Annotated in this window: 57 protein-coding genes and 1 pseudogene (2 of these 58 only partly in view); 23 read left to right on the top strand and 35 right to left on the bottom strand. The window is 51.3% G+C overall.

Annotation, left to right across the window (positions count from 1 at the left end):
- On the bottom strand, positions 1-406 hold the 5' portion of the coding sequence (locus WFJ73_RS25370) for an SDR family oxidoreductase (RefSeq protein WP_336775736.1). Its footprint begins 359 nt before the window's first position; 406 of the gene's 765 nt are visible here — the first part of the coding sequence; it begins with the start codon at positions 404-406; its stop codon lies off the left edge, out of view.
- A gap of 172 nt (positions 407-578) precedes the next feature.
- Here WFJ73_RS25370 and WFJ73_RS25365 point away from each other — a divergent pair, with 172 nt between their 5' ends.
- From WFJ73_RS25365 to WFJ73_RS25350, 4 genes are all read left to right on the top strand, one after another.
- A complete protein-coding gene (locus WFJ73_RS25365) occupies positions 579-1,340 on the top strand; it encodes a prolipoprotein diacylglyceryl transferase (RefSeq protein ID WP_336775735.1) in 762 nt (253 codons plus the stop codon).
- A gap of 2 nt (positions 1,341-1,342) precedes the next feature.
- A complete protein-coding gene (locus tag WFJ73_RS25360) occupies positions 1,343-2,785 on the top strand; it encodes a radical SAM protein (protein WP_012772601.1) in 1,443 nt (480 codons plus the stop codon).
- A complete protein-coding gene (locus WFJ73_RS25355) occupies positions 2,769-3,092 on the top strand; it encodes a hypothetical protein (protein ID WP_336775734.1) in 324 nt (107 codons plus the stop codon). Before WFJ73_RS25360 ends, WFJ73_RS25355 begins: the two co-directional genes overlap by 17 nt.
- Before the next feature lie 80 nt (positions 3,093-3,172).
- Positions 3,173-3,853, top strand: a complete 681-nt coding sequence (locus tag WFJ73_RS25350) for a carbonate dehydratase (RefSeq protein WP_336775733.1) — start codon at positions 3,173-3,175, stop codon at positions 3,851-3,853.
- Between the two features lie 66 nt (positions 3,854-3,919).
- Here the strand turns inward: WFJ73_RS25350 and WFJ73_RS25345 are convergent, their stop codons facing one another.
- Positions 3,920-4,795 (bottom strand): SMP-30/gluconolactonase/LRE family protein, encoded by an 876-nt coding sequence (locus tag WFJ73_RS25345; protein WP_336775732.1) that lies wholly within the window; start codon positions 4,793-4,795, stop codon positions 3,920-3,922.
- 131 nt (positions 4,796-4,926) lie between these two features.
- Here WFJ73_RS25345 and WFJ73_RS25340 point away from each other — a divergent pair, with 131 nt between their 5' ends.
- Entirely contained in the window at positions 4,927-5,928 is a 1,002-nt protein-coding gene (locus WFJ73_RS25340) for an S-layer homology domain-containing protein (RefSeq protein ID WP_336775731.1), read from the top strand.
- A 44-nt stretch (positions 5,929-5,972) separates the two neighbouring features.
- On the opposite strand, the gene WFJ73_RS25335 is transcribed toward WFJ73_RS25340, so the two are convergent.
- The 3 genes from WFJ73_RS25335 to WFJ73_RS25325 all read right to left on the bottom strand — a co-directional run bounded on the left by WFJ73_RS25335 (position 5,973) and on the right by WFJ73_RS25325 (position 7,665).
- Positions 5,973-6,338: a VOC family protein gene (locus WFJ73_RS25335; protein WP_336775730.1), complete on the bottom strand. Its 366-nt coding sequence runs from the start codon at positions 6,336-6,338 to the stop codon at positions 5,973-5,975.
- Between the two features lie 21 nt (positions 6,339-6,359).
- Positions 6,360-6,794, bottom strand: a complete 435-nt coding sequence (locus tag WFJ73_RS25330) for a MarR family winged helix-turn-helix transcriptional regulator (protein ID WP_336775729.1) — start codon at positions 6,792-6,794, stop codon at positions 6,360-6,362.
- Positions 6,795-6,903: 109 nt separating this feature from the next.
- Positions 6,904-7,665, bottom strand: coding sequence for a tryptophan-rich sensory protein (locus tag WFJ73_RS25325; protein ID WP_336775728.1), 762 nt, complete (start codon positions 7,663-7,665; stop codon positions 6,904-6,906).
- A gap of 182 nt (positions 7,666-7,847) precedes the next feature.
- On the opposite strand from WFJ73_RS25325, the gene WFJ73_RS25320 reads away from it, so the two are divergent.
- Both WFJ73_RS25320 and WFJ73_RS25315 read left to right on the top strand, forming a co-directional pair.
- Positions 7,848-8,423, top strand: coding sequence for a TetR/AcrR family transcriptional regulator (locus WFJ73_RS25320; RefSeq protein ID WP_336775727.1), 576 nt, complete (start codon positions 7,848-7,850; stop codon positions 8,421-8,423).
- Between the two features lie 84 nt (positions 8,424-8,507).
- Positions 8,508-9,281 (top strand): SDR family NAD(P)-dependent oxidoreductase, encoded by a 774-nt coding sequence (locus WFJ73_RS25315; RefSeq protein ID WP_336775726.1) that lies wholly within the window; start codon positions 8,508-8,510, stop codon positions 9,279-9,281.
- Between the two features lie 64 nt (positions 9,282-9,345).
- On the opposite strand, the gene WFJ73_RS25310 is transcribed toward WFJ73_RS25315, so the two are convergent.
- Positions 9,346-10,206 carry a LysR family transcriptional regulator gene (locus WFJ73_RS25310; protein WP_336775725.1) on the bottom strand — a complete coding sequence of 287 codons (861 nt, stop codon included), beginning with the start codon at positions 10,204-10,206 and terminating at the stop codon, positions 9,346-9,348.
- Between the two features lie 120 nt (positions 10,207-10,326).
- Here WFJ73_RS25310 and WFJ73_RS25305 point away from each other — a divergent pair, with 120 nt between their 5' ends.
- From WFJ73_RS25305 to WFJ73_RS25280, 6 genes are all read left to right on the top strand, one after another.
- Positions 10,327-10,806 carry an HPP family protein gene (locus WFJ73_RS25305; RefSeq protein WP_336775724.1) on the top strand — a complete coding sequence of 160 codons (480 nt, stop codon included), beginning with the start codon at positions 10,327-10,329 and terminating at the stop codon, positions 10,804-10,806.
- A 107-nt stretch (positions 10,807-10,913) separates the two neighbouring features.
- Positions 10,914-11,276 carry a hypothetical protein gene (locus tag WFJ73_RS25300; RefSeq protein ID WP_336775723.1) on the top strand — a complete coding sequence of 121 codons (363 nt, stop codon included), beginning with the start codon at positions 10,914-10,916 and terminating at the stop codon, positions 11,274-11,276.
- Positions 11,277-11,384: 108 nt separating this feature from the next.
- Positions 11,385-11,879: a cation:proton antiporter regulatory subunit gene (locus WFJ73_RS25295; RefSeq protein ID WP_012772589.1), complete on the top strand. Its 495-nt coding sequence runs from the start codon at positions 11,385-11,387 to the stop codon at positions 11,877-11,879.
- Positions 11,880-11,882: 3 nt separating this feature from the next.
- Positions 11,883-13,100, top strand: coding sequence for a cation:proton antiporter (locus tag WFJ73_RS25290; RefSeq protein ID WP_336775722.1), 1,218 nt, complete (start codon positions 11,883-11,885; stop codon positions 13,098-13,100).
- A gap of 156 nt (positions 13,101-13,256) precedes the next feature.
- On the top strand, positions 13,257-13,514 hold the full coding sequence (locus tag WFJ73_RS25285; RefSeq protein ID WP_336775721.1) for a transporter: 258 nt from the start codon (positions 13,257-13,259) through the stop codon (positions 13,512-13,514).
- A 77-nt stretch (positions 13,515-13,591) separates the two neighbouring features.
- Entirely contained in the window at positions 13,592-15,310 is a 1,719-nt protein-coding gene (locus WFJ73_RS25280; RefSeq protein ID WP_336775720.1) for a sulfatase-like hydrolase/transferase, read from the top strand.
- 50 nt (positions 15,311-15,360) lie between these two features.
- Here the strand turns inward: WFJ73_RS25280 and WFJ73_RS25275 are convergent, their stop codons facing one another.
- Together WFJ73_RS25275 and WFJ73_RS25270 are read right to left on the bottom strand one after the other, a co-directional pair.
- Positions 15,361-16,464, bottom strand: a complete 1,104-nt coding sequence (locus tag WFJ73_RS25275) for an MBL fold metallo-hydrolase (protein ID WP_336775719.1) — start codon at positions 16,462-16,464, stop codon at positions 15,361-15,363.
- A 38-nt stretch (positions 16,465-16,502) separates the two neighbouring features.
- Positions 16,503-16,943, bottom strand: a complete 441-nt coding sequence (locus WFJ73_RS25270) for a MarR family winged helix-turn-helix transcriptional regulator (RefSeq protein WP_336775718.1) — start codon at positions 16,941-16,943, stop codon at positions 16,503-16,505.
- Between the two features lie 123 nt (positions 16,944-17,066).
- Here WFJ73_RS25270 and WFJ73_RS25265 point away from each other — a divergent pair, with 123 nt between their 5' ends.
- Complete coding sequence (locus tag WFJ73_RS25265; RefSeq protein ID WP_336775717.1) at positions 17,067-17,654, top strand: NAD(P)H-dependent oxidoreductase; 588 nt, start codon at positions 17,067-17,069, stop codon at positions 17,652-17,654.
- A gap of 8 nt (positions 17,655-17,662) precedes the next feature.
- Here the strand turns inward: WFJ73_RS25265 and pheA are convergent, their stop codons facing one another.
- The 8 genes from pheA to WFJ73_RS25225 form a co-directional block, all read right to left on the bottom strand.
- Positions 17,663-18,487 carry a prephenate dehydratase gene (gene pheA / locus WFJ73_RS25260; RefSeq protein WP_336775716.1) on the bottom strand — a complete coding sequence of 275 codons (825 nt, stop codon included), beginning with the start codon at positions 18,485-18,487 and terminating at the stop codon, positions 17,663-17,665.
- 97 nt (positions 18,488-18,584) lie between these two features.
- On the bottom strand, positions 18,585-19,436 hold the full coding sequence (locus WFJ73_RS25255; RefSeq protein WP_336775715.1) for a diguanylate cyclase domain-containing protein: 852 nt from the start codon (positions 19,434-19,436) through the stop codon (positions 18,585-18,587).
- Between the two features lie 5 nt (positions 19,437-19,441).
- Entirely contained in the window at positions 19,442-21,508 is a 2,067-nt protein-coding gene (locus tag WFJ73_RS25250; RefSeq protein WP_336775714.1) for a cellulose biosynthesis cyclic di-GMP-binding regulatory protein BcsB, read from the bottom strand.
- An 18-nt stretch (positions 21,509-21,526) separates the two neighbouring features.
- Positions 21,527-22,780, bottom strand: a complete 1,254-nt coding sequence (locus WFJ73_RS25245; RefSeq protein WP_336775713.1) for a glycosyltransferase family 2 protein — start codon at positions 22,778-22,780, stop codon at positions 21,527-21,529.
- Positions 22,777-24,351, bottom strand: a complete 1,575-nt coding sequence (locus WFJ73_RS25240) for a hypothetical protein (RefSeq protein WP_336775712.1) — start codon at positions 24,349-24,351, stop codon at positions 22,777-22,779. Before WFJ73_RS25240 ends, WFJ73_RS25245 begins: the two co-directional genes overlap by 4 nt.
- Positions 24,348-25,883: a glycan biosynthesis hexose transferase WsfD gene (gene wsfD, locus WFJ73_RS25235; protein WP_336775711.1), complete on the bottom strand. Its 1,536-nt coding sequence runs from the start codon at positions 25,881-25,883 to the stop codon at positions 24,348-24,350. The genes WFJ73_RS25240 and wsfD overlap by 4 nt, the downstream gene beginning before the upstream one ends.
- Before the next feature lie 34 nt (positions 25,884-25,917).
- The gene (locus tag WFJ73_RS25230) at positions 25,918-27,057 is read right to left on the bottom strand and encodes a hypothetical protein (RefSeq protein WP_336775710.1); all 1,140 of its coding nucleotides are present in this window, start codon (positions 27,055-27,057) and stop codon (positions 25,918-25,920) included.
- A 291-nt stretch (positions 27,058-27,348) separates the two neighbouring features.
- Positions 27,349-27,966: a TetR/AcrR family transcriptional regulator gene (locus WFJ73_RS25225; RefSeq protein ID WP_336775709.1), complete on the bottom strand. Its 618-nt coding sequence runs from the start codon at positions 27,964-27,966 to the stop codon at positions 27,349-27,351.
- Between the two features lie 94 nt (positions 27,967-28,060).
- Between WFJ73_RS25225 and WFJ73_RS25220 the strand changes: the two genes are divergently transcribed.
- Positions 28,061-28,609, top strand: coding sequence for a hypothetical protein (locus tag WFJ73_RS25220; protein WP_336775708.1), 549 nt, complete (start codon positions 28,061-28,063; stop codon positions 28,607-28,609).
- A gap of 25 nt (positions 28,610-28,634) precedes the next feature.
- Here WFJ73_RS25220 and WFJ73_RS25215 read toward each other — a convergent pair whose 3' ends face one another.
- Together WFJ73_RS25215 and WFJ73_RS25210 are read right to left on the bottom strand one after the other, a co-directional pair.
- Positions 28,635-30,191, bottom strand: a complete 1,557-nt coding sequence (locus tag WFJ73_RS25215) for an ABC-F family ATP-binding cassette domain-containing protein (RefSeq protein WP_336775707.1) — start codon at positions 30,189-30,191, stop codon at positions 28,635-28,637.
- Positions 30,192-30,318: 127 nt separating this feature from the next.
- A complete protein-coding gene (locus WFJ73_RS25210; RefSeq protein ID WP_336775706.1) occupies positions 30,319-30,870 on the bottom strand; it encodes a TetR/AcrR family transcriptional regulator in 552 nt (183 codons plus the stop codon).
- A gap of 153 nt (positions 30,871-31,023) precedes the next feature.
- Here WFJ73_RS25210 and WFJ73_RS25205 point away from each other — a divergent pair, with 153 nt between their 5' ends.
- Entirely contained in the window at positions 31,024-31,698 is a 675-nt protein-coding gene (locus WFJ73_RS25205; RefSeq protein ID WP_336775705.1) for an SDR family NAD(P)-dependent oxidoreductase, read from the top strand.
- Between the two features lie 57 nt (positions 31,699-31,755).
- Here the strand turns inward: WFJ73_RS25205 and WFJ73_RS25200 are convergent, their stop codons facing one another.
- From WFJ73_RS25200 to WFJ73_RS25175, 6 genes are all read right to left on the bottom strand, one after another.
- Positions 31,756-32,385 (bottom strand): 2OG-Fe(II) oxygenase, encoded by a 630-nt coding sequence (locus WFJ73_RS25200; RefSeq protein WP_336775704.1) that lies wholly within the window; start codon positions 32,383-32,385, stop codon positions 31,756-31,758.
- 94 nt (positions 32,386-32,479) lie between these two features.
- Positions 32,480-33,316 carry an RMD1 family protein gene (locus WFJ73_RS25195; RefSeq protein WP_336775703.1) on the bottom strand — a complete coding sequence of 279 codons (837 nt, stop codon included), beginning with the start codon at positions 33,314-33,316 and terminating at the stop codon, positions 32,480-32,482.
- 141 nt (positions 33,317-33,457) lie between these two features.
- Positions 33,458-34,027 carry a YcxB family protein gene (locus WFJ73_RS25190; protein ID WP_336775702.1) on the bottom strand — a complete coding sequence of 190 codons (570 nt, stop codon included), beginning with the start codon at positions 34,025-34,027 and terminating at the stop codon, positions 33,458-33,460.
- Positions 34,028-34,060: 33 nt separating this feature from the next.
- Positions 34,061-34,582: a GIY-YIG nuclease family protein gene (locus WFJ73_RS25185; RefSeq protein ID WP_336775701.1), complete on the bottom strand. Its 522-nt coding sequence runs from the start codon at positions 34,580-34,582 to the stop codon at positions 34,061-34,063.
- Between the two features lie 150 nt (positions 34,583-34,732).
- Positions 34,733-35,722, bottom strand: a complete 990-nt coding sequence (locus tag WFJ73_RS25180; protein ID WP_336775700.1) for a LacI family DNA-binding transcriptional regulator — start codon at positions 35,720-35,722, stop codon at positions 34,733-34,735.
- Between the two features lie 76 nt (positions 35,723-35,798).
- Positions 35,799-39,161, bottom strand: a complete 3,363-nt coding sequence (locus tag WFJ73_RS25175) for a GH36-type glycosyl hydrolase domain-containing protein (RefSeq protein ID WP_336775699.1) — start codon at positions 39,159-39,161, stop codon at positions 35,799-35,801.
- A gap of 497 nt (positions 39,162-39,658) precedes the next feature.
- Here WFJ73_RS25175 and WFJ73_RS25170 point away from each other — a divergent pair, with 497 nt between their 5' ends.
- The 4 genes from WFJ73_RS25170 to WFJ73_RS25155 all read left to right on the top strand — a co-directional run bounded on the left by WFJ73_RS25170 (position 39,659) and on the right by WFJ73_RS25155 (position 43,946).
- Entirely contained in the window at positions 39,659-40,939 is a 1,281-nt protein-coding gene (locus WFJ73_RS25170) for a sugar ABC transporter substrate-binding protein (protein WP_336775698.1), read from the top strand.
- Between the two features lie 120 nt (positions 40,940-41,059).
- Complete coding sequence (locus WFJ73_RS25165) at positions 41,060-41,947, top strand: carbohydrate ABC transporter permease (protein ID WP_012772565.1); 888 nt, start codon at positions 41,060-41,062, stop codon at positions 41,945-41,947.
- Positions 41,948-41,962: 15 nt separating this feature from the next.
- Positions 41,963-42,814, top strand: a complete 852-nt coding sequence (locus tag WFJ73_RS25160; RefSeq protein WP_336775697.1) for a carbohydrate ABC transporter permease — start codon at positions 41,963-41,965, stop codon at positions 42,812-42,814.
- Between the two features lie 439 nt (positions 42,815-43,253).
- Entirely contained in the window at positions 43,254-43,946 is a 693-nt protein-coding gene (locus WFJ73_RS25155; RefSeq protein WP_336775696.1) for a diphthine--ammonia ligase, read from the top strand.
- 345 nt (positions 43,947-44,291) lie between these two features.
- Here WFJ73_RS25155 and urtE read toward each other — a convergent pair whose 3' ends face one another.
- From urtE to urtA, 5 genes are all read right to left on the bottom strand, one after another.
- The gene (urtE, locus tag WFJ73_RS25150) at positions 44,292-44,993 is read right to left on the bottom strand and encodes an urea ABC transporter ATP-binding subunit UrtE (protein ID WP_336775695.1); all 702 of its coding nucleotides are present in this window, start codon (positions 44,991-44,993) and stop codon (positions 44,292-44,294) included.
- Positions 44,971-45,747, bottom strand: coding sequence for an urea ABC transporter ATP-binding protein UrtD (gene urtD, locus WFJ73_RS25145; RefSeq protein WP_336775694.1), 777 nt, complete (start codon positions 45,745-45,747; stop codon positions 44,971-44,973). Before urtD ends, urtE begins: the two co-directional genes overlap by 23 nt.
- Positions 45,719-46,813, bottom strand: coding sequence for an urea ABC transporter permease subunit UrtC (urtC, locus tag WFJ73_RS25140; protein WP_336775693.1), 1,095 nt, complete (start codon positions 46,811-46,813; stop codon positions 45,719-45,721). Before urtC ends, urtD begins: the two co-directional genes overlap by 29 nt.
- Positions 46,814-46,831: 18 nt before the next feature.
- Positions 46,832-47,737 carry an urea ABC transporter permease subunit UrtB gene (urtB, locus tag WFJ73_RS25135; protein ID WP_336775692.1) on the bottom strand — a complete coding sequence of 302 codons (906 nt, stop codon included), beginning with the start codon at positions 47,735-47,737 and terminating at the stop codon, positions 46,832-46,834.
- Positions 47,738-47,839: 102 nt separating this feature from the next.
- On the bottom strand, positions 47,840-49,093 hold the full coding sequence (urtA, locus tag WFJ73_RS25130) for an urea ABC transporter substrate-binding protein (RefSeq protein WP_336775691.1): 1,254 nt from the start codon (positions 49,091-49,093) through the stop codon (positions 47,840-47,842).
- Positions 49,094-49,513: 420 nt separating this feature from the next.
- Here urtA and WFJ73_RS25125 point away from each other — a divergent pair, with 420 nt between their 5' ends.
- Entirely contained in the window at positions 49,514-50,482 is a 969-nt protein-coding gene (locus WFJ73_RS25125) for an NAD(P)-dependent alcohol dehydrogenase (protein ID WP_336775690.1), read from the top strand.
- Between the two features lie 71 nt (positions 50,483-50,553).
- Here WFJ73_RS25125 and WFJ73_RS25120 read toward each other — a convergent pair whose 3' ends face one another.
- Positions 50,554-51,078 carry a DinB family protein gene (locus WFJ73_RS25120; RefSeq protein WP_336775689.1) on the bottom strand — a complete coding sequence of 175 codons (525 nt, stop codon included), beginning with the start codon at positions 51,076-51,078 and terminating at the stop codon, positions 50,554-50,556.
- A gap of 70 nt (positions 51,079-51,148) precedes the next feature.
- Positions 51,149-52,056 (bottom strand): annotated as a pseudogene (locus WFJ73_RS25115) (helix-turn-helix transcriptional regulator).
- A gap of 148 nt (positions 52,057-52,204) precedes the next feature.
- Here WFJ73_RS25115 and WFJ73_RS25110 point away from each other — a divergent pair.
- A complete protein-coding gene (locus WFJ73_RS25110; RefSeq protein ID WP_336775688.1) occupies positions 52,205-52,567 on the top strand; it encodes a winged helix-turn-helix transcriptional regulator in 363 nt (120 codons plus the stop codon).
- A 15-nt stretch (positions 52,568-52,582) separates the two neighbouring features.
- Here WFJ73_RS25110 and WFJ73_RS25105 read toward each other — a convergent pair whose 3' ends face one another.
- The 3 genes from WFJ73_RS25105 to WFJ73_RS25095 form a co-directional block, all read right to left on the bottom strand.
- Complete coding sequence (locus WFJ73_RS25105) at positions 52,583-53,164, bottom strand: alpha/beta hydrolase (RefSeq protein ID WP_336775687.1); 582 nt, start codon at positions 53,162-53,164, stop codon at positions 52,583-52,585.
- Positions 53,165-53,238: 74 nt separating this feature from the next.
- Positions 53,239-54,390, bottom strand: coding sequence for an enolase C-terminal domain-like protein (locus tag WFJ73_RS25100; RefSeq protein ID WP_336775686.1), 1,152 nt, complete (start codon positions 54,388-54,390; stop codon positions 53,239-53,241).
- Positions 54,391-54,485: 95 nt separating this feature from the next.
- On the bottom strand, positions 54,486-55,082 hold the full coding sequence (locus tag WFJ73_RS25095) for a GNAT family N-acetyltransferase (RefSeq protein ID WP_336775685.1): 597 nt from the start codon (positions 55,080-55,082) through the stop codon (positions 54,486-54,488).
- A gap of 176 nt (positions 55,083-55,258) precedes the next feature.
- On the opposite strand from WFJ73_RS25095, the gene WFJ73_RS25090 reads away from it, so the two are divergent.
- Positions 55,259-56,500, top strand: a complete 1,242-nt coding sequence (locus tag WFJ73_RS25090; RefSeq protein WP_336775684.1) for a mechanosensitive ion channel family protein — start codon at positions 55,259-55,261, stop codon at positions 56,498-56,500.
- A gap of 65 nt (positions 56,501-56,565) precedes the next feature.
- Here WFJ73_RS25090 and WFJ73_RS25085 read toward each other — a convergent pair whose 3' ends face one another.
- Positions 56,566-56,701, bottom strand: the 3' portion of a protein-coding gene (locus WFJ73_RS25085) for a sulfatase family protein (protein WP_336775683.1). Its footprint extends 1,340 nt past the window's final position; the window shows 136 of its 1,476 coding nt (coding positions 1,341-1,476); the start codon falls outside the window, past its right edge; the stop codon is at positions 56,566-56,568.

The raw sequence follows: 56,701 nt of genomic DNA, 5'->3' as shown, positions 1-56,701 counted from the left end.
GTCGGGGTAATGCTTGCTGAATAAGGAAAAACGGACCCTTCACATTGGTATTCATCACAAGGTCGAAGTCGGCTTCCGTTGTTTCCTCGATGGACACAGGGAGTCCCACGCCTGCATTGTTAACGAGAATATCAAAATACTTCTCTCCCGTACGCCGCTCCAAGGCCAGATCCAATTCTTCAAAAAGCTTAGCAGCGCCGGCAGCCGTACCAAGCTCCTGCCCTATGGCAAAGGCTTCTCCTCCCAGCTGTCGGATCTGTCTTACGACGTCGGCCGCCGCATCATGATTAGAACCGTAATGAACGGCTACCATCGCCCCCTCCTCTGCAAGTCTTAGCGCAATTGCGCGGCCAATCCCTCTGCTCGCGCCGGTTACCAGCGCCATTTTTCCGTTTAATCCGTTCATCCTCTGTTCAGCTCCTCCCGTTTTTTACATCTTTATTTGTACCATGGGAGCTATTTTGTAATGTTGCGGTCTCATTCCCGGGCCGAGGAAAGCTTATGGAAATCGAAAGGGATTTCTGTATCGATAAGCGAATCTATACAAAATAAGCCAATACGATAGATTGGAGCGCATCATGACTTTCCCTGTCTGGATTGATCTCGGATTTGTAAAGCTGCATCCCCATGCGGTATTCGAAACACTCGCGTATTTTATCGGCTTCCGCGTCTACCTCTACACAAGAAGCAAAGACAAAATGCCGATCGTGCAGGGCATGTGGGTTATCGTTGGCGCCATCATGGGCGCGGCGGTTGGTTCCAAGCTGCTGTACTGGTTCGAGGACCCTCGCTTAACGTTTGAGAATTGGAACAGCTACACCTATCTCATGGAGGGCAAAACGATTGTTGGCGGGCTGCTCGGCGGCCTTATCGGCGTCGAATGGACGAAGAAGCGCATTGGCTATTCCCGCTCCACGGGCGACGACATGGCAGTGCCTCTTATCGTAGGCATGGTCATCGGGCGAATCGGCTGCTTCCTGACCGGTCTTGACGATCATACGTACGGCGTGGCCACGAACTGGATCACCGGAATCGATTTCGGTGACGGGGTACTCCGGCATCCGACGCAGCTGTACGAGATTGCTTTCCTCCTGCTGCTGGGCGCCTTCCTCTTCCGTTCGAAACGAAAAGGCAGCTTGCCCGACGGAGCCGTCTTTCAACTGTTTATGACCGGTTACCTGCTGTTTCGCTTCGTTATCGATTTCATTAAGCCAACACCGCATTTCTATCTAGGACTCAACAATGTACAGCTTGCCTGTATCGCCGGACTCGCCTATTACGCCGTTCTTTTATCCAAGTGGCTTATACGGCCGCAGCGCTCGCATAGAAAGGAATTGTAACGATGACAACCAAAAACAGACCTTATATTTTCTACGAGTTGACCAACAGCGTGTGCTCCAAATGCCTGCGCAAGGTTGAAGCGAAAGTGATCATTGAGGACAATCAGGTATTCCTTCTGAAATATTGCGGACAGCACGGCCGCGAAAAGGTACTAATCGCAAGCGATGCGGAGTATTACAAAAAGTGCCGGGAGTTTCTGAAGCCCGCGGAAATGCCGGAGGTATGGAACACTCCGATCCGCTACGGCTGCCCCTACGACTGCGGGCTATGCCCCGACCATGAGCAGCACAGCTGCCTGACGCTGCTCGAGATTACCGAGCGCTGCAACCTGCAGTGCCCGATCTGCTACGCGGAATCCTCCCCGCATGCGGGCTCCTATCGTTCGCTTGAGCAGATCGAGTTCATGCTGGACGCGATCGTCCGCAACGAAGGCGAGCCGGATATCGTGCAGATCAGCGGCGGCGAGCCTACGATCCACCCGCAGTTTTTCGAAATATTGGATCTGGTGAAGAGCAAGCCCATCAAGCATGTCATGGTGAACACCAACGGTCTGCGGATCGCCCAGGACAGGAAGTTCGCCGAACGGCTGGCCCAATATATGCCGGGCTTTGAAATCTACCTGCAGTTCGACAGCTTCGAGGAAGAGACGCTACGGGAGCTGCGCGGCGTGGACCTTCGCGATGTGCGGCGCAGAGCGCTAGAGCATCTGAACGAGTTCAACATTTCGACCACGCTGGTTGTTACGCTGAAGAAAGGCCTGAACGATCACGAGATTGGCGATATCATTCAGTTCGGCCTGAAGCAGCGCGCCGTGCGCGGCGTAACGTTCCAGCCGATTCAGGCAGCGGGAAGACTGGAGGAGTTCGATCCTGCCAAGGACCGCCTGACGCTTAGCGAGGTGCGGCAGGGCATCATTGATCAATCGGGGATTTTCCGCGCGGAGGATGTCATTCCGGTGCCTTGCCATCCGGATTGCCTTGCGATGGGTTATGCATTAAAGCTTGGAGAAGGGGTCATACCGTTAACCGGGTTAATCGATCCTCAAATTTTGCTGGACGGCGGCCGCAATACCATCGTGTTCGAGCAGGACGAAACGCTGAAGTCGCGAATCTTCGAGCTGTTCTCGACAGCCCATTCGCCTGCTTCCTCGGCTTTATCGCTGAAGAGTCTGTTGTGCTGCCTGCCGCTTGTATCCGTGCCCGAGCATATCAGCTACGACAATGTATTCCGGGTTATCATCATGCAGTTTCTGGATCCGTACAACTTCGATGTGCGTTCGGTCAAGAAATCCTGCGTGCATATCGCGCATCCGGACGGCAGAATCATTCCGTTTGATACCTATAACATGTTCTATCGCACGGAAGAGCAGGAGAAGAAGCTAGCCGAGCTGAGAGAGGAATTCGACATGCGACCGGGAGGGAAGGTCTATGACTGGAGTCAATAACGGGGATAACGGAGATAACAAGCAGCCGGGAAGCCCAAACAAATCGCCTTACGAAAAATCGCCGCATCACGTAAAGCATGTGTTTCTGGGCATCGGAATATTGGCCGCGCTGCACTGCCTGCTGTTCCTTTTCCCGATCGGCTTCTTTTTCATCAGCATTGCTCAAATTGTCTATCTGCTTCCGGCTATATTAGTGTTTAATAAAAAAACCGGAATCGTTCAGGGCCTGCTGATCGGCGCCGGCATTACGTTTCTTGTGAATGCGGCTTGCTTCGGCCTTCTGGTCAGCGGCAATCTCTCGCTTTAACAATCCCCTGTGACATTTGCCTATTGGCGGAATAGCTTAACAGTAGAGTATTCCCTATTCGGTCACAAGGAGATTACGACATGGATTCCCATCTTCCAATAGGCCCTGTTAATCTATTCGCGCGGTTTATCAGCCCTAATCCGGTTACGTCCATTAATCCAGTACAGCGGTTTCCCTATATCCGTCCTACCGCTTACGTAAGTCCGTTTACGAGCGTGATTGGCGATGTGCGCATATGCGACAATGTCTACGTAGCGCCAAGCGCCGCCCTCCGGGCCGACGAAGGAACGCCGTTTTTCATCGGCTCGAATTCGAATATTCAGGACGGCGTTATTTTGCACGGATTGGCTAATCAAGGCATTGAAGTGTGCGGTAAAAGCTACTCCATTTTTATTGGCAAAAGAGTCTCCATTGCTCACGGGGCTATTATCCACGGTCCTTGCCTGATCGAGGATGATGTATTCGTAAGCTTTAAGGCTATTGTCTTTAATGCGGAGGTGGGACGCGGCTCTTATGTCTCAATGGACGCGATTGTGACAAACGGGGTACGGATCCCGGCCGGCCGGTTTGTTCCGCCAGGCGCGCATATCGATACGCAGGCAAAGGCCGATTCGCTTGGTCCGGTACCGAAAAGCTCCGAGGAGTTCGCTCAGCAGGTCATACGGATTAACACGGAATTCCCGCCTTCGTACAACGCAATGTTTGGCAGCCACCGTTGCTCCTGCGGAATCGCGTATAGCCATGCGAATCTATTGAGTTAAAAAAGCCGGGAGGCCTCCTGATCGGAGTCTCCCGGCTTTTATCTATTTTCATGCCTTTCTCCCACGCTATCCTCTGGCCCGCTGCACGGGCAATCCCTTAACGTCCAGTTTGACCCGGAAAATAGCTCCGGCGAGAGGCTGCTCCTTAAGCTGCTCCTCGTCATTGCCAATTCTGGCTGTCGTAATGTACAGCTCGTCCAGATTCTCGCCGCCAAACGCGCAAGAAGTGACATTCCGGACGGGAATCGGGATCGTGGCGAGCTTTTCGCCGGTTAACGGATTCCATCTCCCGATCTGCCAGCCTCCCCAATGTCCAATCCACAGCATCCCTTCCGAATCGATGCTCATGCCATCCGGACTGCCTTCCCCCTCAGGGAATCGGATCGCAATCCGCCGATTAGCGATCTGCCCGCTGGCAGCGTCGTAATCAAAGGCGTATACCTCATTCTCGAAGGTATCGATGTAGTACATGACCGTTCCGTCTGCCGTCCAGGCCAGCCCGTTGGAGCAGCCAATTCCGCTTAACCGTTTCGATAACTTGCCGTCCTCCAGAACGTAGAGATGACCGTTCCGTTTCCTCGTGGAGATCATGGTCCCAGCCCAGAACCGGCCCGCCGGATCGCATTTGCCGTCATTCAGCCGGTTCGTAGCCGTCTCTTCCTCCGTGCGGGCAATCAAGGATATATCGCCTGACTCCAAATTCAACCCGTAAAAGCCATCCGCCAGCGCGATTAACCATGTGCCATCCTCTGCCGGAACCGCCGCGCTGATCATTTTCTCCATCTGGATCTGGAGCTTTCTTCCGTCGTTTGGACGGTAACGGTGTAATTGACGGCCTTCTATATCCACCCATAACAGCTCCTGAAGCCGGTCATCCCATACTGGGCCTTCCCCCAGCTCATTTTGCGCCTCCAGCAGGCATTTCGCCTCATAATTTTTCAAAATTGACTTCCTCCCCTATCCAAGAAATACAAATGAATGCCGATATAAACAGTATGAACCTGAAAGACGGGGTTTTGCAATGGATTGTCAGTACGACAGGGATTGCATTCTAAGGGGAAGGAATGATAAAGATGAAAAAGAAAATCGCAGGCATTGCTTTAGTTATACTTCTCTGCTCATACGCTTCTTTAAGCTTTGCCAACAGTAAGACCTCCGCTGATTTCACGGACTTGAAGGACCTGGACGCGGCAACAAAAGCCAAGTTTGACGCCATGATCAGCGCGGGAATCTTCGACGGTGTCTCCGACACCACCTTTGGTCTGAAGGAGGAAATGAACAGAGCCCAGTTCGCGAAGGTAGCTTCGCTGCTTATGGGCCTCGAAACGGATAAATCGCTGAAGACGTCCAGCTTCAAGGATGTGAAGGCCGATGATGCCGCCAATGGTTATGCTCTTCCATACATCGAAGCGTTGAAAAATGCAGGAGTAACGGAGGGCTATGGAGCAGGCGTTTACGACCCTGCGGGAAAGGTGACCAAAGAACAGCTGGCAACCTTCCTGGTTAGAGTTCTTGGTAAAAACGATGACGCCAAAACAAAAACCGGATCGGATACAACCGTATCGGATTGGGCACAAGGTTATGTCGCGCTGGCGCTCGAATTGAAAATACTGAATAACGGCGCGGACGGGAAGTTTGGCGGACAAACCAACGCTACGCGCGACCTGCTTCTGACGGGCGCGTATGAAGCCAAGCAGCAATACGTACCGCCGGCTACTCCAACTCCGACGCCGACGCCAACACCAACACCGGTGCATACATCGACTCCGTCAACTCCGCAGCCGAGCGTGACGCCGGAACAACCTACCGCAACGCCTGAAGAACCAAGCTACTCCCCTGAAGAGCCGACTAACTCTCCAGAGGAGCCAACTTATTCTCCAGAAGAACCAACCGCAACACCTGAGGAATCGCCTACAACAACGCCTGAAATACCGTCGCCACCGGTTGAAACACCACCGACGCCGACACCTTCGATTCCGCCATTCCCTACACCGCCGATTCCGACACCGATTCCAACAATACCGGTTACTTGTCCGGATCCGATGGACATTCCGCCAATGTGCATACCTTTGTAAGCAATTCAAACAAACGGTGCAGGATTTCCTGCACCGTTGTTCTTTTATCTATAGTAAGACAGCACCCAGCACACGCCGTTCCGGTCGTTCACGATTGCCAGCAATCCGTTGAACGGAGCTTCGTACATCTCCGTAAGAACGGTTCCGCTTTGCGCAAACTCCCCGTAGATTCGCCGGAATGCTTCTTCCGTATCAATCTTAAGGAACACCCTGACATAGTCGCCTTTGATAAGCGGTTTTGCAGCTTGAATATCCGCGAACTTAATCGATGTTCCCTCCACAAGCAGATCCGCATTCAGAACGGTGTCGCCCTGCTGGCGCAGAATAACGACCTCGCCGCCAAACACCTTTTGATAATACCGGATTTCCTCTTTACAGTTCTCCACTGCGATAAACGGCTGTGCAAGCATGGCTATTCATCCTCCTCAATTCTAATTGACTTGATCGGTCAAATTGTGAAGCACGTTCTTCAACAGCGTTAACAATAAGCCGTACTCCTCATCGCTGATTCCTCTTCTGGTTTTGCTCTTTACCCGATTTAAAGCCTCTTGGACGTGAGGGACTACTTCTTGCCCCTCATTCGTCAAGTAAAGCAGATGGTAACGGTTATCCGAAGGATCCGGCTCTCTTCGCACGTAACCCTCAGCCTCTAGCTTAGCGATCGCTTTTGCCGTTGTCGTCTTATCGATAAAAAGCTTCTCGCTCAACCCTTTCTGCGTAGCCGGCTGCGCGTTCGCTATTGCCATCAGAAATATATACTGCCCACTCCCAATCCGGTACGGAGCTAGTTCAGCCGAGATCAGCACTTGCATATGGCGGTAAATCGCCGAAATATATTGGCCATGAGATTCGGATTGCCCGTTCAATGGGATGTTCTCCTTTCAGATATAATGTTATTGCAACTAATTTATATTCATCATCATACGTTAATTAGAATGTTATTGCAACTAATTTCAAAAAAATAGGAAGAAGCCTTTACAGCCTCTTCCGTCTAGCACGAAAAAGCGTATACAGAGCAAGCACAGCAATCAGTGTGGCCAGTGAATAGACCGTCCACGCAATCAAGGGATGCTTCCCTCCATTGTTGACTCCTATAGTAATAAAAGCCCAGACAAACACCGCCATAAAAGCCCCATCTCGATACTTTCCGCCGACCCATAAACAAAGCAGCGCTGCAACAAGCAGCATGATTACGGTCCAGGTCTCTTCAGACAGGCCCAATCGGTTCCAATCCGAAGCGTAAAGTGCCACGGATACGTTCACGATGCTAGCCACGCAGATCCATCCCAGATACAGGCTGAACGGCAGCAGCACCCACAGCCGTTCGGCTCGCGTCAAGGAACGAATGGTTTTCTGCCGGACGCCCGTATAAATAAGAATCAGAGCCAGCAGCAAAGCAAACATGATCGTGACGCTGCTTGCCAGCTTCTCGAGATGCCAGAGAACTAGCCATGCCGCGTTAAACAAACAGCTTAGGAAAAAATATATTCCGATTGCGCTTATGGCCGAACTAGCCTTGCCCTTTGCCGTAAAGGAAAACCATACAAAACCAATGAGCAAGGCGTATATAACCGTCCATATTCCAAATGCATACCCGGCAGGTTGGATCAGAACGGGGTACCGAGCTGCAATTTCTCCTGTCGTTTCGCCTCCAATTGGGATAGTTTCCGCAAGAAAATTCATAATAAGTACGAGGACTAGCCCAGCAGCGTTTAACCAGCGCAGAATAAGCTTCATTCCATATCACCCGCTTTAACAAAAATGAATATACACCATATTATTGGACATCCCGTCGTATTATTAATCGAATTTGCCTGTTTAGCGCCTCCGCATCCTTTTGAGAACGATCAGTAAAAAATAATTCTTTACCGATCGTTCTCAATATGATAAGCTGTGTTCAGAAAGGAGGCAGTGAACATTTGGCCAGAAGCAAAGAATTTGACGTAGACGCTGTCCTGCTGAAGGCAATGAAGCTGTTTTGGACGCAGGGCTACGAGAAGACCTCCATGCAGGATCTTGTTGAGCATATGGGCATTCATAGAAGAAGCATTTATGATACGTTTGGCGATAAACATGCCTTATATTTAATGGCCTTAAAACGCTACAGCGACACCGTCTGGAGTTCCATCGAACAACGGGCACAGTCCTCCCTGTCCGCAAAAGCTGCCATCCGCTCCGTGATGGAGGCCGCTGTCGATCTGAACGTTGATCGGCCAAAAGGCTGCCTGATGGTCAATACCGCCGTGGAGCTGGCCATGCACGATCCCGAGCTTGAAACATGCGTTAACCAAAGCTGGTCAGGCACGGAAGAGCTTTTTCGCAATCTGATTATTAAAGGCCAGCAAGCCGGGGAGCTGTCAACCTCGCTTGATGCGGAGCTGCTAGCCCCTTACCTCAATAATGCGCTTATTGGGCTGCGAGTCATGGTGAAGACGCAATACCATACAGAGAAATTAAAACAAGTCATTGCTACAACCATGTCTATCTTGGACTAAATAAATTTTTTTAAATATTTTAGAACGATCATTCTCAAAATAAAAGATAAAATAAAAGATAAAATAAAAGGAGCAGTGATTACAATGGCAAGACTAAACGGTAAAGTAGCTTTAATTACGGGTGGCAACAGCGGTATCGGGCTGGCAACAGCGAAACGGTTTGTTCAGGAAGGCGCAAAGGTTGTCATTACGGGACGCAATCAAGAATCTTTAACGGCTGCGGTAAATGAGCTTGGCGCGGAAAATGCCGTTGCCGTACAAGCGGAAGCTGCAGATCCGGCCGGCTCGGAAAAAGCGGTTGCGGCAGCAATCGAACGCTTCGGCAAGCTGGACATCGTCTTCGCGAATGCGGGTATCTCCGGCGGCACTCCGCTTGGCGATACGAAGCTGGAAGACTTCGAACAAATTCTGAAGGTAAACGTGACCGGTGTCTTCTTCACCGTTCAGGCAGCAGTACCCCATTTGCAAGCAGGCGCCTCCATTATTCTCGTCGGCTCGGTGCTAGCCACTACGGGCGGAGTAACCCGGGCAGCTTACGCGGCGAGCAAAGGGGCCGTCACCAGCATGGCGAGAGTATTCGCCTCCGAGCTGTCCCCACGCGGCATCCGCGTGAACACGGTGGTTCCGGGAGCTACGAAAACTCCTATCTGGAAAGCTTCCGAACCGGAACAAATGGCGAAGCTGGAAGCCGGTCTCTCCCGCTCCATTCCGCTTAACCGTCTTGGCGAGCCGGACGAAATTGCCAGTGCCGTGCTGTTCCTTGCTTCGGATGAGTCTTCCTTCGTTCAGGCTGCCCAGCTCCAGGTCGACGGCGGTGCCGACGGCGCTCCATTAGGCGCTCCTATCTACCAACAATAACATTTCTTGTCCAACAAGCCGTTTCAGATGAAGGCATTGCCTTCCCAGGAACGGCTTGTTTAATTTAAGTCAAGCCCGCACGGACCCAGTTCATAAAGGCCGCTGCAGCCGGACGAAGCTGCTTGCCCTTCAGATGGATAAATCCCTGATGAACGGGCTCCGGCACAGGGAAATCCAGCGCGATCAGCTTCCCTGCCCGCAGCTCCTCCTCTACATTCACCTTCGGCAATAACGATATCCCAAAGCCCGATTGAACCATACGCTTGATCAATCCCACGCTTGGGAAGCTTCTGCGGTCATGCAAGGCATACCCCGCTTCGCGGAGAGACGATTCCCCAAGCTCGTGGTATAAGCAGGCATTCCCGTAGCTGATATATACCCGCTTTCCGCTTCCCCTGCCTTCCGCCCCTCCTACCCATACTAATTCCTCAATTCCCAGCGGGACAAATTCGAGACCGTCATGCCCGGGGTCACGGGGAACAAGGCCCAGATCATCCTTCTGCTCAAGAACCCTGCCGCACATATCCTCCATAAAACCGGTCGAGAGCCGCAGTTCAACCTCCGGGTAATGCTCCGCGTAAGAAGCAAGCAGCTCAGGCAGACTTGTCACGCAATACGCTTCTAAGGCGCGAACCTTCAGCACTCCGCGAGGCTGCTCGGTACGAAGCAGATCCTCCTCCAACGCCTGGCTTAAAGCTGCAAATTGCCTTGCAAACCGGGCCAGCGCGGCTCCTGCTTCCGTAGGTTCAACTCCTCTTGGCAGGCGGTCAAACAGCTTCTTGCCGCTTGCTTTCTCCAGCTGTGCGATATGAGTCGTCACGGTAGATTGCACGTAACCCAATTTATCGGCTGCCCGGCTGAAGTTCTTCTCCTCCATTACCGTCAGGAAAGTACGGAGCGATCTTCCGTCCCATTGATCCAGCACGATATCCCGCCTTTCAGGTATTTTATTTCGAAATGATATTCATCATATATATTCATTTTTCAAATGGTTAAGCACATGATACCATCGAAGCATTCGATCGTAAAGGAGAGCTGTTGCCCCATGTTTAACCGTTTAATCCGCTTTTTATTGCCGGCTATAGGCGCTTTTGCAGCCGTCCTAATCTTATTTCTGTTGGAAAATACGACCGGGATGGCGCTGTTAATGGCCCCGTTTGGCGCTTCCTGCGTTATCGTATTCGCCCTTCCGGACAGCCCGCTGGCAAAGCCCCGCAATGTGGTCGGAGGCCACGTTATCAGCACAATCACCGGGCTGACATTGCTGCATGCATTTGGCCAGCATGCCTGGACCTTGGCTGCGGGTGTTGCGCTGTCAATCATGCTCATGCAAGTAACGAAGACCCTTCATCCGCCGGCCGGCGCGGATCCCCTGGTCGTGATTCTGGCCGGAGCAGGCTGGTCCTTCCTGCTTACGCCCGTACTCGCCGGAGCCTTGCTTCTTGTCGGAATAAGCGCCGCATACCGGTTTATTCAACAATCTTCTCCAACTCAGCAGGCCAAAGCGAGCGTTAATTCCAAATAATGGTTGAAACCTCTTTTGCGGTAATCGCGTAAAACATGTAAAGCCTGCTTCACGCATAAGCTTGGTAATGGCAGAGCAGAATCGATTCGCAAAGGGGGGCGTCATTCATGAAAACATACCGTTTCACCGGTCGTCTGATGCTGCTTCTCTTCCTGCTTGGCGCCTTTGTTCTGTTCAGCATGCCAACGATGATGCTTGGCAACGGCCATTTCGACGTATCGAAATCCAGCCGCACGCATATCGAGCACAGCCTGCCGAACAGCATGAAGGCCATTAAGCGCGTAACGATATCACCTGCCACCAAGCTTTTTGCCATGCTAGCTTTGCTGGCTGTTATCTACAGCTGGGTCAGCTACCCCCGCCGGTTTTTCCTGGCGAAGCGCGTTTTCTTACTCCCCTTCTTATTCCTGGAGCGGCTCAAACGCCTGCTCATGCCCCTCAAGCTGACGACTTCCTATCCCATCGTTTAAGGACCATCCAACTCTCTTCCGTTCTTCTATAAAGCGGAGGTCTGATTTGTGCTGTCCATTTAAACAGAGGAATAGAATTTCGATCATACTCGAGGAGGTACTTCCCTTATGAATATCCGTGAAATCGATCTGCCCGGTATCGGGAAAAAATTTCAGATGAATACACGCAGCGGCGACCAGCTGGTTATAATCGTGCACAACGACGGCCGCAGAGAATGCTATCACTTCCACCACGAGAATCCGGAGAGCAGCATCTCCATGATTACGCTTGATGACGATGAAGCCCGGATGGCTGCCGCCATGATCGGCGGGATGACGTATAAACCAAAAATGCTGGAGACCATCGAGGTCGCTCTCGACGAGCTTATTATCGAGTGGTACAAACTCGAGTCCCACTATGCCTGCATCGGAAAGACAATCGGAGAGCTTAACATCCGCAAAAATACGGGAACAACCGTTATTGCTCTGCTCGCCGCCAATCATGCCAAGCAGATTAATCCCGGTCCCGAGGTTGTTCTGGCTGCCGATCATACGATCGTAGTTGCCGGCGAACGCGCTCAGCATAAAGTATTGAAAAAAATCCTCATGAATGGATGTGATTAATGGATGGATCACATCATACTTGAGGTTGGCCTCGCCATTGCGCTAATCGCCTTGGCTGGTTTGCTGTCGGCAAAAATCCGTTTTTCCGTCATTCCGTTCTATATTCTGATCGGGATGGCCGTTGGTCCCCATTCGGTGGAGTTCTGGCATTTCGACTTCCGTTTTATCGAAAGCGCTCCTCTCATCGAATTTATGGGCAGGCTTGGCGTACTGTTCCTGCTCTTCTATCTGGGACTGGAGTTCTCCGTTGGACGTCTGATCAAATCCGGCCGCTCCATCGCGGTCGGCGGCACGATCTATATCGCCATTAACTTCACTCTAGGCCTCCTGTTCGGATGGCTGAGCGGCTTTCCGTTTCAGGAGACGCTTGTTATTGCCGGGATTACCACGATATCCTCAAGCGCCATTGTCGCCAAGGTATTGGTTGACTTAAAGCGCACGGCCAATCCGGAGACGGAGATGATTCTTGGGATTATCATGTTCGAGGATGTATTCCTGGCTGTCTATATTTCCATTCTGTCCGGCCTCATCTTAAGCGGTTCAACCTCGATTGGCGGCATTATTTTATCCACGGTTATCGCCCTGGTCTTTATGCTTGCGCTTCTTACCCTTGGCCGCAAAGCGGCACCTATGCTGAATAAGCTCCTCAATATCCGGTCTAACGAGCTGTTTGCTCTTATCATCTTCGCCGGGCTGTTCCTGGTGGCGGGTCTCTCCGAAACGATCCATGTCGCCGAAGCGATTGGCGCTTTACTGTTCGGCCTTGTGCTTGCCGAGACCGAGCATATGAAGCGCATTGAGAAGCTGATCCTCCCCTTCCGGGATTTCTTCGGCGCCGTCTTCTTCTTCAGCTTTGGCTTAACGATCGATCCAACGGCCTTAGGCGGTGCCGTGTGGCTGTCGCTGGCTGCCGTTGCCGTTACGCTGATCGGCAATCTGACGGCAGGCATGCTTGCCGGACGAAGCGCGGGATTGTCCCCCAAAGCCTCGGTTAATATCGGATTGACCATCGTATCGCGCGGAGAGTTCTCCATCATTATGGCGAATATGGCTAAAGCCGGTGCCCTAATGGCTGTCATTCAGCCGTTTGCCGCCCTATATGTTCTGATTCTGGCCATACTGGGGCCTCTCCTTACGAAAGAAAACAAGTTCATATTTAATCTGCTGAATCGTTTGTTCCGGTGGGACCGCAAGCAGACGAGTACGTCGCATTCGAAGTAAAATAGGCACAGCAAAAAGCCGTGTTCCGTCTGGAGCACGGCTTTTGCTCATGATTTTGCGGCACGGCACTAGGCTTTAAAACAAGCGATGGAACATCAACCTACGTAACATAAGTACGAAGTAGACAGTCATTCAGCGATAAGGAGTGGAACAAGTATGACGACAAGACAATTTTTACAAGCTCCTCCACCCTATGTCCCTCCAAAGCCTCCTGTTTCCTACGTCATCGACTGCATAAACAATTATACTTATGTGTGGCTTCGTGACGGCCAGCAGTTCTGGTATTATCCAACCAGCGTGGAATCCTTCGGCATATCCGGTTTTAGATGGAATGGCTATACGTGGCTCTATTACGGCATAGATCCCAGACTTGTTGAAGCGGTTTCCTGTCCTCCTATACCTACTCTGTTCTAATAGCCCGCTTCATTCTAGGCAGCTCCGAGGCCGCATACGTTGTAGCAATAACGAATGCCGGTGAGGAGCTGCTTTCTATGGTTATGGCGGAAAGGCCCAACATTCTTCTCCTTCTCGTGGACGAAATGCGTTACCCTCCCCTATACGAGAAGGCAGATATTCGAATATGGCGCGAACAAAATCTCGTAACGCAGCAATGGCTTCGAAATAACGGACTTGAGTTCCACAGGCATTACATCGGGAGCGCAGCATGCGCGCCCAGCCGCACAACACTGTTCACGGGCCATTACCCTTCCTTGCATGGCGTCACTCAAACGAACGGAATCGCCAAGCAGGCAGCCGATTCGGATATGTTCTGGCTGGACCGAAATACGGTGCCAACGATGGGCGATTATTTCCGGGAAGCCGGCTACCGGACGTTTTATAAAGGCAAATGGCATTTGTCGTACGAGGATATTATCGTCCCGGGTACCCATCAAGGGCTTCCAAGCTATAATCCGGCTACAGGGTACCCGGACCATAATCAAGACCTATACGAGAATGCGGACAGACTGGAGGCGTTTGGATTCTCCAGCTGGATTGGTCCCGAGCCGCATGGCCGGAATCCCCGGGATTCCGGGTCGTCGGCTGGGAGCGGAGCCAGCGGGAGGGATGAGTTTTACGCGGCGGAGACGGTCCAGCTGATTGAGGCTCTGGAACAAAACAAGCTTGGCGGAGACGATGAATCGCCTTGGCTTATCGTGACCTCTCTCGTAAATCCGCATGATATTACGTTGTACGGCGACCTGACGGCCAGACTCCCCGCATTCCGGTTCGATGTCGGCCCGGTTCCGGATATTGAGCCACCCCCAACCCGTCACGAGAACCTACATACGAAGCCGCGCTGTCAGGCGAGTTATCGCGATTTATACCCAGTTGCCCTGCAGCCCATTACGAACGAGCCTTTCTACCGCAAGCTCTATTATCAGCTCCAGAAAAATGCCGACGAGCAGCTTCGCAAAGTGGTCGAAGCGCTTGCCAAAACTTCCTTTTACGAAGATACCATTATCATCCTTACCTCCGATCACGGAGATTTGCTTGGCTCGCATGGAGGGCTTCATCAGAAGATGTATTGCGCCTATGAAGAGGTTCTCCGGGCCCCCCTTTTGGTCTACAATAAAAAGCGGTTTCCCGAGCCTCGTTCGGTCCACTCCCTGACCAGCCATCTGGATCTGCTCCCCACCCTTCTGGGGCTGGCAGGCATCAACAGCGATGATATACGGGGCCGGCTGGACAGCCGGTTTAGCGAAGCACGGCCGCTAGTCGGCCGAAATTTGGCCGGAGCGATGTCCATGCAGCCGGAACCCGAGGTTCCCGTTTATTTCATGACAGACGATGATATTATGCGGGGCCAGCATCAGATCAGCCCTTTGGGCATTCCTTATCCCTCCGTGGCCCAGCCCAATCATATCGAGACCGTTATCGCGCCGCTCTACCGGAACGGGCGCAAAGAATATTGGAAGCTCTCGCGCTATTATGACAACCCTCAATTCTGGAGCGAGCCCGGAACCAGGGACGTTATCTATGTTCCCGTTAAAGGCGGGCAGGACGATACGGAAATAGCTTGGGCTTCGCGGAGTCGAACAGTGCCGGTACCGGAAGAATACGAGCTGTATTCGCTGACGAACGACCCTCTTGAGACTCGCAATCTCGCCCATCCTGCTTACTCAGCATCCTATACCGAAGAATTTTCCTTGATGATGAATCTATTAACGGAGCAGCGCAGCCGGAAACGCCTGACTCCAGGCAGGAATTAACCTAAAAAGACCGTGTTCCTCCTCGCAAAGGAACACGGTCTTATTTATGATTACGAGCGCCACCATTCGTCTGAAGGGTAGGATCCCGTTCCGATCGGGACGGGCTCTCCTATCCGCGGCGTAGCCAGCTTGGCGCGCAGCTCCCTGGCCTTCTTGAGGGCACGTTCCGCCGGATCCCGCCAATCATGCATCGCAAGCCGGAAGGCTCCCCAATGAATAGGGATCATGACATCGCCTTTTACGTCCAGATGGGCCTGCACGGATTCCTCCGGCAGCATATGAATGGCTGCCCAACGGTTATCGTATTGACCGCATTCCATTAACGTCAGGTCGAATGGGCCGTATTGCTCCCCAATCTGCCGGAAATGCGGGCCATAACCGCTGTCCCCGCTGAAGAAGATCCGAGCATCCCGGCCATGCAAGACCCAGGAGCACCATAAGGTACCGTTCCGGCCCGTTAATCCCCGCCCCGAGAAGTGGCGGGCAGGCGTGCAGGCCATATGGATCCCTTCCCAGACGGTTTCTTCCCACCAATGAAATTCCTCAATCTTGTCCGTAGCAACGCCCCAGCGCTCGAGATGGGCGGCAACGCCTAGCGGAACAAAAAAGCGGCCTACCTTATCCTTCAGACGTTTGATGGAGCCGTAGTCCAAATGGTCGTAATGATCATGCGACAGCAATACGGCATCGATGGCAGGCAGCTCCTCGATTTCAATCGGCAGGCGGCTGCTGAACCGTTTGCCCCCGATCCACGGAACGGGCGACGGAGCCCGCCCCAGCATCGGATCGAGCAGCAGCTTTTTGCCGTCCAGCTCCAGCAGCAATGTCGAATGCCCAAACCAGGTTATCTTGGCTTGTCCGGCAGCCTTGTCCTTCAGCGACTGCGGATGCATAGGCATAACGGCTAAATCGTTCTCCGGCGAAGCCAGCTTATTGCCCCGGATAAATTCCGCGAGAAGTCCAAGGTTCTCGCGCAGCGACATGGACATCTCCGAAGGCAGCACATTCTCAAACTTGCCGTTTGAATAATGAGGGGATTGCTTCATGCGCGCCAGCGTCTGCTCGCCCGGCTTGCCGCCGAATACCGGATAGATGCTAAGGAATAGAACAAGAAGCAGAATAACGACTATAGCAATGAAGAAAAACACGGCCATGATGACGATCACCTCTTAGCTTTTATCAAAATCGGACTTCATGAATTCCCGCGGAAAATCGTCGTGCCAAGCACCTCAAGCGCCTCGGAAATCCGGGCCACATCCTCCTCCGGCACATGCTCGATTTGCTGCAGGAACAGCTGTCTCATATGGCCAAAGGCCATTCCCATTTTCTCCTCGCCAAACGCGGACAGCCGGATGTACTGCTTCCTCCGGTCCTCCGGATCCTCGACCTTCTCGCAGAGCCCTTTCTCCGTCAGCTTGCGGAGCTCCCGGCTCGTGTTGGGCATCGAGATGCCTTTGCAGTCGCTGATTTCGCTTAACGTCATTGGCTGCTTCACCGTCAGCAGCTCCAGTATTTCATACTGCAGAGGCGTAATATCGCCTATCGGCATTCCCTTCGTCATGTCGTAATGCAATTGATGGGAAGCCGCGATATGGGACACCATCTGCCGGAATAGCTTATCCTTGGCATCCATGTTGGACCATCTCCTTCTAACCGGACTAAAGCCATTATTTCATTATCAAATAATAATTATCTATTGACAACTATTTATCAAGCGTGATAACTTCTTATCAAATGATAACAAAGAAGGTGTCCGATGAAAACCCTTATTATTTACACGCATCCGAATCATAACAGCCTCAGCTATTCCTTCCTGCAGAAAACGATCCAAGGCCTGCAGGAAAACACGCAGGTCGAAGAGATACAAGTGCTCGACTTGTATGCCGAAGCGTTCGATCCTCTGCTTGTCTTTAACGAGAATAAGCGCAGACGGGATATGCATGCCGATCCGGAGCTCGACAAGCACCGCCAGCAGCTGCTCTGGGCCGAGAAAATCATCTTCGTCTACCCGATCTGGTGGGGCCGGCCGCCGGCAATGCTGCTTGGCTACATTGACCGGATGTTTGCTTCAAACTTCGCATACCGCGACAAAGGAAAGCTCCTTCCCGAAGGCCTTTTGAAGGGCAAATCGGTCGTATGCATCTCCACCATGAAAGGACCTTCCCTTTATCCGCTGTTCTGGCTCAATAATGCCCATAAGGTGCTTATGCGGAAAGCCCTCTTCAGCTATGTCGGCATCAAGAAAGTGAAGTTCTTCGAATTTGGCGGCATGGAGAAGAAGCAGGGCAAGCAAGAGCAGAAGCTCGAAAGGATTTATCGTTACTTCAAGACCGTTGCTCAGTAATTCGAATTCTACAAAATCGTCGTTGCGTAGCTCCCGAGAACATGAACGTCATGACCAAAGGTTTCGATAATTTTAATCGCTTTATCCATCCGCTGCTCATTGCCGCCGGCTTCCGTCTCGATCAGGAATCTGTACTCGCCAAGCTTGCGGCCGGTTGGCCGCGACTCAATCCAAGAGAGGTTGATCGCAAGCGCGGAGAACACGTTCAGAATCGAAGACAATACGCCCGGATACTCCTCGTTTGGAGTAATCAGCATCATCGTTTTCTTTTGCCCCGCATCCTCGTTAGGCTTCTTGCTAACCACGATAAAACGGGTATGATTCGCGTAATGGTCCTGTACGCCGCTCTCCAGAATGTGCAGGCCGTACTTCTCGGCAACCGAAGCCGATCCGATCGCGGCCGTTCCGGCATCGCCGGATTCCTTGACCGACAAGGCAGCATGGGCCGTGCTGTCCGCATAGTCGAGCTTCAGCGCATGCTCCTTAATGAATTGGCGGCATTGATTAATGGCGGGCATGATGGATCTTACCGTATGGATATCGCTCATCGTGCTGCCGGGGTTACCTATCAAATGGAGCGATACCTTAAAGACGACATCGGCTTCAATCCTCAGGTTGTAGAGAAGCAGGCCGTCAATGGTCATATGAATGTTACCCGCTATGGAGTTCTCGATCGGCACCATGCATTTGTCCACCTCATCCCGGCTGACCGCCTCCAGAACGTCCGGAATCGAGCTCAGCATAACCCACTGCGTATCCGTTCCTTCGAAAAACTTCAAGGCCGCCTCTTCGGAAAAGGTGCCGTTAGGGCCCAAATAAGCAACTTTGTTCATGTTCAAGCTCCTTTAATCGATCTAATATCTATCTTCATATTAATAGAAAAACAGGCAGCATGCGAATTTACGCATCTGCCTGTTCGCATTTATGCCGTTATACGTCGTACTCCAATTCCTTGCGGGCCCGGGTAATCCACTCCAGAGGAGTTGGCGTTTCTTCCCGGTTGTATTCGTAAGCGCCCATCTTTAGGTTAAGCTCGAAGCGGTTGCTGGTTGATCTCTCCGATTCGTTAATCTCCGCCAGCCTGCTGCGGAGCCGGTTCATGACGATATCCGCTCCGTCCCGGTCCGTGAACAGAAGAAGCCCCCAGGTTGGATTCTCCTGACTCAGCATGTAGAGCGAGTCGTTCGCCCGAATGCTGGTCTGGCTGATCGCCGTAATGTTATAGACGGCTGCGTTCAGCTGCTCCTCGCCAATCATCCGTCTCAGCTCGTTCCAGTACTTCACGTTCAGAACGAGCAGCGTCAGCGGAATCTTATACCGGTCGGACAACGCCATGAATACCGTCGTGTCCTTCTGGAAGGAGAGCATGTTTTTCAGGTTGGTGCCCTCATCCATCGTGGCGAGCGAAGCATTCTTCTTCTGCAGCGCCTCGTTCTCCTCCTGCAGCTGCTTGCTTGCCAGCGTGAACATCCAGGTAATCGCGGTAAATACCGGCGTCATGATCAGCCAGAAATAGCTTTGGCTGGTCACCACGCCCCCTTGCACGACGGTCTGGTAGATGGTGAATGTACCGTAGCCGAACACAAACGCGATATTCAAGATGAGCCCGGTAGTGATCGTCGTAAAATAAGTGACAATCGCGATCAGAAACGCGACGTTCAAGAAAATGATGTTATGCAGATAAAGATTAGGATCACGCGCTGTAAACACGATGCAGACAAAACACGCGATGAACAGCAGCAGAAAGCCGCCGTCCGACAATAAGCTTGTGTTACGCCTCATGATTCCTACCCCCTTCTCTTCTTCCGGTGCTTGCGGACAAGAAGCACAAGCGATACGAGCACCAGAGCAAGCACGAGCATAAACGCGATCATAAAGCTTACCACGTCGCCGCGTTCCAGCACCTGCGTAACAACGGCGGGAGCTTCAGACACCGCTTCCTTCTTGAAGCGGAAGGCATGAACCTCGCCATCCTTGTCTACCATAGCTCCGTCGCCAAAAATCTTGTACAGGCTGCCGGCGTTCCCGACCAGCTTCGACGCCAGATAGACGTATTCGGAGCTGCTGCCCGTAATAGCCAGGAAGCCATGCCCCTTGCCGTATGGCGAGTCGATCAGCTGCAGCGTTCCGATCCGCTTGCCGTAGCCTTCCTCGATGCTTATCTTCTCATTGGACAAGAAGCCTTCGCCTTGCTTGTCATATTGGAAATACAGCTTATCGTTGTTCTCCCGGATGTACCGGTTATCCGCATAGGAACCAATCGCGATAATCTGCCGGTCCTTCAGCTCGCTGTCCTTGACATCGTCCGTGTAAAAACGGATTTCGCCCGTATTGGAGGTAGCGAACTGCCCCATCAGGTTAAACAGATTGGAGAGGGCCGCATACGTGTAGTTGTCTTTGGTTTGCGGCAGGACAACGGCTACCCGGTTAAAGCTGCCGTCCCGGAGAAACGGATACGGATAGTTGTTGAACAGCATGTCCGTACGATCCTTCGTGTTCAGCTGAAGCACGGAGTCCTTGGAGACAAATGCCCATGGCATCTGGTCCTGGTTGCCGGTACATACCGCATTCTTGATCTCCAGGTCAAAAGCCGTCGTAATCGTGAAGTTGCCCGAAATCCCAAGGTTCTTCGGAATGGTCAGCTCGAGATTATCGCCGCCCGCAAGCTCGGCGGACAGCTTCTTGCTTCCGATCGGAACGTTGTTCACCAGCACCGTCACCATCGAACGGTCAAAGTCCAGGTTCGTTGCATAACGGAAATCCAGACTCAGCTTGCTCGCTTCCGCAATGGAGCGGTTGCTTGGCAGCGTAATGAAGTAGCTTTTCTCCCGGTGCGACGGGCCTGTCAGCTTATCGCCGGAATCCGTCAGCGGGTAATACCGGCTGATGCTTTGCGCCGGCGTATTTACCTCCGTCGATTCGTCCACCAGCTTCGACGATCCCTGCAATTGCTCCATCAAGGCCGGATTGCCGATAAACCGCCCGGCTTTTTTCAGCATCTCCGCATTATCGGAGGTTACAACAAGCAAGGAGGATGTATCGCTCTGGATCAATTGAATCAGCGCTTTATCCTGCAGCGCGGATTCGCTCAGCTTCGAGCGAATGTCTGACGGAAGATGCTGCGACAAAGCTACCAGAATACGAAGCGATTTCCCTTGCAGGTTGCTTGTCCGGTACGGCAGGAGAGGAATAGGATGCGAGGTGTCCTGGCTTACGCCCGTTAATCCGGACAACGCATAGACGGCAGCCTCCGTCTCGTTCAGATCGCCTTCCTCCGGCACAAAGACGCCTGCTTGTCCATCCTGAATGGTGTCCAGACCCAAGAAATGGCGGTTGAAATCGCTGATGCTAGCGCCTACCGGCTTCGCCCTGTATTTCACGTCAACGCCCGAGCTGCCGAAAATTTGCAGCCAGCTGCCTTGATCCTGCGCAGGCACGCACATCTGATCCGAGTTGTTTCTCGTCTGAATAACGCCTTCAATGGTCAGCTCGTTAACGCCGCTCTTCAAATATTCAAGCGGAAGCCCGATTGACCGGGTGACCTTCTGGTTCGTCTCGGTGCCGGGCTTTAGCGTGTAGAACGGCTTGCCGTTCAGCTTTAGCGTTACAACCGATAAATCGTTAAGGGTAAGCTGGGATACTTTATAGTCCAGCCTGAAAGTGGCACTCTCCACGTTCCAGTAATCCGGCACCTGAAAGAACTGCTGCGCATAAGCATTGGTGCCAAGAAGCGAGGTTTCCGACATAGGCGTTTCGTATGTCTTCTGTACCCCCGGCGCTGCCGATAGCGTCCCCGCGCCTGGAACCAGCAGCGCTACAATCAACGCGATAACCGTAAATCCGGCTTTTCTCATAAATTCACTTCCTTTCGGTCAGAACCGTTCTGTTTTATACCATTTGGCCTCGCGTTTAAAAATCACGTCCTTCAAATATTGGAACATGCCATTGGCGGCAACAAGCATCCACAGCTGGCAGTAAGTAACGTACATAAGCAGAATAATGACGAGATTCGAGGGGTGCATTTCGCCTTTTTCCGTTATAAGCGTGATGAACGTCCCTACAACAAACAAGGTGATGGCCAGTATCCATAAGTAGAAGCTTAATCCCTCAATCGTGGTATGCACGTAACCGAGCGCATGCAGAATGAGCAGCGTATCCGACGTTAAGAGCGAGGTGACAAGCAAGAAATAAATAGCCAGAAAATAAAGAATGTCGAAGCGGATTCGGCGCGCTTCCGGCCGGAAGAGCAGCGGGACGTTTTTGACGATAACGTAAATATTCCCCTTCGCCCAGCGCGTCCGCTGCTTGAACCACACCTTCAGCGTCTGGGGCTCCTGCTCCCAGGTAACCGACTTCGGCTGGAACTTGATCCGGTATCCCATCATGTAGATTCGGAAGCTGATCTCGGTATCCTCCGCGATCGCTTTCGTATCCCAGCCTCCGATCGCCTCGATGATATGGCGGCGCATGATAAAGTTGGTGCCCGGAATCGTACATAGCTTGAACAGCTTCCACCTGCCGGCTTGGGCCATCCATTGGAACGATAACGTCTCGATATTGATAAACCGGGTAAGCAGGTTCTGGTCCCGGTTACGCGTCCGGAACTTGCCGATAACCGCCCCAAGCTTGGCGTCGTTCACGATTTCGGCGACCAGATAACGAAGCGCCGTCCGCTCCGGCGTATTATCGGCATCATAGATGGCGATAAGCTCGCCTTTGCTCCGCGTGAAGCCGATGTTGAGCGCATTGGATTTGCCTTTGCCTCCGGTTATGTTATCGGTATTGATGATAATCAGATTGCGCCCCTTGTATTTCTCCTGCAGCTGACCCAGCAGCACGCTGCTGTTATCCGAAGAGTTATCGTTAATCACGATAATCTCGTAACGGTCATGCGGATAATCGAGCGCAAGCAGCGACTCTACCGTTTTGACGATAACCTTGCCCTCATTATGGGCCGGTACCATAATCGACACGAAGGGCTCTTCTCCCGGAAGAAGCTCGGGCGGCTTCTCGTTCTCCAGCTTTATATAGTAGAAGTAGCCGGCGATAATCAGTGCGATATTAACGAGCAGCAGGGACCAGATGCACAGCACGCATATGACCATTAATATATCCGGTATCGTCATAGGCCGCCTCCCGACTTGTAGTATTTTTTCTTATATAACCGATACCCAATCAAGAGGAACACGGTGAACAGCATTAAGGTTGTAATAATAAGGACAATCAGGATCCGGCTCTGCACCGAAAATAAAGCATGAAAAGTAACCTTTTGTTCCGGCTGCGGGACGACAACCGCTTGCTCTTCCGGTTCGGCCTGATCCTGCAGATCGGCCGGCTTGCCATCCAGAAGAAGCGCTCCGCTGCGGGACTCGGCCTTGTGTGCGCTGCTGCTGAGGCTATGCGCCTCCGACTTGAAGTCCGCAAACGGCAGCCAGCTGCCGGCAGCCTCGCGAACGGCTTCTTCTTGACTGGCATCGCTCTTGAACCAATCAAAGGTTACGGCCAGATTTACCGGAAACGTTGGCCAGATCTTGTTCTCGTGGCTGATCCGGAGCAGCACCTTCGCAGGCATCGTATACGGGGACGATGCAAAAGGCTGTACGGCCTCCGTTTGCCCGGATGCCCTCCCTGATCCATTGGCGAACAGGATGGTCGTATCCGAGAACGTAAAGCCCGCTTCGCGCCCTTCCTTCTCCTGAGCCCGCTTCATCTCTCCCGTCATCCCGAGAGGGGCAATACCCGCATCGGCCAGATGATTCAGAAAGCCGTCCATCTGCGTCTTCAGAATAGAAGGATCCTGCCCCGCCGACGTTGGCGTCGGCACTTGCACGAGCACGCTGCCGTTATGAGCCTGCACGGCTTGCAGAGCGGCCACATATCGCTGCATCGCCGGATAATCGGTATTGTTGAACAACGGGCTTACGCTGACCAGGAACGGAATTCCGGCATTGTACAGCTGTTCCGACAACGCCTCCAGCTTGTCCAAATCGATAAAAGGCGTGATGCCGCCAATAAGCAGATAGGATTGCGTCGGAGCATCCGCCTTAAGCCAGGTACGCAGAACATGCGCGACTGCCAATTCGCTCAGGTTGCCCGATTGGAAGTACGGTACGTACGCATAACCGCCGGCCGATACGGCATATGGCGTCTGGATCGCTCCCTCCGAAGAGGTTATCTGCCCGTAAGTCTCGCCTTTCCCTTCCGTAATATAGGCAAGACGATCAACGAAGATATGATCCTCGGAGAGCCCGCCTGCCGACAGCTTTAAGGACTGTCTGCTTGCCTTTTCGATCCGAAGAGCAAGCTTCCCGCGAAGGACCTCCGGCGGATTAGGCCCAATATGCAGCCAGTCGCCCGTAAAACCCGTCATGCCATGCGTAATGGATCCGCATAAATCTTCCGTATTGCATACGGTAATCAGCTTCGCGTAATCGTTAGCCATCTCGGGCTTATAAGCATCTGAAGCAACCGTCGTCACTGCCACCCCCAAGGAGAGCAGCAGCCGCTGCAAAGTCTCTATATTGCCTGCCGCAGGAGTATCCACTCCCAGACTGTCATAGACGAGCAGCACGTGGTCAGCTTTCGCCGAATCCTGCGCTGCCGCTGCCGGAGCCGGAGCCGGTATCAGCACCGCCGCCGGCAAAGAGAGACAGAGCATGACGAGCAGCCACAGCTTGATTCCTGTCCGTCTTCTCATTGCTGTCCCCCCTGTAGCAGCGCGGATGGCTCGGGGTCCTCTTCGCCCGCATTTTTCTTCGCGTTAGGCCCCCATAAGCGGCGGCATACGCAATCGGCAATAACCCAGAAAGTCACTAGATCAAACGCCACCGCAAATAAAAACTCATGCTTGGCGAGATCCGCGTCCCCGGCGCCAATAACCGAAACCGCCATTGCGCATAGTCCCGACAGCATCATCATGAGAATCAGCGACAGCCGAAGCGTTCGCCGCAGCGCCCGCTCCTTCACGGCCTGGTAAAAGGATGCGGCGTACAGTCCCACAATCACAATCATCCATAAGACTACAAACCCGGAAGTCTTCGGTGCAGCCCATTCTTTCAGATAGCTGTACCCGGAAAAGGCCCATGTTCGAGCGCCAAACGGCTTGCCCGCCGACTCTTCGTAATTTCCGAGCTTGGTCCGGTTAGAAAAGGCATTATGGGCCGCCGTCTCGAAAATTCTTCCCGCCGAATCGGGATGGGTCAAGTAATACCTGGCGATGGAGGGGAATCCGTACTTATCCAGAAATTGCGTCTGCATCTCTTCCGATTCGACCGGAATTGGAGAGAATTGGTCATAATAAATGGCGCCGGTAAGCACCGCGAACTGCTTGTCGATTCCGAAGTAATCGAGTGCTTGCTCCGGGTTATCCGCTGTCATCAATACGCCCCTTGTCATGGCGTGGTACTTGTTAATGTTGACGAACTGCTCCGGAATAAGGACATAGGTACCTACCGCAGTCAGCAGCAGGACAACCGCCTGCAGTCCGGCCAGCGTACGGAAGATCCTGTCCCGCTTCAGAAAGACGAACAGAACAGCCACCATGGCGACAACAAGGCCAATCGGCGCGTTCTGCTGCTTGCTTGTAGTGAGGATCATAGCGCTCGCCCCAAAGAGGAACAGCAGGAAGTAGTCGTTGTACTGCCGCTGGTACAGCAGCATCCCGGCGCTGAACAAATACATCAGCATGATCAGAACGACGCTCTCACTATAAAAAGAGTTAAAATACGCAAGGTATCCGATATCCCCGAATACAAAAATAGCCCCAAGCGCCAGTCCGTAGCCCGCACGGCGCGAAGCCTTCCAGACTGCAGCCTTCACGAGCAGGTAAACCGCGCCTACATACAGCACGCCGTAAAGCGCCGCCTGAATTCGGATATCGAACTGACGGTTATAACCAAACCATTCGCTGATCATAAGCGATAGACGAACGAAAAGCGTTTGAGAGGAATACAGCAGGGCGCTATTCTCGTTGTAGTATTGGAAAATTCCGAAATTTTTGACAAAATATCCGAGTGTCTGGCTCGTATAATCCGGCGCATTGAAGTATAAACCGTTGCTGTATAGGATCCGGTAGTAGTCCCCGTTGTCCGCCATTCCGATAAAAGGCGGAATAAAGAGCTCGATCAGCAAAATAAGCGCAACGCCAAACGCCGCCAGCGAGGCTGGAGATATGTATTTTTGCCATGCGATTATCGTTTGTACGAGCTTCATTCGCTGCAGCTTATTCATGCCATGCCCCTTTCCTTACCTGTTCTATGAAGTCTTAATAGGCATAAGCCAATAAAGCCGTCAAATTATCGAACGAATACGCTTCTTCCGTTGCCGAGTTCCCGAAGCCTCCGGCAATCGGGCTTGCTTGATCCTCCACGCGGAATTGCTCCATGCGCTCAATGCTGTTCTGATAAAGCGCTTGATCTCCAATCGTCGAGCCAATCATCGCGGCAATCGCGTAAGCCGCCGTAGATTGAATATCCGTCGCCGGCTTGCCGTCCCGGCTGTAACGTCCGTACAGCGTTCCGGCTTCCACCGCCTGCTTGAGATAGGTGATGCTTGCGGTACGTTCCTGATCAATCTCGGCGAGCGACAACACCGTCAGAAGCGACTCAATGGTACTGATTTCTCCCTCATGGTCGCCGTACTTGCCTGATTTGTAATCATAACGGGCCTCGTAAAAAGGGAACTTATCGGATAAATACCCTCTCGAGACGATTGTAAGCAGGCTGTCTTCCAATGCCCGTTTATCCTTGGACGGAACTTCCAGCAGCCGGATGGACCGGAAATCGGCATAACATAAGGTTAGGAAATCATTAGTTGTTCCGTAGGCTCCGTCATAGAAATCGTACAGCTTGTCCCCTTGGACATTGTGTTCATAGACGAGTTCGCCGTAATGAGCGGCCTCCCGGCCGTAGTTGCCGTCATTGCCAAAAGCCGTCTCGGCCTCATACAACGCGCGGATGATCCGCAGATCGTCGACGACGGCATTAACGGTATATTTTTTATCGTGAAGAGGACTATAGCGATAGCTGAAGCCATATTCCGCTGCCAGCGTCTCTCTAGCCCTCGACCATGCGGCATCAAAAGCTTCACGCTGCCCGGTAAGCGCGTAATAACGCATCAGCAGACCGGCCGATTCGCTTAGCGTCTCATGACCGGTAGCGGTCTCCGCCGCCTCATCCGTTTCCTTGTAATTCGTGTAGACGCCGGCCTCTCCCGTAAGCTTCTGACCAATGAATTGCTGCAGTTGCTCCCGATGCGGGATTAGCTGAGGCGTATCGCCATATTTCGAGGGCAGTGCAACACTGTCTTTGCTGCCTTCCTCCCCGCTGTCCTTGCTGCTATAAACCCAATACACGGCCAGCAGGATCGCAATCAAAGCGGCCGCAAAACCCCAGCGTTTGTTCACCGTCTTCAACCCCATGCCTAAAGTCTGTTACTCTATCCCCATTGTAAATATCATACCTTTTGAATTGCCGCCAAGACGAGTAGCAAATAAAGGCAGCATCTCCCTATCGTCTATATCGTGAAAAAAGGACTTTATTCAAGAATAACCGATAAATGTTGCTAAAATATGAGAATTTTTGACTAAATTTTGAGCTTTGGCCGGGTTAACCGCTCTCATTTTTTTCAGACTTGCGGTCTATTTCAAATGATAAAACAACAAAGGAAAAAAGCGGAAACCAGTCCCGGCAGGGATCTAATTTCCGCTTTTATCTTGGGAAGAGCTTCTGAAGATCCTGTCCAAATGACGCGAGACCATACGCTCCATCTCTCCTGTATCAATCCGCTCCGGAACCATTACCCGATGCACAACCAAACCATCCACAAGGGCGTGCAGCAATTTCGTCTCCTCTCCGGGGTCCATTCCATCCCTGGCCAGATTAAGGGTAATCAAAGTATCGAGCATTTGCCGAAAGCCGGCATACAACTCGTCATGCACTTCAAGGCTAAGCTCGCGAATAGCAGGGTCGGAAATCGTCTTCCCGACATAAGAAAGCCACAGCTCCGCCTCCGCCGTACGCTCCTCGTCCAGAGGCAGCAGCTCGGCGATAACCATCTCCATATTGCGCCGCATATCATCGGTATAGTTCAACCTCTGGATGCGTTCATTCACCCGCTTCGGCAGAAGCCGCATGGAGAAAGTCAGCAGCTCGGCTTGCGTCTCGAAATAATGCCTCAGCGAACCAAGCGACATGCCCGCTTCGTCGGCTACACGGCGTACGGAAAGCTTATCCAAGCCTTCCCGGCGGATCACCTTCCAGGCTGCCTCCGCCAATTGTTCCTTGCGTATTTGATGATCGACAATTTTAGGCATGGCTCTATTATAATCCCCCGTCCTTTTTTAGCACAACTGTGTTATAATCTTAATAATACAATTGTGCTAAAAAAAGGAGCTGATTCATACCTCTATGGTCGTCTCTGTCATTATCGGCTGTGAAACTGCGTTCTGGGTGTTTGTGCTTGCGGGTCTGGCATGCCGATACCTTCTGCGCCGCAAGACATTAGGCGCTGTTCTGCTTGCCTGCACACCGGTTGTAGATCTGGTCCTGCTTGCCGCCACCGCATACGATTTGCATCAAGGCGGAGAAGCCAGCTTTATTCATGGACTCGCTGCCATTTATATCGGCGTCTCAATTGCGTTCGGCAGCCGGATGATCCGCTGGGCGGATATCCGCTTTGCTCACCGGTTCGCCGGAGGTCCCCCTCCGGAACCAAAGGTTAAGCATGGCGCGGAGCATGCGCGGAATGAGCGAAAAGGCTGGCTCCTCCATCTTCTTGCCTGGGGCATCGGATGCGCTTTGCTGCTTGGCATTATCGTATGGATCGGCGATGAGACCCGGACGGCAAGCCTTCGATCGCTCATTCAGATGTGGTCCATTGTCCTCGCTATCGATTTCCTGATCAGCTTTAGTTACACGTTATGGCCGCGCAAAGCAAAGAAAGAGCATGGCGATTAAGCCATGCTCTTTCTTTGCTATTATCTTATCTCTGGCTCTGCATAGCCCAAGCTTCCACATCCCATGTTTTCGTTGCCCAATCCTCATAGAAATCAGGCTCGTGAGAGACGAGAACGATCGTACCCTTGTAAGCTTTCAGCGCACGCTTCAACTCGGCCTTAGCCACGATGTCCAAATGGTTCGTTGGTTCATCGAACAGGATCCAGTTGCTCTCCCGCATCATCAGCTTGCACAAACGTACCTTCGCCTGCTCTCCCCCGCTGAGCTGGTTAAGCGGTCGGGTAATATGCTCGTTTTTCAATCCGCAGCGGGCAAGCGCTGCCCGAACCTCATGCTGGTTCATGAAGGAAAACTCATCCCATACATCCTCCAGCGGAGTCATCGTCGGCGCCTTCGCTTCCTGCTCGAAGTAAGCAGGCGATAAATAATCGCCAAGGTAGGTCTTGCCGTCCAGCGGCGGAATAACGCCAAGAATCGACTTCAGGAGAGTGGATTTACCCACGCCGTTGCAGCCTACGATCGCAATCTTGTCACCGCGCTCAATGACCATATCCATCTTGGGAAGAAGGGGTTTGTTGTAGCCGATAACCATTCCCTGCGCTTCGAATACGGTCTTGCCGCTTGTTCTGGACTCCTTGAAGTTAAAGGTTGGCTTCGCCGCTTCCTCCGGCTTATCGATGAGATCGATGCGGCCCAGCTGCTTCTCGCGGCTCTTCGCACGCCCTGAGGTAGATGCACGAGCCTTATTTTTCTGAATAAACTCTTCTTGCTTCTTAATATAATCCTGCTGCTTCGCGTAGGCGTCGATATGCTGCGCTTTGTTGAGCTCAGCCATCTCCAGGAACTTCTCATAGTTGGCGGTGTAACGCGTCAGCCTCGTAAATTCAAGATGGTAAATCACGTTAACAACCTGATTCATAAAACCGGTCTCATGGGAAATAAGAACAAAGGCGTGAGGATAATTCTTCAAATAATTCGTCAGCCAGATAATATGCTCTTCATCCAAATAGTTGGTAGGCTCATCAAGCAATAAGACGCCCGGCTTCTCAAGCAGCAGCTTGGCAAGCAGAACCTTCGTCCGTTGTCCGCCGCTAAGCGCCGTAACGTCGCGGTCCAGGCCGATTGCGTTAAGACCCAGGCCATTCGCCATCTCATCGACCTTCACGTCGATTAAATAGAAATCGCCGATTTCGAGCTCCTCTTGAATTTCTCCCATCCGTACTAACAGCTGCTCCAGCGTATCCGGATCGGCATCGCCCATCTGCGCGGCAATATCGTTAAGCTCCTCCTCCAATACGAGCAGTGGAAGGAACGCGTCCTTAAGCACATCGCGGATCGTCTTTCCCGCTTCAAGCTTCGTATGCTGATCCAAGTAACCGTAACGAACGCGGGGCGTCCATTCCACCTTGCCTTCGTCCTTCAATAGCTTGCCCGTCAAAATATTCATCAGGGTCGATTTCCCCGTACCGTTCGCGCCAACCAGGCCGATATGTTCTCCCTCAAGCAGCCGGAAGTTCACGTCCTTAAACAATACCCGATCGCCAAACGTATGCGATAACTGCTCCACTGTTAACAAACTCATTCTCTTTTATCTCCATTCATGTATAAACGCTATTTAATAATGATGCGAATCTCTCGAAATAATCGATTCATTGTACCACACATCTGCTCATCTAACTCCCGGCATTAGCGGAAACAGGCAAGTTAAATCAGCAGTTCCCTGCCACTAACAACGACACTCTCTCCGCTATTTCCTCTTTGTCCAAGGCTACTTGTCCCGTTGCCCATAAATAACCCGCCTCCAGAATCATGCTGGCATACATAGGGACATAGAAGTCTTTCTCCGAACCGGTTAAGCTGGCATCCACACCCTCGGATAAATAGGCTTTTAGTGCCGTTAACATTTTCTTCTTCAATAACGGGATTAAATTCAAATAGCTGCGGCGGCATTGAATATTCGGCGGTTGATGAAAATCGCATACAGCAAGCACGAGCTGCTTGATGCTGTCATGATCGAACTTCGCAGCTCCCGATGTCCGGTTTGCAATGACCGTCGAAGCGGAATTCACCACAATGTAATCCAATAACTCGTGCTTATCATTGAAATGGGCATAGAACGTAGCCCGGTTCACTAGCGCTCTATCCGTTAGATCGGCCACTGTTATTTTTTCGAAATCCTTCTCATTCACTAATTGCATAAAGGCATTAATTAGAGACTGCTTCGTATGCGTCGTTCGGATATTTCTTGCCTTGGTTCCCATTTTCGTTCACACCTTACCCGACAGTTTATGCAAGCCTGTTGCTATAGCAACATTCGGACTACATTGTTGGTTGTTCCGATAACGGATTCGGTATACGTTTATTAAAGCAACACTTGTTGATTTAATATATCACGAAAAAGGAGTTTAGATAAGATGAAGACGATTGCCATTATTGGCGCAGGTCCCGGATTAGGATTGTCCATAGCGAAAAAATTCGGGGAAAAGGGCTTTAAAGTCGCCGCCATCGCGCGTAATCCCGAGAAACTAGCTTTTATCGTAAACGAGCTTACCCAGCTGAATATTGAAGCGAAATCCTATGTTGCGGATATTGCTGATTTAACTGCTCTAAGACAAGCCTTGCAGGCGGTTAGACAAGATTTTGGCCGTATAGACGTACTCGAATTCAGCCCTTATGCAGGGCCTGAAATCTTCAAGCATGTATTGGAAGCAACCCCCGAGAACGTCCTGGAGCAAGTAAACAGTCACTTATCGCCTGCCATTCTCGCCGTCAACGAGGTTTTGCCGGATATGATCAGCAATGGATCAGGGGCGATCTTGTTCACAACCGGCTTGTCTGCCATGTTCCCTATCCCTTTTGTCGGGAATGTCGGAATTGTCATGGCAGGCCTTCGCAATTACGCGACAAACCTGCATAACGAATTAAAGGACAAAGGGATATACGTTGGGCATCTCTCGATTGGAACCTTCATACAGCCGGGTACCGCAGGTGATCCCGATCTTATTGCGGAGACTTGGTACATGCTGTACGAGAGCAGGGATCATTTCGAAGAGACTTTCCCGCAGGGAATAAATCCATCGATGCTCTGAAAATAAAAAGGGCCGGAATCCTCTACGGGTTTCCGGCTCTTCTATCTATTTATAAACTTAGCGATATCTTTGTCTTCTCATCCATTGGGTTGCTACCCATTTCTCCCCGGCTGCTACGGGATGACCCGCATGCAGCGTTAACTGGTTCAAGCGGGTATCGTTATAAAAATATTCAAAGTAGACCGCGCTGCCTTTCTTGGGCGTTACCGAAAAATGAAGAGAAGGGAAATACGTCTCGCCGCCTTCTTCCACGTCATTCAAATACATGACCAACGTGCTGATCCGATTGTTCATATTGCTGCCAGGCGTGAAATAGTCGAAATGAGGATGATACTGTTCTCCGGGCTGATACCGCAGCACCTGCAGCGGCTCCGCATGGGAGACCGGGATATTCATGAGCTCAGCAACCCGGGCTTCTACTTGACCGATACATTCATTTTCGCCTTCCTCAAAAAACATGCTGCTGCTGGTTCTGACCTCGCTGACATCGTGAGAGTTCCCGATTTTGGCCCGCTGCATTCTAGCCGCAGCCAGGTCGATCAATAAATCGCATTCCGCCCAGCTTAATACATTATCCAGGATCATAATAAGCGGTTCATCCAATTTCCCAACGATACGAATCTCTTTGTCCTTGGTTAAGATCTTGTTCCCTGAAGACGTTACGATCGTCTGCTCTTTAATGGTCATCGGCTTAGTTCCTCCAATATTGAATACTGAGGACGTATTCGATTAGGCATTAAATCAGTCGATTAAGTAATTCTCCGTCTAGCCCGCAATCCCTTTATGGCAATACTCCGGCAATTTGCAGAACCGTCAGAATAACCTCTATGACAATGAGGATAACGATAATCCATTCAACGAACAATCCGCGTATGGAATGGCTGATTGTTGAGAAGCCTTCCATGATATGATGAAGAAACTCTGTTTTGCTTTTTAATATTTTATAGCGGTCATTCAGTTCGAAAAACTCCAGCATGCTGTCGTAAAACTCGCCGGCTTGGCTGCTGCTCCACGTAATATCAGGCTTATCCAAAATCATGATATAGCCAAGGGTGTTGTACTCGTAACGCAAGATGATAGCCGTTGTTCTGGCCAGCTCTTTATTGCCGATTCTCAGCTTTCCTTTTTCCAGCCGCTCAATCATGGTTTCCAGCTTGTCATGAATTTTCCCGAGCTGCTCCTCTACTTTCTCAAGCGCAACCGACTTCGCAAGCACCGTAGAAATAAGCTCAGGATGGAAAACCTCGTATTCGGGCACTTCCACATACTCATCGGTCAGCTCGAACGTCTCGAACTCTCCATAATGAAGTCTGTAGTCATCGGTATATCTGTCCGCATTCAAAATATCAATGTCCGGCTCGAAGGACTGGAGGTATCCCAAAAAACCCTTTATATCTTCAGGGCGTGAATGATTAACGAAAACAATACTGCCGAAAGAAAAAACCAGTACCTGCTGCGAATCGGCTACCGGATGCTTAAGGATGGCCGCAAGTACTTCCCCTTTCAACATTAAAGGCTGCTCCCAGGTGTATTTCTTAGGAATTCCGCAATGGATCGCAATCTGATTCAGATCAATTTCATTCGTGATGGCAAAAGCTTTAAAGGTCATTTCCTTCATTTCTATCACTCTTTTCAGTCAAACTGAAATTTTAGGCGTATTATCACATTATTCCCTGTCCTTATTTCTTATACCCCGTTCCGCTCCGCTAACAAAAAAGCCGGAATCCTTAATGGGATCCCAGCCTTTTCCGCTTATGAACTAGCTTGCGTTGAAATATTGAACGATACCAACGGTAACGACGAAGATAAACAAATAGATGAGCAGATTTCTTACTCCTCTTAATTTCTTTTTTTGCTTGATGCGGCTGCGGACCATTTGCCCGAATTCGCTCCACTGCTCGTCCGTAAAGCACCTGCGGGGAAAGATATGGGCCGTGATTCCGTTCACCATTAAATAAATGGCCGATTTTGTAGCGAATATACCGGTAAAATCCGTCCACTGCATCCTTACTGTGAGGGATTCGCTCTCTATCGTCATTCCCTCTTCCGACCACGTGTACTGTTTCTCTTCTTTTACTAGTCTATTCTTGATGTTATTCTTGTGGGCCTTTATAAGGAAGAAGGCCAATAGAGGCACAAATATAAAGATGAAAACCATAAATGGATTTAAACTGGAGATGTCCTTCTCCACAATAGCAAGAACGATATCCAAGATGGATATGAGGTACAAAAAACCAAGGAGATAGGGATAAGGCTTCTTCAATAAATAGGATAGCTGCAGCTGTACCAAATCTTCTTTGGTGAGTGTAACGGAACAAGATCCTTGCATGGTTTTCCCTCCGTATATATTAGATAAAATGATTCACTTCCTTAGTTCTTTCAGTAGCCTTCTGAAATCTAGGTTCGCTTCGCTGTTGTTGTCCTTCAGATTTAAAGGCGGGTTAAAATCTCTAATTAACACCTTCTCGATATCATCGGGACTTTCAGAGGCACAATAATGCAGAAAAAGATTATCCCTCATCCATCGGGATAACTTGGCTTCGTCTTCTTTTTCAAACTTGTATTTCGAGGGAAATTGATCTGCTCTAAGCTTTGTTAATTGCATTAAAGAGCCTAGGCTTTTTCTTAAGGTCGACCCTCGGGCATTGCCATTAAAATGCTGTCTATAATCTCTTGCTCTTAGACTCTTATTAGAAATACCAATATAAATAATAAGCCTGTCCAACAAACGGCTGTACTTGAGTCCTCTCATACATTCAGGCAAGTGATCCTCACTTCCGGCTGTAATCATATAGAGTCCCTTAACATTAGGCAACTGCTTAGGATCATCATTTCTGGGATCAAAAATATTACCCTCGAATTTCTTCATTATGCTCTGAATCATGACAACACCCCGCCACACCCAATTTATTCCATATATTTCAAAATGAATATATCATGTCTTTTGACCTATGTATAGAAAAAAAAAAAAGACCAGAAATCATCCGGCGAGGATCTCTGATCTTTCGTACTTTGTATTATTCATTTGTGCTTATCACGTAGCGGAACCTACCGACCCGCCCCGAATAAGAGAGACATAGATTCGCTCCTGCTCGACCTCTTGGCCGGCAATCAGCCTCAATAGCTGCTCCGCCGCAATAGCGCCCCACTTGCGCTTCGAATAATCGATGGTGGCGAGGCGAGGATGCATGAAGGAGGCCAGCTCCAGATTATCAAAGCCGATCAGATGCAGGTCCCGGCCGATGAAAATATCCGGATGATTCCTTTGCAAGTAATGGCACATCCCGATCGCCATCTCGTCGTTGAAGCAGAATATCGCCGCCGGTTCGCCTGTAGAGCTGATAATGCCGTCTGCGACTAATCTTGCCGCTGCATGCTCGCCCGACGACTTGTTGAAATCGCCTTCAATAACGGTAAGCGAAGCATCGCTTGAGCGATCTACCACCTGGGTCGCCGCCGCCAAACGCTGCTTGGAGTCAAACGAACCTCTTGGCCCCGTAATGGCGTACAGCTTGCGGTGTCCTTGCTCCAGCAAGTATTCGATCGCCAATGCCGCCCCGGCTTTATTGTCGAGCAGCACCTGGTTAACGTTCGCATGATTCAGCTCCCGGTCCAGCACGACCAGCTTGTGCCCGCGTTCCGCGTAGCTGGCCAGCTCCTTGCTGTCGAACGTCTCGTCGAGGATAATCGCTCCGTCGATCAATCTCTCCGGCAGCATGCGGTGAGACTGTTTGCCGCTGCAGACGATCAGGTCATAGCCTTTGACCGACAGCACTTCCTTCATCCCCTGAAGGAGGTCTCCATAGAACGCCCCGCTGAAATCGGTCAGAAATACCCCGATAATTTTCGTTTCTCTCCGCTTGAGCGATCGCGCGGCAGCATTCGGGACATAGTTCAATTCACTGGCAACCGCCAATATTCTGGCCGTTGTTTCTTCCGTTACTTTCGGATTACCGTTTAATGCGTAAGATACGGTCGATATTGAAACGCCCGCTTGCCTGGCGATGTCTTTAATGCTGACCACAGTTCCCACTCCTCCTTGTCCTTATTCTACTATAACACAAGGACTGGCGGCACCTAGATACCACCAGTCCTTCCGATTACATCATGATTTCAATCCGGTTGCCTTCAGGACGCAGACTTGCAGTCAGCTGTTCTTCCGTAATACGCACGCCGCCATCGCGGTAACGGTTATCCGTATAGGTAAACTCCGTTTCCTGACCGTTAATGAGGATGCGGCTTACGCTTGCTCCTCCGCCAAGTCGGTAGACAAACGTAACCGGCTTGCCGTTCCAGCCAAAATCAAACGCGAGTCCGTCCAGCTTCTCCGGCAATACCGGATCGACAACAAGGTCGCAGCCAAGCTGGCGAATCCCGAGGGCATTCGAGATCAACTGATTCATATAGATTCCCGGGCCGCTCGAATAAATACGCCATCCGCCCTTCACCTGCACGCTGCCGTCACGCAGTTCGCTGAAGCGCTCCTGAGCGTCGTAACGGTTCATGAACTTGCCGTCGGAGCTGCTGAAGTAGGAGTTGCTTTGACGCAGCTCGGCGTTTGGCACAACATCGCGAAGACCCACCGGGTTGATTGTCAAAAGTCCCTTCCATACTTCATCCGTCTTACCCAGCTTCGCCATCGCTTCCACGAAACGGATATGCGCATGGACATACTGCAGGCCAATTTCCCGTCCGAAGTTAGCGGCCTGTTCGGCGCGCTTGAAGTTCACGCTGACGCCGCCCGCGTAATTCGCAGGCCGGTTCATCAGACGTACGCCGTCCGGACAGTACAGCTTCTCTTTAATAATGCGGTAGTGAGCTTCCGCCTGTTCTTCCGTCAGGAGCTCGCTGATCATGCTGCGCGTCATTGGAAGCAGACGGTACTGGATACCCGTAGTTGTATCCGTCGGATGCAGCATCAGCTTCGCTTCCTCCGGCTTCTCCATGTAGACAAAGCCCGGAATAATCTCTTCCGCAAGCATATAGCGGTTGAAGTCCGTCTGAATGCCTGCCGCCAGCTGCGCAAGCTCCTCCGCAAGCGCGGAATCAAAGCTTTCCAGCACGCGGCCGAATTGAGCGATAACCTGATAAGTCAGCGAAACCGTCCAGCTGCTGATCATGTATTTTTTGAGCTGTGCATTTGCCGGCTGCAGCGTGTCGTCCCAGTCTCCGTCGCCGTAGGAGGACAGATGCGTGCCATGCAGGAAATGCTCTTTAATGTAGTCGATTTCCTTGATCGCATGATCAAGCAAAGTTGCGGATTGTGCCGTGAATTCGCCCGTATGGCGGATCGAGTAAGGAACGCGCTGCTCCAGAATGCCGTAATCTTTGGTCGCGGCCAGATAATCGCCGAGCACCTTCAGCGGCCATACGATAATATCGCCATGGCTCTCTTCCTGTTGGATCTGGTAATAACGGTCGAACATAAACCATTGCGGCCAGTTGCCTTCGTCTTCGTATTGATGCGAGTAAACGGTCTTCAGAATTTCCGCCACTTGCTCGTACTTATGCGTGGACAGGAAGTATTCCGCCGGTCCTTGGCATACGTCGCGCGTACCCCAAGCCGCTCCGCCGTATTGCTCCAGGCCATGAGGCACCGAATAGTGGACAAGCATATTATGCGTATACCACCATGCGAGCGAGTTCATTTTGGCGAGTTCGTCCTGCGCATCGCCGTCATGGGACAGCTGGAAACCGTTCATTACCTGACGCAAAAAGGCTCGATAGCGCTCGATCTCGTCTGCCGCCTGTGTTTCTTCAAACGGCAGATCTTCGCCTTGCAGCAGCCCTTGAACCGTCATGGTCCAAGCCGAAGTTGCCGCAAGCTCAAGAACAACAAGCGATGCCGCACCCGGCGTTAGGCCTTCGGCAAGCACGCTCTCGTCCAGAGCGGTTACCGCCGCACCGTCTACGCGCATACGGTATTGCAGGTTCGGGAACACTTTAGTGCTTTGCGACCGGCTGTCCGCCTTAAAGATCAGCACGCCGTCCTTCTCTTCCATGGAGTAAGGCAGCTCGTATTCGTTAGTATTCATCGACACTTGGTTCGTCACTTTAAACCGGTAGCTGCGCCCTTTCTGCGAGCGAAGCTCCAGACGGACCTCCGGCGAATCCACCGTTGTGTAGTTCGTAATGACAAGCGTATCGTCCGCCGTCTTATAGAACCATTTCGCATAGTTGAAGCCCATCTCGAACATGGAAGGCATCGCAAGCAAGCGATAAACGCCGTCAACTTCAACATAGATGCGCTGACCGGAAGTTTTGAGCACATTAAGCGCGTTACGAGCATTGGTTATCATTTTATGGAAATTCGTATTGCCAGCAAGAAGCTGCGAGTTGAAAATCCCGTACATATAAGAAGTCGTCGTCATCACGTTATCCGTCATGCGGTCATTGCCGCCGGACATCAGGATGTGGCCATGCGGACGCTCGACAAGCAGCTCCTTCTCCTTAAGCACCACATGCTCATGCGTTTCGGTGAAGAAGGATAGCAGTTGACCGTCCTGGAATTCTTCCTGCTTCCGGTTCGGGTACATCGACTTGACCTCTTCCGGATCCATAGACAATGTACGAAGCGGCGATCCGATCGCAGACGATACGACAACCTTCGGATAAGTCTCTTCCGACTCAGCTTGCTGCGTCTTGTCGGCGGACTCTATCTGCTTCCATGCCTCCAGCACTTCTTCGAAGTATTCCAGCTTCTCAACCGCCGAAGGATGATCCTTCTTGAACAGTCCGTAGAATACGAAGCGAGATTCGCCTTGAACCTGAGTCTTCGGAGTCTGAAGGGCTGCATACGTGAATTCATATTGATAAATTTCATTCGCCAGCGTAGGCTGCAGCAGCGCTTCCGGCACATCGGTCTCTTTATGGCTTAAGCCGAAGAATTGGAAGCCGTCTGTCGAGTAGCCTGCTGCTCCCGTCAGCGAACCATGCTGCATATAAGGGAAAGCGCCCCCCATCGGCTGGTTTTGCCGGAAGCAAAGCGCATAACCAAGCTGCTCATCCCGGAATACCTTATGGTCAACGTATTGAGAGATATACGCCTCGTTCGTCCGGACAGCCCCGGTATCCCCAAGACCAAGATCTTGTCCGTAGACAACGTCAATCGTTGCATCGCTGCCTTGAACGGTTACGTCCCAGAACCAGATGCCAGTCTTGGTTAAAGTAAAAGTAACCTTGTATTTCAATTCGCCGCCAAATGCTGCTCCATCCCAGACCAGCTTATCGCCGGCTTTCGTCAAACGGCTGGTTGAGCGAATGCCAAGCAGCGGTTCGAAGCGGATTCCTTCCTCTGTATGCTTGCGCAGATAAAGGTTGTTCATGGATCCGTCAACCGGATGCGTCATGACCTGATTCAGCATCGTTTCTCCAGACCGGGCAACAAACAGATCGCCGCTGCTCCAGAAATCGAATGCCAGTTCCCCATTTTCCATACGGATCGTGCTTTTTGCTGTCTCCATTATTTCAATAATGCCTCCCCATTTGTCCAACCTCATGTTATCGCCGAAATGGTTACGTGTAGGATTGCCTATTCGCGTTATATTCTTCACACCGATGAAGTCAAAATCAACTATAGAAACGTTTCGATTATACCTAGAACAGGATTATAATCAAATAATTCAGGGTCGTCAACCTTGTAAAAAGGATAAATAGAAACGTTTCTATTAATTCCATTGTGTAAAAAAATAATACTTGAAAGCGCTTATGCTCTGATCTATAATGTCGTTGAAACGTTTCTACAACGAATTAACCTAGAATTAAACGCAGTTGATTGTCCTGAAGAACATCTGAGAAGGAGGGAATCGGGCGCTATCGAAACGATTCTCGTACAGAGGATTGACTCAAGAAGCGAATACGACGGCCACGCTTACCTATAGAGCAAAGCCGAATAATTGAAGCATTGCCACTGCATACTATTTTTTAACAACCGACAACATGGGGAGGTCTTGTTTTTATTATGACATTCAAAAAATCTCTTACCGCTACGCTCGCAGGCTCCGTCCTGCTCATGGGCATTCTATCCGCTTGCGGCGGAAATAAAGCAGACAACAACAGCACCGCAGATCAAGGCAGCACAGGCAAAGGCAGCAAAGGAAAAGTTACTCTTAACGTATGGGGCATGGGCGAAGAAGCGAAATCCCTTCCGAAAATCGCCGCGCAATTCGAAGCCGAAAATCCGGACATCAAAATCAATGTTCAGCCGCTTCCTTGGGACACGGCGCATGACAAGCTGCTGACGGCTGTCGCATCGAAAAAAGGCCCGGATGTTGTGCAAATGGGTACAACTTGGATTCCGGAATTCGCTAACGCCGGCGCATTGATGGACCTGTCCTCCGATATCGCTAACTACCCGGAGCTTGCGGACAGCAACTTCTATGACGGCTCCTTGAATACAACGAAATACGACGGCAAAACCGTAGGCGTACCTTGGTATATCGATACTCGCGTTCTTTACTACCGTACGGATCTGCTGAAGGAAGCCGGCTACGACCAAGCGCCAAAAACTTGGGATGAGCTGAAAGACGCGGCGGACAAGCTGAAAGCACGCGGCACGGGCAAATACGGCATCAGCCTTGACGTAAAAGAACAGACTCTTATGTTCATGTTCGCTCGCCAGAACGGTTCCAAGCTGATCGAGGGCAACAAGCCGCTGTTCAACGAGCCGCAATTCGTAGAAGCGGTTGATTACCTGAACAGCTTCTTCAAAGACGGAGACGCTCCGCTTGACCTCGGCATCGACATCGTAGCCGGCTTCAAAGGCGACGGCATCCTGCCAATGTTCATCAGCGGTCCTTGGATGGTTAAGCTGATTAACGATCAAGCTCCTGAACTGAAAGGCAAATGGGCAACCGCGGTTCTTCCTGCGAAGGAAAACAACATCTCGGCGCTTGGCGGCTCCAACTTGTCCGTCTTCCAATATACCGACCATAAAGAAGAAGCCATGAAATTCCTTGCTTACATGAGCAAGCCTGAAACACAGCTTAAATGGCTTGAGCTTGCAAACGCATTGCCTTCCACGAAAAAAGCTTGGGAAGATCCGGCGCTGACTAGCGATCCAAACCTGAAAGTAATCGGCGAGCAAATGAAGAGCTCCGAGCCAATGCCGCTGCTGAAGCCTTGGGAGCAAGTTGCGCAAGAAGCATTGAACTCGTTCGAGAAGGTCTACCGCGGCCAAACGAAGACGCAAGACGAAATGAACAGCTTTAACAAGAAAGCTACCGATATTCTGAGCAAGTAACAGCAGTATCTTGGAATGGAAGCAAGCACCGGCAGCACTTCTGAACCTAAACAGAAACGCTGCCGGTTATGTTTTGCCATTAATTTTTTGCGGTAGAAGCGCAAAGGAAAGGAAGCATGGATGAAAGGATATTCTCAGAGCAAAGCGCCTTATTTCTTTATCGCTCCCGCGCTTATATTACTAATACTGTTTTCATTGTTACCGATTGTCGTCGCTCTTGTTATCAGCTTTACGAACATGGACCTTGCCGGTCTTGCCGACTGGTCGAATATTTCATTCGTTGGACTCGACAATTATGTGGACGTATTGGCTGATCCCGTGTTCGGCAAGTCCATCTTAAATACATTATTTTATGTCGTTATCGGTGTGCCGCTTATTCTGATCGGCTCCCTTCTCATTGCTATTATCGTTAACTTCGGAGGCAACCGGATCTTTAACGCCTTCCGCGTCATTTACTACATGCCTTCCGTTACGAACGTTGTTGCGGTCGCGGTTGTATGGACATTGTTGTACAACCCAATTTTTGGTCTGCTGAACTATTTGCTTGATGCCGTTAATCTGCCGGCCGTACCATGGCTTCAGGATCCGATCATGGCGAAAATCTCGCTGATTATTATGGGCGCATGGCGCGGGATTGGTCTGAACATGATCATCTTTATCGCGGCGCTGCAAGGTATTCCGAAGTCTTATTACGAAGCGGCTCAGCTCGACGGTGCCGGCAACTTCCGGCAGCTCATGTACATTACGATTCCGATGCTTCGTTTCGCGATCTTCTTCGTGTCCATTACAACGATGATCGGCTGGCTCCAATTCTTTGAAGAGCCGTTTATTATGACGGACGGCGGTCCGCTGGACAGCACGACCTCCGTAGCTTTGTTTATCTATCACAACGGCTTCCAGCTGAGCCACTTCGGCTATTCGGCTGCAGGTTCATTCGTACTGTTCTTCGCAATCATTCTCATCACGCTTTTGCAGTTCAAGCTGCAGGGCAAAGATACGGATCTATAAGGAGGAGGTGAACAAATGAGCGCACATGCAAAATCTGGATCTGGCGCAGCCAAAAGCGACCTGGCGTTGAAATGGGCCCTTGGCGCGCTGCTCACCATAGGCGGAATCCTGGTCATCCTGCCTTTTATATGGATGATTCTCTCCGCCTTCAAGTCGGAAGCGGAGATGCAGAATATCCCTCCCACCTTCCTGCCTGTAGATGCTACGTTCGATAACTTCAAACACCTGTTCACCGAAATGAACTTTGGCGTTTACTTGAAAAACACGCTGATCATCGTCGTGTTCTCCTTTGTTGGACTGTTCCTGAACGCCATGGCCGGCTTCGGGTTCGCGAAATATAGATTCAAGGGCGGCAGCGTCCTGTTCTATCTCGTACTGGCTACCATGATGATTCCCGGTCAGGTTACGATGATTCCGATCTACCTAATACTGAACGAGATGCACTTAACCAACACGATGGCGGGCATTATCCTGCCGGGTCTGGTCGGCGCCTTCGGCATCTTCCTGTTCCGCCAGTTCATGCAGACGATTCCGGACGAGCTTCTTGAGGCAACGCGACTGGACGGCGCAAGCGAATTTCGGACCTTCATGCAGATCGTGCTTCCGATCTCGAAGCCTATTCTCGCGGTACAGGGCATTCTCGCTTTTATCGCCGGCTGGAACAGCTTTATCTGGCCGCTCATTATCGCGAACGACGAGAAGCTGTACACCTTGTCCGTTGGCCTGACCTTGCTCAAAGGACAATACGGCGGCAACTTCGCGCTTCAGATGGCTGGCTCCACCTTTATGGTCATCCCGATTATCGTCATCTTTATCATTTTCCAAAGACATATTATCGAGAACTTCTCGATCTCGGGAATGAAATAAGCCAGGTAGCGTGCAGACGGGCTCCATTGGGCTGATGGCTGCGCATTCGTTCGCTTCGCTCGAAGTGAGGAAACTCATTAATTAATGTGCTTAATTGCGTTAATTGCAGCCATTAAGGCAGGATCTAGAACCATAATGAGGCTAGCCTCATTATTAATAAAGGTGGTCGTATTTATAAGGCGGCAAACTTCACTATCGCTTTTTTATCCACCTTTTAGGACGATAAGATCAGCGGGAAACCTCACAAACAATGAACTTTTCCGCCGATGAATATGATAACCTAACAACAAAAAGAGGCTTTCCCCATCAGGGACGGACTCTTTTTGTTTTTGCAAGTATAAACGCCTTCCTTCTTCACTCCGTTAATGCGATCATCTTGATCATTCCGCAGCAAATCGTGTTAAAATTCACTGAGCATAATAAAAGGAGATCCAAGAAAATGAAGGAAACAGTGAACTGGAAAAACGGAGTCCATGGGCATAAGTTTATAGCCTCTTATAGTGGAGGGAAAGACAGCACTCTTGCGCTGTATAAATCCATAAAGGTTGGAGAACCGATTGGGCTTATCGTCATGATGGAGGAAGAAGGAAAACGCTCCCGATCTCATGGCATGCCTCCAAAGCTTATCCGCGCCCAAGCTGAATCCATCGGCTTACCCGTATTTACGGCGGCCGCAAGCTGGGAGGATTACGAAAAGGAATTTATAGCCCTTCTGGAACAAGCCAAGCATCAAGGCGCCGAAGTGTTAGTCACGGGAGACTTGGATATGCCTGTCCAAGACTGTTGGCATGACAAGGTCACCCGGATCGCCGGCCTAAAGCTTGGGATGCCGTTATGGGAAATGGATCATCTGGAGGCTGTTGAAGAGTTTATTAATCTCGGATTCATCTCCGTTGTTGTCACGGTCAATTTATCATTAGGGATGAAGGAAGAGGATTTGGGACGCGTATTAACTCACGACTACATCCAGGAGCTTCTTTCCCGCGGAATTGACCCATGCGGAGAAGGCGGCGAATTCCATACGACCGTTATCGACGGCCCACTCTTCAAGCATCCTATCCCCATTCGCAAAGGCAGCTTAGTCAGAAACGGCGAATATGCCTTTTTGCCTTTGGAGCTTATAGAGTCTTAAGGAAGCACTTTTTCATACGAGAAAAGAACAGACCTCCTGACGGACAGAGAGGTCTGTTCTTTTTGTAGTTGCGCAGCGGTTCGCCTACGTTGTACAAAATGCAGTATAATCATGCGATTAGCGCGTGAAATGAAAATATCCTGCACAGAGTGCAGGATATTAGAGAAAACGGGCCCAATTGGCCCCAAATCTGCGAATTATAATGCATTTTATGCAACCAATTTCGCCAATACCGTCCCATTTGGGCAAATATCCTGCATTTCGTGCAACGTACCGCAGCTAGCAGTAGCATCAGCCCGCTAGACCTTCCTTACAGCTGCAGCCGTTCAATCCCCTTCCGCTTTCTCACACCGTCAAATACTTTTTAATCACTTCGTCGCTTAAATCCTCCAGGCCGCCCTCCCAGGCGATTGCCCCCTTATCCAGCACGTAAAAGTAGTCGCCGACGCTTTTCACGAAATCGAGACTCTGCTCGACAAGCAGAATCGATGTCTTGCCATCCGCCTTAATGGAGCGGATGACATCGCGGATATCGTCAACGATAGACGGTTGAATGCCTTCGCAAGGTTCATCGAGCAAGAGCAGATCCGGCTTTGACGCGAGAGCCCGCGCGAACGCCAGCTGCTGCTGCTGTCCGCCGCTCAGGTCCCCGCCGCGCCTGCTATACATCGTTGGCAGCACCGGGAACTTGGCAATCGCCTCCTCCGGAATAGAACGTGCCGCCATCTTCTCGCGCGTTGCCTCAAGGCCGACCAATATATTCTCATACACGGTGAGCTGCCCGAAAATCTCGCGTCCCTGCGGCACATAACCAATTCCTCTCTTTGCGCGGCGTCCCGGCGCGGCCTTCGTCAGCTCATGCCCGTTGTAGGCAACGGTTCCTTTCCGCGCCTTGAGCAGTCCCATAATGCTTTTCATCAGCGTTGTCTTCCCGACACCGTTGCGCCCAAGCAAGCAGACGACTTGCCCCGGCTCGACCCTCAGCGTCACGTCACGCAAAATCACGCTTTCCCCGTATCCCGCTTCAAGCTGTTGAACGGCTAACATCCGCATCCCGCCTTTTCCCGAGATATACTTCCGCTACTCGGTCATCGCCCTGCACCTCTTCCATCGAGCCTTCCTTCAGCAGCTTTCCTTCATGCATAACCGTCACCTTGCTGGCGAAGTTGCGGACAAACTCCATGTCATGCTCCACAACCACAATCGAACGCTGACGGGCGATTTCGATGAGCAGCTCGCCCGTTTTATCCGTCTCCTTATCCGTCATGCCCGCTACCGGCTCATCCAGCAGCAGCACCTCCGGCTCCTGCAGCAGCATCATGCCAATCTCGAGCCATTGCTTCTCGCCATGCGATAAGCCGCCTGCCCGCCAATCCGCCTTATCCTGCAGCCCAATCATAACTAACTGCTGCTCGATCCGCTGCCGTTCCTCCGCCTTCATCCGGGCGAACAGCACCGTAAATACGCCGCGCTTCTGGCGCATGGCAATCTCGAGATTCTCAAACACCGTCATCGACGGAAAAATCGACGGCGCTTGGAACTTGCGGCCGATGCCAAGCTCAGCGATCTGATGTTCTTTTTTCTTCGCGATATCAATGGATTGCTTGAAGGTAACCGTCCCCGCAGTAGGTTTTACTTTGCCGCAGATCACGTCCAGCATCGTCGTTTTGCCGGCACCGTTGGGCCCAATGAGGAAGCGGAGCTCCCCTTTCCGCAAATGCAAGCTCATTCCCTGAATGGCCTTGAAGCCGTCAAAAGCTACCGTCACCTCATTACATTGCAGAATACTCGACTCGCTCATGCTCCGGCTCACTCCTCTCCTCTTTCTTCTTGCGGAACTTCAGCTTAGCGGCAAGGCCCGCCACCCCGTTAGGCAGAAAGACAACAACCAGAATAAACACGCCGCCGAGAAAATACGTCCAGCCCTGCGGATAGGTGGTGCTGAACTCGCTTTTTGCCCAGTTCATCAGCACCGCCCCAAGCGCTGCGCCGATCAAGGTTCCGCGCCCGCCGATCGCAACCCACAGCACCATCTCAATGGAAGGCACAATTCCCATCATGGAAGGCGAGATTATGCCGACATGCAGCACAAACAGCATTCCTGCAATACCGGCGATAGCCGCCGACATCGTAAACACAACCATCTGGTAGACCGCCGGATTATACCCGATGAACCGGACCCGGTTCTCCCCGTCCCGGATCGCGCGAAGCACTTTGCCGAACCGGCTTTTCACCACATAACGGCATAGTATAAATACGGCCACCAGCACGGCTGCCGTCACCCAATACAGCATCCGCTTCGTATCCGGCGAAGCGATCGGCTCGCCTAATATTTTGCTGAACCCCGTGACGCCGTTAGTCCCGCCCGTATAGGCCTGCTGTCCGACCAGCAGCGTTGTCGTAATAATAACGAGAGCCTGCGTAAGAATAGTGAAGTACACGCCGCGAATCCGGTTGCGGAAGGTGAAATACCCCAGAAACAACGCCAGCGCAGCAGGTATTAGGATTCCCATCAGCACGGCAAAGCCAAAGCTCTCGAACGGCTTCCAGAAGATCGGCAACTCGCTTAATCCGCTCCAGCCCATAAAGTCCGGCAGCTTACCGCCGCTTGCCTCAAGCTTCAGATACATCGCCATCGCATAGGCGCCTAATCCAAAGAAGATACCGTGCCCCAAGCTTAGAATACCGGTATAGCCCCAGATCAGATCCAGACCAAGCGCAACAATGGCAAACGCCAGAAACTTCGCAAGCAGGTTCAATCGGAAGTCGCTTAAATAAAGCGGAGCCGAGAACAATGCAGCGGCAGCAGCCGCGTAGCAGGCAAGCAGCCATAAACGCTGGGGAGAAAGTTTTCGCATCGTCAACATTTGCTTCTCCACCTCTCTCTATGAATCAAGCGAACGCGAACGCATGGCGACAAATCCCATTGGCCTCCATTGCAGGAAAGCAACGATGCAGATGAACACGAGCACTTTGCCAAGCGATGCATTCGTCCAATATTCGAACATCGTGTTAAAGACGCCAATTCCGAGCGCACCAAGCACGGTGCCCACCAGCTTGCCGACTCCGCCAAGCACAACCACCATAAACGCATCCACAATATAATAAGTGCCAAGCGATGGCCCAATTGGACCAATCAGCGTCAGCGCGCAGCCGGCGATGCCGGCAATTCCCGAACCAATTGCAAAGGTCATCGCATCAACGCGGCGGGTGGATACGCCAAGGCATGCCGCCATATCGCGGTTTTGCATAACCGCCCGCATTCGGCGCCCCTCCAGGCTGCGGTAAATATAGAAGTACATCGCAAGCAGAGTAACGATAACAAGCCCGATGATAAACAGCCTTTTATAAGGAAGGACCGCACCAAGAAAGTTAACCCCGCCATCCAGCCAGGTCGGACTCGTCACCGCAACGTTAGGAGCGCCAAAGATCGATCTCGCAAGCTGCTGCAGCACCAGACCAACACCCCATGTGGCGAGCAGGCTGTCGAGCGGCCGGCCATAAAGAAACCGGATTAGGCTCATCTCAAGAATAAGGCCAAATAGGAAGGCGATCAGGAAGCTGACCGGTATCGCAAGCACGAAATACCAATCAAACATCGACTTTGGCAACTCGTTTTTAAACATATTTTGCGTCAAATACGTGGAGTAAGCGCCAATCATAATGAGCTCGCCATGCGCCATATTGATGACCTTCATCAGCCCAAACGTAATGGCCAGGCCAAGCGCAATCAGCAGCAGAATCGAGCTGACGCTCAGCCCGTTAAACAGCTGCAGGGTAATGACCTCCATATGCCTTCAACTCCTTTGGGGTTATACAAAAGGAGAGTATCCGAAGCCTAACTCTGTCGAATACTCTCCCTTCATCCTTGCTGTTCCGCTTACTTCCGCTTGTTAGTCGGTTGGCTTAATGCTTGCCGCCCAGTCGTAGCCTTTCAGGAACGGATCCGGCATTACGGCATTCCCCGAATTCCACAGCTCTTTGAACTGTCCGTCCGCCTGCACCTCGCCGATTCGGACCGTTTTGTAAATATGCTGGTTCTCGCCGTCAATCTTCACTTTGCCCTCCGGAGCATCCCATTCGAGATCCTTCGCCGCGGCTTTGACTTTATCCACGTCGGTTGAGCCTGCCTTCTCCACCGCAGCCTTCCACAGGTATACCGCGGTGTAGCCCGCTTCAATCGGGTCAGCCGTCACGCGGTCCTCGCCGTATTTCTTCTTATAATTTTCGACGAACGTCTTGTTCGCCGGCGTATCCGTCGTTTCGTAATAGTTCCACGCTGCCAGATGTCCTTGCAGAACATCGGCGCCAATCCCGCGGATTTCTTCCTCCGCTACCGATACGGACAGCGTCGTAATATCCTTGGCCGTGATCCCCGCATCCTTCAGCTGCTTGAAGAAGGCTACGTTGCTGTCGCCGTTAAGCGTGTTAAATACAACGTCCGGCTTTGCTTCTTTGATTTTGCTGATAATCGTGCTGTAGTCGGTATGGCCAAGCGGCGTATATTCCTCTCCGACCATTTCGCCGCCTTTTGCCTTCAATTGCTCTTTGATGATCAGGTTTGCCGTACGAGGGAAGACGTAGTCCGAGCCAAGCAGGTAGAATTTCTTGCCGCGGTTCTCAAGCAGCCAGTCAACGGCCGGAACAATCTGCTGGTTCGTTGTAGCGCCTGTATAGAAGATGTTAGGGGAAGCTTCGAGACCTTCGTATTGCACCGGGTACCAGAGCAGACCGTTAAGCTCCTCGAACACCGGCTTCATCGCTTTGCGGCTGGAGGACGTCCATCCTCCGAATACCGTTGCGACTTTATCTTCGGAGAGCAGCTTGCGCGCCTTCTCGGCAAAGGTCGGCCAGTCGGATGCGCCATCCTCCTGAATCGCTTCGATCTTCTTGCCAAGCACGCCGCCTGCCGCGTTAATTTCCTCTATTGCCATCATTTCCGCATCGCGAACGGATACTTCGCTGATCGCCATCGTACCGCTTAAAGAATGCAAGACCCCTACCTTAATCGTATTTCCCGAAGCTTCTGTAGAACTGCTCTCGGTTGTCGTGGATGCCGGTTTTTCATTGTTGTTGCCGCAGGCTGTCAGCAGCATGCTCAGCGCTACCGCCACAACCCCTGTCTGATAAAACCATTTCCTTTTCATCTCTCCACTCCCCAGTTCTTCTTTCTAATTACGAACATTAAATTGGAATGTGTTACCATTGTTCGCAACCTCATTATAGGGGCGGTCAAATCTTCACGTCAATATACATGACATTAAAATTAGAAAATGAGGAAATTCGTCTCATTAATTGGTTTTCAAAGGGCATTTTTCGATATGATTCGGCAAATTTCTTGGATAAAACTCCCTTCATACTTGTAGTTTATATCATTAAATTAACAATATATGTTACATATATGAATGTTCTATGCTGAAAGAAACAATAAGATGACATTCCCATCCTACGGAAGTAAAGGGAACTAATTTTCTTCCAGCCCATATATGTAAAGTTAACTTGACATAAAGAATACTTTAATTTACATTATGCATAAACTTGGTAAAAACAGCTAAGGGGGAATTTTTATGAAAGCGATCGTATGCGAGAAATATGGAACGCCGGAGGTGCTTCAATTTAAGGATGTAGAGATCCCCGCTCCCAAAGAGCAAGAAATACGGATAAAAGTATATGCGGCCGTCGTAACCCCCTCCGACTGCTCCTTCCGGAGAGCGGATCCTTTTTTCATCCGTTTCCTCTATGGGCTGAGAAACCCCAAGCATCCTATTCTGGGCGTCGAGTTTGCCGGCGAGGTTGATTCGGTTGGCAAGGATGTAACGTTGTTCAAGAAAGGCGATCAGGTATTCGGCATTAGCCCCCATCGCTTCGGAACTTACGCGGAATACGTCTGTTTACCCGAAGACCAGCCGGTGTTTCTTAAACCAAACAATGCGGGTTACGATGAAGCCGCAGGTTTATGCGACGGAGCCTTAACGGCCTTAATCTTTCTTAGGGATCACGCCAAAATTCAACCGGGGCAAAAGGTGCTTATTAACGGAGCATCCGGGGCGGTTGGCGCTTACGCCGTACAGCTTGCCAAGTACTACGGAGCCGAAGTAACCGGCGTATGCAGCAGCCGTAACTTTGAATTGGTGAAGTCTTTGGGGGCGAGAACGGTAATCGATTATACCAAGGAGGATTTCACTCGGGGCGATCAGACCTATGACGTTATTTTTGATGCGGTAGGCAAGCGTACTTACTCCGAGTGCAGAGGCTCCCTCACACCGCAAGGCATTTATCTTTCTACCGTTCCCAGCGGCGGAGCTATGCTGTCCATGCTTCTGACTTCAAAGTCCCGCGGCAAGAAGGCGATCTTTACCGCTGCCGGCCTCAAGCAGAAGAAAGAAAATCTGGCTTTTCTCAAAGAGCTCTTCGAGGCCGGAAAAATCAGATCGGTCATCGACCGGCGCTATCCGCTGGAACAAACGATCGAGGCACACCGGTATGTCGAGACCGGACGCAAGAAAGGAAATGTCATCCTTCATGTTTCTAGTTAAATGACAAATCGCCTACTGCCAAGCCGGATAGCCGGGACAAATAAGCGATCTTCAGATTTATAACGAGAGACCTACAAAACAGCAGTCACCGTTTCTGGCTGCCGGTACCAATAAAGAGCATAGTCGGTCATTGTGGAGGCATAACCTAGCTGGCGCAGCATCGTTGATACATTGCCCCGGTGATAGGTCCCGTGATTCGCGGTATGCAGCATAATCTCAGCTAAACTTGTCTCGCGGACTCCGGCATAGGGATTGTTAAGCGTAATAACTTGTTCCACATCCTGCCCTTTACCGAGCCACTCGTTGTATTGGCCGGACAGCTCGACAAAGAGCTGAATGTATTCGTCCACCGTCTCCAGAATACGGCCGCTTAACGGCATGCATTCCTGCAGCGCCGCGCCCATATCCGTTCCCGTCAGCACCATATACCACGTTTTATCTACCGCATAGATATGGTTAAGGGCATGAGCAATCGTCGGAAACGAGGTGTTTACTTCCTGATGCAGCGCAGCGGGCGGCAGCTCCTTGATTCTCCCCAGGATCGTTTGGTTCGCCCAAAAGTGGTAGTTCAACATTTCCGTCGGATAATTTTTCATGATTCAATCGACTCCTTTTAACTGGTATGTAGCCAGTATAAAAAAAGTAGTATGACAACAGTGTGTCATACTACTCGTAAAGGTTTAGCGTCTTTTGAAGCTGCTCTTTCATGACGGCCCGAAGCTCCGAGGGCTCAAGCACCTCCGCGCCGCTGCCAAAGCCAAGCAGAATCGACCACAACCATCTCGCCTCAGCCGGCTTATAGACGGGAATCCGCATCGTCATGCTGCCATCGGAATGAAAGGTCTTCGGGACGTAGCCGAAATGATCCATCGCATCCGCCAAAGCTTCCGGCCCTACCTTAACCACGACATCCTCAACCAGACTCAAATCCCCGACAAAAGGTCCAGCCTCCTCCGGTACCTCCTGATGCGGCTCAAAGCAGCGTTCCGTCTGGAGTACTTCCACCATGCGGGATACCGGAACTCCCGATAATCGCAGCGCGTCAAGCAATAGCCGTAAATATACCAGCTGCCGTATTTAAAGTGAAGCCTGACCGGCTCCAGCTCGCGGGTGGTCCGTTCATTCTTTGCGTTAATGTAGTCGAACCGGATGACTTTGCGCTCCGTAATCGCCCCTCGCAATAAAGGCAGCGTCTCGGGATCCGATCTGCGCGTCTCAAAATCTACGGCTAGACTTGGAGTCCGGTGCTCGGTTCCAACGGTTTGCAGCCTGTCGATTGTCCCTTGCGCGCGTTCGTCTTCGAAGACGGTCGAAAGTCCTTTAAGCACGGTGACCAGAGCATTTACATCGTAGGAGCCAAGCAGGCTTTTATCCATCTTGAAGCCTTCCATCATGCCGAAGCCGCCCTTGTTCCCCTGATACGAGACAACCGGAAAGCCCGCCGCGCAGATGACGTCGATATCCCGGTAAATCGTTCTCTGGGATACCTGGAACTCCTCAGCCAGCGCATTGGCCGGCAGCACATCGTTATTCAGCAGCTTATAGATAATGGAGATCAAACGCTCCAGCTTCATGGGTATCGACCGCCTGTCCGTTCTTTCGTTTATATATTCTTAAATAATCGCTAACCGGTGTTTCCATCCGAAGAGGGAATCAATATATTACAGGATATACGCTTTGTCAATCGTCATGACCGTATTCCGACAGACAGGAGTGGAACGTATGAACGAATTTGAAAATATGGAGTCTCCCTGCCATTACAGACGCGCCTTGGAAATTGTCTCAGGCAAATGGACGGTGCTTGTTTTTTACGAGCTGGAATCGGGCAAAAGGCGGTACAGCGATCTGAAAAGAAGGGTCGAGGGCGTCACGCAAAAGATGCTCACTCAGACGCTGCTCCAGCTGGAGAGGGACGGACTTGTCGTGCGGTATGTTCACCCAACCGTTCCGCCTACCGTAGAGTACGAGCTGACGCCTCTTGGCCAAACCTTGATTGGCCCGATGCGGATTCTGCATCAATGGACGGACGCCCATTACGATTCCGTGTTAAGAGCAAGAAAAGCTTTCGACGCTATCACCTCTTAAGACCTGACGAGTAACTCAACTAGCAATCGTCCCCCTATCCAATCTTCCAAGCACCCGATTAATTAACGCATATACATCGTTCCCGTCCTCAAACACATCGGTCAGGGCATAAAACAAATGAATCATGCCGGCATAACGCTTATGCGTCACCTCCACCCCGCTTGCGATAAGCCGCTGGCTGTATTGCTCCCCTTCATCTCGCAAAGGATCGTATTCCGCCGTCACTACGATTGCCGGCGCCATGCCGGCGGTGTCTCCATAGAGCGGCGAAGCAAGCGGGTTCATTCGGTCAACATCGGAGTTCAAATAATGTCCCGCGCAATATTCCAGCAGGGCCGAATCAAGGAAATATCCCTCGCCGCATACCTGCTTCGAGGCATAATCACCCGCCCAGTCCGTCAATGGGCATAGCAGGATCTGAGCCGCAACGGAGAACGTTCCCCTGCTTACTGCCTGCTGTGCCACAACGGCGGCCAGGTTGCCCCCGACGCTTTCCCCCGCCACGGCAATTCTCTCGGAATCCAAACCTTTCGATGAAGCCTGCTGATACACCCACTCCGCTGCATAGACGGTTTCATCTACGGGTATGGAAAACACTTTTAAGTGGCTTACTTACAAAAAAAGACCAGAACCGCAAAAGCTAGCGGCACTGATCTTTTGGATAACAGGAGTTAACGGCTCCAGCCGTTGGCCAGAACCTGTCTTGCAAACAACTCCCCGTCAAATTCGAGGCCAAAGCCCGCTTTGTCCGGTACATAGAACTTGCCGTATTCCACCCGGTAAGCGGATGTGTCCATTCCTTCTATCGTGATATCGTCGTATTCGACAAACTCAAAGTTGTTAATCGCAGCCGCAATATGCCCAAGCGCGTAAATGCCGTAAGCATTGCCGTAGCAATGCGGCGCCGACCGCAGTCCTGCCTGGTCAAGCTCCGCGCCAAGCTCCAGCCAATGCGTAAAGCCCGGATAAATAACATCGTATTGCAGCACGTCAACCAGGCCTTTTTTCGCCCAGCTTACGAGATGAGGAGACGCAAGCCCTTCACCGTCGGCAATAAGCACATTCTGCCCGCGTTCCCGGAGCCATGCCTTCAGGTCAGCATACAAGGCATCGTCCTCGTGGAAGGCTTCTTCGATCCAATGCAGATTCACGTTTTGAACCGCTGCCAGCACTTCCTTGGTCAGATTGAGATTATACGCGTTGTTGGCATCAATCATAATCTTCGCTTCAGGCCCGGCAATCTCGGCAACGCCATGAATAATGGCGATGTCCCGCTTCGTCCCTTCCAGCACAGGCATATGTCTGCCCCCGCGGCCAACTTTAATCTTGAAGTTGCGGTGGCCTTTGGAGAAGCCTTGGGCAGCCTCTTCCCTCAGCAGCGCGACCGCATCCCGCTCATTTGCCAAGTGCAAGTCGTCAAAATAGAGAGAGGTATCATAGCAAGGTACGACTAGCGGAGATCCCGGAGCACGGTTAACCGCTGACACCAATTCATACACGGGGGTATTCAATCTGCGTCCCAGCCAGTCCAGAATCGGATATTCGAGCGGAATGCGATAAGGCTCAAGTATTCTGCCGCTTGCGTCAAACAGATCTATTAGCCTCATTCCTGCAACGGCTTCCGCCAGCTCCTCCGTCATCGATCCCGTGTGACCATAACCCGTCTCCCCGTCAATCGTAAGGCGGGCGATACGGACCGAGCAATGCTTGCCGTGATTGCCAAGCCTGCCGTTTGAACCCGCGTTTCGCGCGCGCTCGCCCGTAAGAGTTGCAACCTCGATCTTTTCTACTTTCCATTCAGGCTGAATAAGAGATAGATTCATCGTCGTTTCACTCCTATTGCTTTAGGAATAGTTCCAACTCCATCCAATATATTACGCCCTCAACAAATATGTCAAAATAAAATATATTCATTATATTAAAATAGATTCATTTCATGAAGAAGCTTCTCTCTAACAAGAGGCCACTCCTCCTCCAGGATGCTGTAAAACACGTTATCGTGAACCGTGCCGCCATCCGTCGCATCCACTCGATGCCTTCGAAGCACGCCCTCCCTTACTGCCCCTATCTTCTCCAGCGCTCTTTGCGACCGCAGATTGTTCCCGCTGGCAGAGAATTGGACCCGAATTACGCCAAGCTCTTCGAAACAATATTGAAGGAGCAGCAGCTTGCAGGCCGGGTTTATTCCCTGTCCCCAGAACCCCGGAGCCATCCATGTCCAGCCGATTTCAACGTTCCGGTTATTTGCGTCCAGATCGCCAAGCCGGGTTGTTCCGGCCACCCGTCCGCTGGTTTTGTCAATGATTGCAAACGGTAGCTGAGTTCCCGCTTCTCTATTTACCAGAGCGGACTCAAGCGCCAGCTCGATCGCTTGCTCCGTATTGTTCCTCCGCCAGGTCATCTCCCAGACTCTCGGATCGCTAAGCAGCCGGGCAAGCTCCTTCACGTGCGCCGCCTGCAAAGGCAGAAGAATAACCTTACGGTTTTCCAACGTCAGATTCGTACGAAATTTCATAGCGAGCTCTCCTTTTCCACTATCCTACCAATAGGACAGGGCGGCATGAATGCAGGAAGGAACCGAATATTTGTATTATTTTGCAAGCATGTCTACAGGTTGACGGGAAGCCCGGCTTTCAGTACCATCTTAAAATAGAAAAGCCCCCAGGGGCTCTACGGATTGAAGGAGGAGTAATGAATTATATTAAAGATTTGCTTGTCGATTTAGGAGTCAACACCAATCTAGCTGTCTACCTGGCCAGCATTGCCATTGTTATTATCGCGGGGATTGTAAGCATAGCCGCCAACTTTATAACCAAAAAGGTTGTGCTGCGCATCGTCAGCCATTACATCCGGAACAATCGGTACCGTTGGGACAATTATTTACTGGACCGCAAAGTGTTTCATAAGCTGTCCCATATCGTTCCCGCCATTATCCTTTACTATTTCTCGTTCAGCTTCTCGGCTTACCATTCTCTTATTCTGAAGGGAATAACGATTTATCTTATTATCGTAGTGCTTCTGGTGCTGGATGCTTTCCTTAACGCGGTTAACGATATTTATAGAACATACGATATTTCCCGGAGCCGTCCCATCAAAGGATACGTTCAGGTAGTCAAAATCTTTCTGTTCATTATCGGGGGGATTCTGGCCATCTCGAACCTGATCGGCGAAAGCCCCGTTATTCTTATCAGCGGGATTGGCGCCTTGTCCGCCGTTATGCTGCTGATCTTTAAGGATTCGCTGCTTGGCCTGGTTGCAGGCATTCAATTGTCAACTAACGATATGGTCCAGGTAGGCGATTGGATTGAAATGCCCAAGTACGGAGCGGACGGAGATATCATTGATATCTCGCTGCATACCGTCAAGGTGCAGAACTTCGATAAGACGATCACCACCATCCCTTCGTATGCTCTTATTTCGGATTCGTTCAAGAACTGGAGGGGCATGCAGGATGCCGGCGGCCGGCGTATTAAACGGTCCGTTTACATCGATATGAACAGCATCGCTTTTTGTACGCCCGAAATGATTGAGAAATTCAAGAAAATTCATCTCCTGAGCGAATATATCCTTGATAAAGAGAGAGAGATTATTCATTACAACCTGGAAAACGAGATTGACCCTGCCGTCTCGGTGAACGGCAGAGCCATGACGAATATCGGCGTGTTCCGGGCTTATGTCGAGCGGTATGTGGAGCAGCATCCCAAAATCCACAAAGGCATGACGAGGATCGTCAGACAGCTCGCCCCCGCTGAGAATGGGCTGCCTCTCGAAATTTACGCCTTCACCAACGATATTAACTGGGCTGTCTATGAAGGCGTTCAATCGGATATCTTCGATCATATTCTGGCCGTTGCGCCGGAGTTTGGATTACATGTCTTCCAGAGTCCATCCGGTCAAGACTTCAAGAGCTTGCCGAAGGTTGGAGCTTATTAACCGCCTTAGGGAAAAAGAGGCCGCGCCATCGTCAGTTTAACTGATGACGGCGCGGCCTCTCTTCTTTACAGCTTATCCTTCCCCTCTAATTCACGAGGGTGCCTGCGGATCAGCTCCGGCACGGCATCTCCTCGTCCCGTCTGCTCAAGCCGCTTCAAGTAACGAGGAAGCGACCCCTTTGCATGATAAGGACCACCCTCC

The organism is Paenibacillus sp. MMO-58, from assembly GCF_037146255.1.
Lineage (GTDB): Bacteria > Bacillota > Bacilli > Paenibacillales > Paenibacillaceae > Pristimantibacillus.
Note: the sequence above shows the minus strand (reverse complement) of the source record. Positions and strands in the feature narration are given on the sequence as shown.

Excerpts from the sequence above, each read along its gene's own strand:
- WFJ73_RS25350 (WP_336775733.1), top strand. The coding sequence starts at position 3,173 with ATGGATTCCCATCTTCCAATAGGCCCTGTTAATCTATTCGCGCGGTTT.
- WFJ73_RS25245 (WP_336775713.1), bottom strand. The coding sequence starts at position 22,780 with ATGACGATACCGGATATATTAATGGTCATATGCGTGCTGTGCATCTGG.
- WFJ73_RS25255 (WP_336775715.1), bottom strand. The coding sequence starts at position 19,436 with ATGAGGCGTAACACAAGCTTATTGTCGGACGGCGGCTTTCTGCTGCTG.
- WFJ73_RS25355 (WP_336775734.1), top strand. The coding sequence starts at position 2,769 with ATGACTGGAGTCAATAACGGGGATAACGGAGATAACAAGCAGCCGGGA.
- WFJ73_RS25280 (WP_336775720.1), top strand. The coding sequence starts at position 13,592 with ATGGTTATGGCGGAAAGGCCCAACATTCTTCTCCTTCTCGTGGACGAA.
- WFJ73_RS25095 (WP_336775685.1), bottom strand. The coding sequence starts at position 55,082 with ATGAAATTTCGTACGAATCTGACGTTGGAAAACCGTAAGGTTATTCTT.
- WFJ73_RS25240 (WP_336775712.1), bottom strand. The coding sequence starts at position 24,351 with ATGAGAAGACGGACAGGAATCAAGCTGTGGCTGCTCGTCATGCTCTGT.
- WFJ73_RS25315 (WP_336775726.1), top strand. The coding sequence starts at position 8,508 with ATGGCAAGACTAAACGGTAAAGTAGCTTTAATTACGGGTGGCAACAGC.
- WFJ73_RS25285 (WP_336775721.1), top strand. The coding sequence starts at position 13,257 with ATGACGACAAGACAATTTTTACAAGCTCCTCCACCCTATGTCCCTCCA.
- urtC (WP_336775693.1), bottom strand. The coding sequence starts at position 46,813 with ATGTTGACGATGCGAAAACTTTCTCCCCAGCGTTTATGGCTGCTTGCC.
- WFJ73_RS25165 (WP_012772565.1), top strand. The coding sequence starts at position 41,060 with ATGAAAGGATATTCTCAGAGCAAAGCGCCTTATTTCTTTATCGCTCCC.
- urtE (WP_336775695.1), bottom strand. The coding sequence starts at position 44,993 with ATGTTAGCCGTTCAACAGCTTGAAGCGGGATACGGGGAAAGCGTGATT.
- WFJ73_RS25305 (WP_336775724.1), top strand. The coding sequence starts at position 10,327 with ATGTTTAACCGTTTAATCCGCTTTTTATTGCCGGCTATAGGCGCTTTT.
- WFJ73_RS25325 (WP_336775728.1), bottom strand. The coding sequence starts at position 7,665 with ATGAAGCTTATTCTGCGCTGGTTAAACGCTGCTGGGCTAGTCCTCGTA.
- pheA (WP_336775716.1), bottom strand. The coding sequence starts at position 18,487 with ATGAACAAAGTTGCTTATTTGGGCCCTAACGGCACCTTTTCCGAAGAG.
- WFJ73_RS25170 (WP_336775698.1), top strand. The coding sequence starts at position 39,659 with ATGACATTCAAAAAATCTCTTACCGCTACGCTCGCAGGCTCCGTCCTG.
- urtA (WP_336775691.1), bottom strand. The coding sequence starts at position 49,093 with ATGAAAAGGAAATGGTTTTATCAGACAGGGGTTGTGGCGGTAGCGCTG.
- WFJ73_RS25275 (WP_336775719.1), bottom strand. The coding sequence starts at position 16,464 with ATGGCCGTGTTTTTCTTCATTGCTATAGTCGTTATTCTGCTTCTTGTT.
- WFJ73_RS25175 (WP_336775699.1), bottom strand. The coding sequence starts at position 39,161 with ATGGAGACAGCAAAAAGCACGATCCGTATGGAAAATGGGGAACTGGCA.
- WFJ73_RS25155 (WP_336775696.1), top strand. The coding sequence starts at position 43,254 with ATGAAGGAAACAGTGAACTGGAAAAACGGAGTCCATGGGCATAAGTTT.
- WFJ73_RS25300 (WP_336775723.1), top strand. The coding sequence starts at position 10,914 with ATGAAAACATACCGTTTCACCGGTCGTCTGATGCTGCTTCTCTTCCTG.
- WFJ73_RS25215 (WP_336775707.1), bottom strand. The coding sequence starts at position 30,191 with ATGAGTTTGTTAACAGTGGAGCAGTTATCGCATACGTTTGGCGATCGG.
- WFJ73_RS25185 (WP_336775701.1), bottom strand. The coding sequence starts at position 34,582 with ATGATTCAGAGCATAATGAAGAAATTCGAGGGTAATATTTTTGATCCC.
- WFJ73_RS25190 (WP_336775702.1), bottom strand. The coding sequence starts at position 34,027 with ATGCAAGGATCTTGTTCCGTTACACTCACCAAAGAAGATTTGGTACAG.
- WFJ73_RS25120 (WP_336775689.1), bottom strand. The coding sequence starts at position 51,078 with ATGAAAAATTATCCGACGGAAATGTTGAACTACCACTTTTGGGCGAAC.
- WFJ73_RS25090 (WP_336775684.1), top strand. The coding sequence starts at position 55,259 with ATGAATTATATTAAAGATTTGCTTGTCGATTTAGGAGTCAACACCAAT.
- WFJ73_RS25205 (WP_336775705.1), top strand. The coding sequence starts at position 31,024 with ATGAAGACGATTGCCATTATTGGCGCAGGTCCCGGATTAGGATTGTCC.
- WFJ73_RS25195 (WP_336775703.1), bottom strand. The coding sequence starts at position 33,316 with ATGAAGGAAATGACCTTTAAAGCTTTTGCCATCACGAATGAAATTGAT.
- WFJ73_RS25200 (WP_336775704.1), bottom strand. The coding sequence starts at position 32,385 with ATGACCATTAAAGAGCAGACGATCGTAACGTCTTCAGGGAACAAGATC.
- WFJ73_RS25360 (WP_012772601.1), top strand. The coding sequence starts at position 1,343 with ATGACAACCAAAAACAGACCTTATATTTTCTACGAGTTGACCAACAGC.
- wsfD (WP_336775711.1), bottom strand. The coding sequence starts at position 25,883 with ATGAATAAGCTGCAGCGAATGAAGCTCGTACAAACGATAATCGCATGG.
- WFJ73_RS25125 (WP_336775690.1), top strand. The coding sequence starts at position 49,514 with ATGAAAGCGATCGTATGCGAGAAATATGGAACGCCGGAGGTGCTTCAA.
- WFJ73_RS25220 (WP_336775708.1), top strand. The coding sequence starts at position 28,061 with ATGGTCGTCTCTGTCATTATCGGCTGTGAAACTGCGTTCTGGGTGTTT.
- WFJ73_RS25265 (WP_336775717.1), top strand. The coding sequence starts at position 17,067 with ATGAAAACCCTTATTATTTACACGCATCCGAATCATAACAGCCTCAGC.
- WFJ73_RS25225 (WP_336775709.1), bottom strand. The coding sequence starts at position 27,966 with ATGCCTAAAATTGTCGATCATCAAATACGCAAGGAACAATTGGCGGAG.
- urtD (WP_336775694.1), bottom strand. The coding sequence starts at position 45,747 with ATGAGCGAGTCGAGTATTCTGCAATGTAATGAGGTGACGGTAGCTTTT.
- WFJ73_RS25210 (WP_336775706.1), bottom strand. The coding sequence starts at position 30,870 with ATGGGAACCAAGGCAAGAAATATCCGAACGACGCATACGAAGCAGTCT.
- WFJ73_RS25160 (WP_336775697.1), top strand. The coding sequence starts at position 41,963 with ATGAGCGCACATGCAAAATCTGGATCTGGCGCAGCCAAAAGCGACCTG.
- WFJ73_RS25365 (WP_336775735.1), top strand. The coding sequence starts at position 579 with ATGACTTTCCCTGTCTGGATTGATCTCGGATTTGTAAAGCTGCATCCC.
- WFJ73_RS25340 (WP_336775731.1), top strand. The coding sequence starts at position 4,927 with ATGAAAAAGAAAATCGCAGGCATTGCTTTAGTTATACTTCTCTGCTCA.
- WFJ73_RS25335 (WP_336775730.1), bottom strand. The coding sequence starts at position 6,338 with ATGCTTGCACAGCCGTTTATCGCAGTGGAGAACTGTAAAGAGGAAATC.
- WFJ73_RS25250 (WP_336775714.1), bottom strand. The coding sequence starts at position 21,508 with ATGAGAAAAGCCGGATTTACGGTTATCGCGTTGATTGTAGCGCTGCTG.
- WFJ73_RS25100 (WP_336775686.1), bottom strand. The coding sequence starts at position 54,390 with ATGAATCTATCTCTTATTCAGCCTGAATGGAAAGTAGAAAAGATCGAG.
- urtB (WP_336775692.1), bottom strand. The coding sequence starts at position 47,737 with ATGGAGGTCATTACCCTGCAGCTGTTTAACGGGCTGAGCGTCAGCTCG.
- WFJ73_RS25295 (WP_012772589.1), top strand. The coding sequence starts at position 11,385 with ATGAATATCCGTGAAATCGATCTGCCCGGTATCGGGAAAAAATTTCAG.
- WFJ73_RS25270 (WP_336775718.1), bottom strand. The coding sequence starts at position 16,943 with ATGGATGCCAAGGATAAGCTATTCCGGCAGATGGTGTCCCATATCGCG.
- WFJ73_RS25110 (WP_336775688.1), top strand. The coding sequence starts at position 52,205 with ATGAACGAATTTGAAAATATGGAGTCTCCCTGCCATTACAGACGCGCC.
- WFJ73_RS25290 (WP_336775722.1), top strand. The coding sequence starts at position 11,883 with ATGGATCACATCATACTTGAGGTTGGCCTCGCCATTGCGCTAATCGCC.